The organism is Streptomyces sp. CBMA29 (assembly GCF_014596445.1).
Lineage (GTDB): Bacteria > Actinomycetota > Actinomycetes > Streptomycetales > Streptomycetaceae > Actinacidiphila.
In genome coordinates this window covers 1-40,599 of sequence record NZ_MECL01000024.1, presented here as the reverse complement: position 1 = coordinate 40,599, position 40,599 = coordinate 1, and the positions used below count along the sequence as shown (strand labels likewise).

Below are 40,599 nucleotides of genomic sequence, written 5' to 3'. Positions count from 1 at the left end.
GCCCGGGGCCGCGGCCGGTGCGGCCCCCGCCGCAGGCGGCGGCGCCCCGCTCAGCCGGGTCGAGGCCCGCAGGGCCGCGAAGGCCGCCAAGGAGAGCCCGGCGGTCGTCGTCAGCCGTATCGTCGGTGAGCTGTTCATCACCACCGGCGTGCTGATGCTGCTGTTCGTCACGTACCAGCTCTGGTGGACCAACGTCCGCGCGCACCAGCAGGCCAGCGGCGCCGCGAACAGCCTCCAGCACCAGTGGGACGCCACGAAGGACGACCCGAACCGGGTCCCCGGCACCTTCTCGCCAGGCCAGGGCTTCGCGATCATGTACATCCCCAAGCTGGACGTCAAGGCGCCCATCGCGCAAGGCGTCTCGAAGCACAATGTGCTGGACAAGGGCATGATCGGTCACTACGACGGGGCGTTGAACACCGCGATGCCGTGGGACAAGACCGGCAACTTCGCGGTCGCCGCCCACCGCAACACCCACGGTGAACCGTTCCGCTACATCAACCACCTGGTGCCCGGTGACAAGGTCGTGGTCGAGACGGCGGACACCTACTACACGTACGCGATCACCAGTTCGCTGGCGTCCACCCCGCCGTCCAACATCAGCGTGATCAAGCCGGTGCCGACCGGCTCCGGCTTCACCGGGCCCGGCCGCTATCTGACGCTGACCACCTGCACCCCCGAATTCACCAGCACCAACCGGTTGATCGTCTGGGGAAAGCTGACCGAGGAACGGCCGCGCAGCAAGGGCAAGCCCGACGCGCTGGTGGAGTGATCCATGCTCGACGCGGAACTCGCGGAACTTGAGGAACGGAACGGCGTGACCACGACCAAACGCGGCGGCCGGGGGCCCATCGCGGCCACCATCAGCGTCATCGGCGAACTCCTCATCACCGCAGGCCTGGTGCTCGCGCTGTTCGTCGCCTACTCGCTGTGGTGGACCAACGTCCTCGCCGACCGCCATGAGCACAAGGCGGCGGACAAGGTCCGCCAGGACTGGGAACAGACGCCCGACGCGGGACCGGGGAATCTCGACACCAAGGACGGCATCGGCTTCCTGCACGTCCCCGCCATGGGCAAGGACTACGAGGTGCTGGTCAAGAAGGGCACCTCGACCAAGGTCCTCAACGAGGGTGTCGCCGGTTACTACACCGACCCCGTCCCCGCCGCGCTGCCGACCGCCAAGACCGGAAACTTCACGCTGGCCGCCCACCGCGACGGCCACGGCGCCAAATTCCACAACATCAACAAGATCCACGACGGCGACCCGATCGTCTTCGAGTCGAAGGACACCTGGTACGTCTACAAGGTCTACAAGATCCTCGACCAGACCTCGAAGTACAACGTCGCCGTCACCGACCAGGTCCCCAAGGAGTCCGGCAAGACCACGCCGGGCCGCTACATCACCCTCACGACCTGCACCCCCGTCTACACCTCCCGCTACCGCTACATCGTCTGGGGCGAACTCGTCCGCACGGAGAAGGTCAACGCGGCCCGTACGCTGCCCGCCGAGCTGCGGTAGACGGGGCGATACGACAAGGGGGCGGCCCGCACACCTCGTGTGCGGGCCGCCCCTTCGCGTGATCTGCCGGAGGCCGGGGGCTTCAGCGGTTAGCCGTTACCCCCGTCGCCGGGGAAAGCCGTGAGTTTCACCGTCTGGCCTTCCTGGAGCTGGCTGCCCGCGCCGGGGTCGACCGAGATGACCATGGCGTTGTCGCCGACCGGATTCCCGCCCGGGTCGACCGCGGTGACCTGGAGGTTGAGGCCGAGCCCGTTGAGCTCGTTCTTCGCATCCCCCACCTTCTTGCCCATCAGGTCACCAGGCATCGTCTTCTGCGGGTCCGGCGTCGGCGGCGCGCCCGACGAGACCGTCAGGACGATCGAGGTGTCCAGGGACACCGGGCCCGCGCCCGGGTCCGGGGTCTGGGAGGTGACGCTGCCCTTGGCGGTCGTGTCCGAGGGGACGTCCTGGGGGGCCTTGCGGATGTTGGTGAAGCCCTGCGCCTTGAGCTGGGCGACCGCGTTGTCGTACGGGACGCCCTTGACGTCAGTGGGCGCCTTCTTCTCGGGGGCCTCCGCCACCGTCAGGGTGATCGTCGTGCCCTTGGGCTGCTTCGTACCGGCCTTCGGGTCCTGGGCGAGGACGGTGTCCGGGTCGTCCGTGGTGGTCGTCTTGGGCTTGCGCTTGACGTCGAAGCCCTTGGCGGTGAGCTGGGCCGCGGCGGAGTCGTACTTGTCGTTCTTGACGTCAGGGACCTCGATCGGCGCCTGGCCCTTGGACAGGACGATCGTGACCGTCTTGTTGTCGGGGATCGCGGCGTCGGCGGCCGGGGTCTGCTTGCAGACCAGGTCCTTGTCGACGTTGTCGCAGAACTCGGCCGGACCCTGGGCGACCTTCAGATCGACGTTGGTCGCCTTGGCCTGCGCGTCGGTGAGCGTGGCGCCGACCAGATTCGGCACGGTGCCGCCGCCGCCGTTGCCGTTGCCGCTGAACAGCGCCTTGCCCAGGAAGATCGCACCGACCAGGACCAGGACGCCCGCGACGACCAGCAGCACCGTGGAGGTGTTGTTGCCGCCCTTCTTCTGCCGGCGGCGGTCCGGGCGGTCGTCGTAGCCGTAACCGCCGTCCTCCTCGCGCAGCGGCGGCAGCATGGACGTGTGCTGGTCGTTCTGCGACGGCAGCGCCGTGGTGGGCTGGCTGTCCGGGTAGCCGTACCCGTAGCCGACCGAGCCCATCGCCGCCGTGGCGGCCACCGGCTGCCCGTCGAGGGCCGCCTCGATGTCGGCGCGCATCTCGTCGGCCGACTGGTAGCGGTAGTTCGGGTCCTTGGTCAGCGCCTTGAGGACGATCGCGTCCATCGCGGGCGTGACCTCGGGGTCGTACACCGACGGCGGCTGCGGGTCCTCGCGCACGTGCTGGTACGCGACCGCGACCGGTGAGTCGCCGACGAAGGGCGGCCGTACGGTCAGCAGCTCGTACAGCAGGCAGCCGGTCGAGTACAGGTCGGAGCGGGCGTCGACCTGCTCGCCCTTGGCCTGCTCGGGGGAGAGGTACTGCGCGGTGCCGATCACGGCCGCGGTCTGCGTCATGGTCATACCGGAGTCGCCCATGGCGCGGGCGATGCCGAAGTCCATGACCTTGACCTGGCCGGTCCTGGTCAGCATGACGTTCGCGGGCTTGATGTCGCGGTGGACGATGCCCGCCCGGTGGCTGTACTCCAGCGCCTGGAGGATGCCGACGGTCATTTCGAGCGACCGCTCGGGCAGCAGCTTGCGCCCGGAGTGCAGCAGCTCACGCAGGGTGGAGCCGTCCACGTACTCCATGACGATGTACGGGATCGAGACCCCGTCGACGTAGTCCTCGCCGGTGTCGTACACGGCGACGATCGACGGGTGGTTGAGCGAGGCGGCCGACTGGGCCTCTCGGCGGAACCGGGCCTGGAACGACGGGTCGCGGGCGAGGTCCACCCGCAGCGTCTTCACGGCGACAGTGCGGCCGAGCCGAGTGTCATGGGCGAGGTACACCTCGGCCATGCCACCACGGCCGAGCACTGAGCCCAGCTCGTACCGGCCGCCGAGGCGACGCGGCTCTTCCATAGCTCTGCCCTCTCCTCAAACCCGTTCTTGACCCAAAACCGGTAATGCCGTGCCCTGCGAATGCTCGGGCATACGCTACCGGGCGTTTCTGGTCCCTTCGCGCCCTGCCCGCCCGCCGATACCCGACCGGTACCTGGGCCCGTACCCGGCCGGTGCCAGGGCCCGTGTCCTTGCCGGATGCGCGGGGCCGAACCTCACTTGTTGAGGACGGCCTCCATGACCTTCTTGGCGATCGGGGCGGCCAGGCCGCCACCGCTGATGTCGTCGCGGTTGGCCGCGCCGTCCTCGACGACGACCGCGACCGCCACCGGCGACCCCTGGTCGGTCATCGCGTACGAGACGAACCAGGCGTACGGCGTGCCCTTGTTGTTGATGCCGTTCTGGGCGGTGCCGGTCTTGCCGCCGACCTTGACGCCGGAGATCTTGGCGTTGGTGCCGGTGCCGGAGTTGACCACCGTCTCCATCATCGACTGGAGCTTCTGCGCGTTCTCCGGCGACAGCGGCTGCGACAGCTCACTCGGGTTGGTCTGCGAGATGGTGCTCAGATTCGGCGCCACCAGCTTGTCGACCATGTACGGCTTCATCAGCTTGCCGTTGTTGGCGATGGCCGAGGCGACCATCGCCATCTGGAGCGGGGTGGCCGCGGTGTCGAACTGGCCGATGGAGGAGAGCGCCACCTGGTCCTTGGTCATCTTCGTGTCGAAGTTGCTGGCGTCCGCGCGGACCGGGATGAACTGCTCCTTGTTGAAGCCGAACTTCTCGGCCTCGTCCACCATGGTCTGCTGCCCCATGTCGGCGCCCAGCTTGCCGAAGACCGTGTTGCACGAGTACTTGAGCGCGTTGACGAGCGTCGCGTCCTTGCAGGGGATGTTGCCCTCGTTCTTCAGCTCGGTGGTGGTGCCGGGCAGCGTGTAGGGCAGCGGGGTGTCGGTCTTGCCGTTGATGTCCGTCACCTTGCCGCTCTCCAGCGCCGCGGCGGCCGTCACCAGCTTGAACGTCGAACCCGGCGGGTACGTCTGGCGCAGCGCGCGGTTCTGCGTCGGGTCGTTCGGGTCGTTCTTCTTGTCGAGCGCGACCCAGTTCTTCTCGTCGGTCTTGGAGTTGCCCGCGATGGTCGACGGGTCGTACGACGGGGTGCTCGCCATGGCCAGGATCGCGCCGGTGCCGGGGTCGATGGCGACGACCGCGCCCTTCTTGTCCCCCAGGCCCTGGAACGCGGCCTTCTGCGCCTTGGAGTTCAGCGTGGTGACGACGTTGCCGCCCTGCTTCTCCTTGCCGGTCAGCAGGTCGATGGTGCGGTTGAAGAACAGCCGGTCGTCGTTGCCGGTGAGGAACTTGTCCTCGACGCCTTCGAGGAAGGTGGTGCCGAACGCCTGCGAGGCGTGGCCGGTGACCGGCGCCCACATCGGGCCGTCGACGTAGGTCCGCTTGAACTTGAAGTCGCTGCCGGTGGTCTCGGTGTGGCCGGTGATCGCCTTGCCGCCGTCGACGATGATGTCGCCGCGCGGCTGGGCGTACTGGTTGATGGCGACCCGGCGGTTGTGCACGTCGTTGGAGAGCTGGTCGGCCTGGACGAACTGCACGTAGTTCACGCGCAGCAGAAGGGCGAGGACGAGCAGGCCGCAGAAGACCGCGACCCGTCGGAGAGGCTTGTTCACTGGGTGCGCACCACCTGGGTCGGTTCGGCATCGGGGGAGGGGGCCGGGCTCGGGGCCGGTCGGCGGGCGGTGTCGCTGATCCGCAGCAGGATCGCGACCAGCGCCCAGTTGGCGATCACCGAGGAACCGCCCTGTGCCAGGAACGGCATGGTCATACCGGTCAGCGGGATGAGCCCGGTGACGCCGCCCGCGACCACGAAGACCTGGAGCGCGAAGGCGCCCGACAGGCCGATCGCCAGCAGCTTGCCGAACGGGTCGCGGGCCGCGAGCGCCGTCCGCACACCGCGCTCGATCAGCAGGGCGTACAGCAGCAGGACGGCCATCAGGCCCGCCAGGCCCAGCTCCTCGCCGACGGTGGCAAGGATGTAGTCGCTCTTCGGGGCGATGCCGCCGATCAGCCGGGAGTAGCCCTGGCCGAGTCCCGAGCCGAAGATGCCGCCGGAGCCGAACGCGTACATCGTCTGCGCGGTCTCGGTGACACCGCCGTTGGACGCCAGTTGCAGCGGGTGCAGCCAGTTGTGGACGCGCTCCTTGACGTGCGGCTCGATCGAGGAGACGACGACCGCGCCGCCCGCGCTGAGCAGCAGACCGAAGACGATCCAGCTGGTCCGCTCGGTGGCGACGTACAGCATGATCACGAACAGGCCGAAGAAGAGCAGCGAGGTGCCGAGGTCGGTCTCGAAGACCAGGATCAGCAGGCTGATGCCCCAGATCACCAGGATCGGGCCGAGGTCGCGGCCACGCGGCAGGTACAGGCCCATGAAGCGGCGGCTGGCGAGCGCCAGCGCGTCCCGCTTGACCATCAGGTATCCGGCGAAGAAGACGGTGATGACGATCTTCGCGAACTCACCGGGCTGGAGCGAGCCGATGCCCGGCAGCGTGATCCAGATCTTCGCGCCGTTCACCCCGGGGAAGAAGATCGGCGCGACCAGCAGGGCCAGCGCCACCATCATCGAGATGTACGTGTACCGCTGGAGGATGCGGTGGTCCTTGAGGAAGACCAGGACGCCGACGAAGAGCGCCACCCCGAGCGTGGACCACATGAGCTGGTTGGGCGCCATGGCCTTGCCCAGCGTCGGCTCCTGGTCGAGCCGCCAGATCAGCACCAGGCCGAGGCCGTTGAGCAGCGTGGCGATCGGCAGCATCAGCGGGTCGGCGTACGGCGCGAATTTACGGACCAGCAGGTGCGCGATCCCGGCGAGCAGGCCGAGGCCGAGGCCGTAACCGAGCAGCCCGGCCGGGACCGAGTCGTGCTTGGCGAGCCCGACGTTGGCATAGGCGAAGACCGGGATGAGCACCGCGAAGATCAGCAGCGCCAGTTCGGTGTTACGACGGTTGGGCGCGCCGATCGACGTGATGGTGGTGGTGTTGCTGGCGCTCATGACGAGCCCACTCCTCCTGCTGGTCCCGCCGCCGGCCCGCTCGCCGGTCCCCGCGGGGTTTCCGGTGCGCGACCAGCCGCTACTGCTGGCTCGTACCGCACTGCTGGGCCAGCTTCTTCTCGTCGGGCGTCAGCGGCGGCGTGGGGTCCGCCGTCGGGGTGGCGCTGCTCTTCTTCGCACCCGGCGTGCCGTTGGTGCCCGCTGCGGGCATCTTGTCCTCGGCGGCCTTCGCCGCCGCCTTGGCCTGGTCGGCGAGGGTCTTGGCCGTCGCGACCTTCTTGCAGACACCGGCCTGCGTCGCCAGCTCGTCGGCCTTGTCGTTCGCCTGGCCGAGACTGCTGAGCGCGATGGTGTCCTGGACCTGCTTCTGCTGGTAGGCCGGCAGGTACTTGAGTTCGATGTCGGGGCGGTCCTTGTGGACCTTCGACAGCTTGATCCAGGCCAGCTTCTGGTCGATGCCCTGGTACACGGCCACGTGGTTGCCCTTGGCGCCGACGTAGTACTGCGTCTGCGTCCACGCGTAGCCGCCGTACAGACCGCCGGCGACGACGGCGAGCACGATCACGGTGATCGCCGTGCGCTTGGGCCACTTACGGGACTTGGCGGGCTTTCCCTCGCCGTCCTCGTCGTACGACCCGAAGCTGCCCAGCGGCGCGGCGCCGGCCGCGCCGGGGTCGCCGCTGCCGGGCGGGCCGAAGGAGCCCGCGGGGCCCTGCTGCTGCGGCGGGGGCGTACGGCCTAGCTCGGAGGCGCGTCCCGCCGGGGTCTGGAGGTGCCGCGGGTCGCTCAGCGGGAGCTGGGTCTCGGCGACCGCGCCGACGACCACCGGGGTGTCGTTGAGCTGCGCCGCCAGCGTGTCGCCGTCGTCGGTGTCCAGCACGTCCGCGACGATGCAGGTGATGTTGTCGGGTCCGCCGCCGCGCAGCGCGAGCTGGATCAGCTCCTGCACGGTCTCGTGCGGCGCCTGGTACCCGGCGAGGGTGTCCTCCAGCGTCTGGTGGCTGACGACGCCGGACAGGCCGTCGGAGCAGATCAGATACCGGTCGCCGACCCGCACCTCGCGGATCGACAGGTCGGGCTCGACGTGTTCGCCACTGCCCAGCGCGCGCATCAGCAGGGAGCGCTGCGGGTGGGTGGTGGCCTCCTCCTCGGTGATCCGGCCCTCGTCGACCAGCCGCTGCACCCAGGTGTGGTCCTGGGTGATCTGGGTGAGGACGCCGTCCCGCAGGAGATACGCGCGGGAGTCGCCGACGTGCACCAGGCCGAGCCGCTGGCCCGTCCACAGCAGCGCGGTCAGCGTGGTGCCCATGCCTTCGAGCTGCGGGTCCTCCTGGACCATGTGCAGCAGTTGGTCATTGGCCCGCTGTACGGCGGTGCCGAGCGAGGTGAGGATGTCGGAGCCGGGGATGTCGTCGTCGAGCGTGACGATGGTGGAGATCACCTCGGACGAGGCGACCTCACCGGCGGCCTGTCCGCCCATGCCGTCGGCAATCGCGAGCAGACGCGGACCGGCGTAGCCGGAGTCCTCGTTCCCCTCGCGGATCATGCCCTTGTGCGAACCGGCGGCGAAACGCAGGCTCAAAGACATGCGCACCTCCCCCGTCGGCTCCGGGTACATCCGCACGCTGCCCACCCTCTCGCTCGCGCGTCGTGGCTCCGCTCGCCCATAGTGCGACTACTTCCGCAGCTCGATGACGGTCTTGCCGATGCGGATCGGCGCACCCAGCGGGACAGGGGTCGGCGTGGTCAGCCGGTTCCGGTCCAGATAGGTGCCGTTCGTGGATCCGAGGTCCTCGACGATCCACTGGCCGTCGCGGTCCGGGTAGATCCTGGCATGCCGACTGGACGCGTAGTCGTCGTCGAGCACAATCGTCGAGTCATGTGCCCGGCCGAGGGTGATCGTCTGGCCCTGCAACGCGACCGTCGTCCCCGCCAGCGAGCCCTCGGCGACCACCAGTTTGGTGGGGGCGCCGCGGCGCTGGCGGCCGTTCTGCGGCTGCTGCCGCGGCTGGGCCTGCGCGGCGGCGGCCTGCTGCTGGCGCTGCTGCGGAGGGCGCGACTGGCCGTCCCCGCGGCGCGCCGCTCGCTGGGTCACCCGGGTACCGAAGAGGTCGCTGCGGATGACCTGCACCGCGACGATCACGAACAGCCACAGAACGGCGAGGAAACCCAACCGCATGACCGTCAGGGTCAGCTCTGACATTGCCCCCGCTTCACCCTTCGGCTTGCCTGTACACGATGGTGGTGCTCCCCACGACAATGCGGGAGCCGTCGCGGAGCGTAGCGCGCGTGGTGTGCTGTCCGTCCACCACAATGCCGTTTGTCGACCCGAGGTCCTGGACCACGGACGGCGTTCCGACCCGGATCTCGCAGTGTTTGCGCGATACGCCCGGGTCGTCCACCCGCACGTCGGCCTCGGTGGAACGGCCGAGAACGAGCGTCGAGCGGGAGATCTGGTGGCGGTTGCCGTTGATCTCGATCCAGCGGCGGGTGGCCGCGCCGGAGCCGCCCGCGGGAGCGCCGGCGCCGGGCAGCCGCGTGACGGGCGCCACACCGTGACGGGCGCCACCGCCGCCGCCGGGGGGCGGGGCCGCGGGCATCGGCGGCGGACCCGAGGGCCGCTGGGGGCTGCTCGGCTGTCCGTAGGCCGGACGCTGGGGCGCCTGCTGCTGGCCCTGCTGATACGCGGGGGCGGCCGGGGCCTGGTGGGCGGCCTGCGGCTGCTGCTGGTGCTGCTGGTGCTGCGACTCGCTGGAGGCCAGCGTGCGGCTGCGTACCCGGTAGAGCCCGGTGTCCAGGTCGTCGGCCCGCTCCAGGTGCACCTTGATGGTGCCCATGAACGTGTAGCGCTGCTGCTTGGCGTAGTCGCGGACCATCCCGGCCAGCTCGTCGCCGAGCTGCACCGCGTACGGGCTCAGCCGCTCGAAGTCGCCGGAGCTGAGCTCCACGATGAAGTCGTTGGGTACGACGGTGCGGTCACGGTTCCAGATCGTGGCGTTGTTGTCGCACTCGCGCTGGAGCGCGCCCGCGATCTCGACGGGCTGCACCTCGCTCTTGAACACCTTGGCGAAGGTGCCGTTCACCAGGCCCTCCAGGCGCTGCTCAAAGCGCTTCAGTACTCCCACGGGGCACCTCCCTCCTCGCGACCTTCCGGCCCAACGATTTCCGATACTGCTTACTGATCGTATCCACGCACGGGAAAAACCTGTGGTTCCCCGAATCCCCTGGACCGGGCAGTGTCAACCCTCACACCGCCCGCGCCTCCTCCGCCGTCCCCCACTGGGATGGTAGATGCGCGTTCTGTCCATGGTGCCCGGTTCGCCGTCGTTCACCGCCGCCCTGTCCCCTCCCAGTGTCCCGCACCGCCTCCGGGTCCCTCTCCCACCTGCCCCCGCCCGGCCCCCGGCACTCCCCGGGCCGCCCGAAACGCATGTGATTCCACCCCGGACCTCGTGCTAATCTTCTGCATGTCGGGACGCCCTCCCACACCACTCGGACCCACCGGTCCGCACCGTGTGTCAGGATCAAACGACAACACCCATGCGCGGGTGGCGGAATAGGCAGACGCGCTGGATTCAGGTTCCAGTGCCCGAAAGGGCGTGGGGGTTCAACTCCCCCCTCGCGCACAAAGAAGTACCGACGACACGGACCTCCGGAAGTGACGAAAGTCGCGACCGGGGGTTCGTTTCTCGTTTCACGGCAGGTCACGTTCGACCGGCAGGCCGCCGTCCGCCGGCGGATCGGCGGATCGGCTGCGGCTCGGCGGATCGAACGGCGGTGAACGGTGGCATCGGGGCGGGAACCGGTGCAGGGTGGTGTGCGTTGGAGTCATTGGGCAAAGGAATCGTCAAGTGGCGCGGCCCGCGCCGGATTGAGCAGGGAGATACACCATGGGTGTCAGCCTCTCCAAGGGCGGCAATGTCTCACTGACCAAGGAGGCCCCCGGACTCACGGCGGTCACTGTCGGCCTGGGCTGGGACGTGCGCACGACCACCGGTTCGGACTTCGACCTGGATGCGAGCGCGCTGCTGCTCGACGCCACGGGCAAGGTCCTGTCGGACAAGCACTTCATCTTCTTCAACAATCTCAAGAGCCCGGACGGCTCCGTCGAGCACACCGGTGACAACCTCACCGGTGAGGGCGAGGGCGACGACGAGGCGGTCAAGATCAACCTGGCCACCGTGCCCGCCGAGGTCGACAAGATCGTCTTCCCGGTCTCGATCTACGAGGGCGAGAGCCGTCAGCAGAGCTTCGGCCAGGTGCGCAACGCGTTCATCCGCGTCGTCAACCAGGCCGGCGGCGCCGAGATCGCCCGCTACGACCTCACCGAGGACGCCTCCACGGAGACCGCGATGGTCTTCGGCGAGCTGTACCGCAACGGCGCCGAGTGGAAGTTCCGGGCCGTCGGCCAGGGCTACGCCTCCGGCCTGCGCGGTATCGCCCAGGACTTCGGCGTCAACCTCTGACGTAGCGCCGTCGTTCCGACGCGGCGCTTGACGCGCTTGACGTAGAGTCGGGCTCGCAGCGGCCCCGCCCGCGACCGTGCAGGTCGCGGGCGGGGCCGTCTCTGCTCAGGGCACCCGTGCTTCACGCGCCAGTGCTTCACGCGCCCGTGTGTGACGAGCCCGGCCGGTGGGTTTACGGCAGCGGGTGCGCCGCCGCGTCCGCGTTGTAGCGGACCAGGTACTCGGCGAAGCGCGCCAGATCCTCCGGGCCCCAGGCGGCCAGCCGCTCCTGGAAGATCTCCTTGCGGCTGACCCGCGCCGCGGCCAGCGTCTCGATCCCGTGCTGCGCGAGGTGCAGCACCTGCACGCGGTGGTCGGTGGGGTCCACCCGGCGCTCGATGTACCCGAGCCGTTCCAGCGCGGCCACCTGGCGGCTGACCGTGGACTTGTCGAGCAGATAGTGCGCGGCGAGGTCCGTCGCCCGGCAGCCCTGCTGCTCCTCCAGGTGCGCGAGGATGGTGAACGACACCAGCGACAGCTCGGGGTGCATGCGCGCGGCCGTGGCACGCGCCCGGCGCGCGAAGGCGGTCAACTCCCGCTGAATGCTCTCCACGGACGCCTCCCGTGCGGACATCGCGGCCACTCCATCCCGTCTCCACCTGCGCCGTTGTGGGACGCAACGGTATCAAGCGGGCAACGGAAGTTCGAACCAGACGACCTTCCCGACCGCCTTCCTGCTGGTGCCCCAGCGCCGCGACAGATTCGACACCAGCGCCAGCCCGCGCCCCTGCTCGTCGTCCGCGTCCGCGCGTTGCAGTTGGGGCAGATTGTGGTTGTCGTCGCTCACCTCGACCAGCAGCTTCCCGACCCGCATCAGCCGTAGCTCGACCTCGTACGAGGCGGCCCGGATCGCGTTGGTGACCAGCTCGCTGACCAGCAACTCCGTGGTGTCGCTGAGGCGTTCGAGGCCCCACGCGACGAGCTGGCGGCGGGTCAGGTCGCGGGCGGTGGCGACCTCGGCGTGGTCGAGCCGCAGCGTCCACTCGGCCACGTCCCGCGACGCGATGCCCTCGAACCGGGCGACGAGCAGCGCCACATCGTCCCTGCGGTCCTCCGAGTGCAGGCGCGCGAGGATCTGCGCGCAGACGTCCTCGGGGGTCTGCTCCGGCTCGATGACGGTGGCGCACAGCGCGGCGAGCCCCGCGTCTATGCCCTGGCCGCGCACCTCGACGAGGCCGTCCGTGCACAGCACCAGCCAACTGCCGTCGGGCACCGGGATCTCCACCGTCTCGAACGGCACCCCGCCGACGCCGATCGGCGCGCCGCCGGGGATCTCCAGCAGTTCGCCGCGCCCGTCGTACCCGACCAGAACCGGCGGGATGTGACCGGCGTTGGCGAGCGTGAGACTGCGGTGGATCGGGTCGTAGACGGCGTAGACGCAGGTGGCGAGGTGTTCGGTGCCAAGCCGGTGCGCGAGGTTGTCCAGGTGTCGCAGCAACTGGGCGGGCGGCAGGTCGAGGGCGGCCATGGTGATGACCGCCGTACGGAACTGGCCCATCACGGCCGCGGCCTGCAAGCCGTGCCCCATCACGTCGCCGACGATCAACGCCACGCGCCCGCCGGGCAGTTGGATGGCGTCGAACCAGTCGCCGCCGACCTGGGCCTGCCGGTCCCCCGGCATGTAGTGGTGCGCGATCCGGACGCCGGGAATCCGCGGCGGCCGGGTGGGCATCATCGAGCGTTGCAGCGTGGCGGCGGCGCGCGATTCCTGGCGGTGCAGGCGGGCGTTGTCGATGTGGACGGCGCCGCGCGCGACGACCTCGGTGGCGGTGGCGGCGTCCCGCGCGTCGAACGGGCGGCGGCCGGGGCCGCGCAGGAAGCAGACCCGGCCCAGTACGGTGCCGCGCGCGGTGAGCGGCGCCACGATCATGGAGTGTCCTGGCAGCAGCGGGCCGAGCGCCGGCACGCCGAGGTCGAGCGCTATGTCGGGCGCGACCGAGGAGTCCACGACGGGGACGAGGACGTGGTCGCCGAGCCGCGGCACGATCCCGTCGACGGCGAGCGAGAGCAACTCGCCCTCCGGCAGGGCCGTTTCCCACGGTCCCGGCGGGCCCTCGTGGGCGATGGCGACGCGCCGGACGAGCACGGTGGCGGCCGGGCGGTCGTCCTTGGGCGGCTCGGAGTCGGAGAAGAGCTGGTCCACGATCAGGACGGCCGCGAAGTCCGCGAAGCGCGGCACGGTCACCGCGCACAGTTCGCGGGCGGTGGTCTGGAGGTCGAGCGTGGAGCCGACCACCGCGCCGGTCTCGCGCAGCAGCGCCAACTGCTCGTCCAGCGCGGTGCCCGGAAGGGGAGCGCCGTAGGGGCGGCCGAGTACGTGGCCGCCGAGCGGGTGGGCGCCGGACGCGGGGCCGCCGCCGGGTTCCTGTCCGAACGGCGCCTGGCCGAACGGCGCCTGGCCGTAAGGCGGTTGACCGAAGGGCGCTTGACCAGGGGGCGTGCCGAGCGGCTGGACGGACGGCGGGCCGCTGAGGACCGGGGCGAGGCCGGGTGCGAAGCCGGGGGTGGGTCCGGGGGTGAGGCCGGGGTCGGGGTCGGAGGTCAGGGAGGTGAGAGAGGCGAAGGGCACGGCGGTCAGCGACGAGGCGCTGGAACGGTCGCCGGTGGGGGCGTCCTCCGGGCCGGGGCGCGGGCCGGGCAGCAACTCCCTGCGCAGGGAGGGGTCCTGCTGGTCGGCGCGGGCCGCGGCGGCCATGCGGGCGTAGTCGTGCGGGGTGACCGGGAGCCGTGTGCCGCCGTCCACTTCGAGCGCCGGGGGACCGAGCGGCGCGATCTGGCGGACGAGCCGGTCGAGCCGTCCCGCGCTGACGCCGGGCAGTACGGTGCCCAGCCGTGCCGTGAGAGCCAGCGCCTGCGCCGGGTCGGCGACGCTGCCCAGGACGGCGGCCACCGAGATGTCCTGACGCTGTGGGCCTTCCACGGTGTAGGGGAGTAAACGACCGCCGAGCGCGATCCGCAGGCCGCCCGTGCGCAGCGGCTTCGCGTGCGTCGCGATGGCCAGCAGGCTGCGTCCGCCCGGCTCGGCGACGCGGTACGCCCACCACAGGACGTCCTTCAGCGCGCCGTCCCGGTCGGTGGCCGCGAGCGCGCCCGCCCACGCGGGCTGCGTGAGGTCGTCCAGCAGGTCGAGGGTGTCCTGGTGCGGCGAGGACGAGGTGTGCGCCGCGCCCGCGGCGGACCGGGCGGGCGTCAGCAGCCCCGAGGCCCGGTGGCCGAAGACGTAGTCCCAGCGGTGCCCGAACAGCTCCTCCGCACCGCGGTTCCAGTACGAGATCCGGCCGTCGGGGTCGACGCAGAGGACGGCGAGGCGTAGGAGGGCGGCCACGCCGGTGAGGCCGTCGCCGAGGGGGCTCCGGCCGTTGGGGCTCGTACCGTTCTGACCCGTACCGTCCGGGCTCGTACCGTTCTGACCCGCACCGTTCTGACCCGTACCCGTGCGGTCGTCGATGATCGTACGGACACTCGTCGTATCAACGCTTCCCGTATCGACGTTCTCCGTACCGGCCCTGTCCGTGGCGACGTCCTCCGTCGTGGTGGTCGTGCCGGTGCCGCCGGTCGGTGGCGGGTGGCCGGGCCGCGTGGGCTGTGCGGTGTCCTGGCGCGCCTCGGCTGCCTGTGCCGACGGGTCGGCCCCGTCTTCCGGGCGCTCCGGATGCTCCGGGTGCTCGTGGAGGTCCTGCTGTTCGCGCTGTTCGTAGCGGGCGGAGCGGTCCGTCCGGTGTTCTGCGTCGCTGGCTGCGGGCTGCCGGGTGATCTCGTCCAACGTCGTGCACCTGCGGTTCGGCGCTGAGTAGGGTCCTGGCGTCAAGGCAAGCACGAAACCCTGTGCGGGGTCGACCTATTGGCCGGATTACCCCCAGCGGTGGGGATTTGGCGTCCGTCCGTTGACGTGGGCGGTGGGGAGGGAGACCAGTGGATTCGAGAGTGCCGCATGTGGCGGGATTCGCGCGATGGCCGCACGGGGCGTCGCCGAAGCGGGCGGGGAAGGCGCTGCGGGAGAAGGTGCCGCGCGCCGCGCACGGCCGACCGACCTCCGGTATGCGGCGCGACACGGCGGACGTCGTCCCGGCGGTGGCCGGTGCGCTCGCGGCGGCCGTCCCCCGGACCTCGGCCGCGCTCCAGGCCGTCCACGACTCCAACGAGGGCCGGATACCCGAGCTGATACCGCTGCGCGTCGGCCGTATGGCGGCGAGCCCCTTCGCCTTCCTGCGCGGGTCCGCCGGGCTGATGGCCGCCGACCTCGCCGACAGCCCGGTGACCGGTGTCGGCGCGCAGATCTGCGGTGATGCGCACGCCGCGAATTTCGGCCTCTACGGTGACGCCCGCGGGCGTCTCGTCATGGACATCAACGACTTCGACGAGACCGTCGTCGGCCCCTGGGAGTGGGACGTCAAGCGGCTCGCGGCCTCGCTGGTGCTGGCCGGACGGGAGGCGGGCGCGGCCGAGGACGTGTGCCGGGCGGCGGCGTACGGCGCGGTGGGCGCGTACCGGCGGACGATGCGGCTGCTGGCGAAGCTGCCCGTGCTCGACGCGTGGAACGCCATCGCCGACGAGGAACTGGTCACCCACGCCGACGCCCGCGACCTGCTCGGCACGATCGAGCGGGTCGCGGCGAAGGCCATGGGCAACACCAGCGCCAGATTCGCGGCGCGGGCCACGGCGGCCATGGACGGCGGCGGTCGCCGCTTCACCGACGCGCCGCCTGTGCTGCGCCGGGTCGCGGACCGCGAGGCGACGGCGGTCGCGGGCGCCCTGGACGGCTACCTGCGGACGGTCGGCGAGGACCGGCTGCCGCTGCTCGCCCGTTACGCCGTCCACGACGTGGCCTTCCGCGTCGTCGGCACCGGAAGCGTCGGCACCCGCTCGTACGTGGTGCTGCTCCTGGACCACCTGGGGGAGCCGCTGGTGCTCCAGATCAAGGAGGCCAGGGCGTCGGCGCTGCTGCCGTACGTGGCCAAGGCCGGATTTCCGGCCGATCCGGTGGGGCACGAGGGCCGCAGGGTGGTGCTGGGCCAGAAACGTATGCAGGTGGTCAGCGACTTTCTGCTGGGGTGGACGGAGGTGGACGAGAAGCCGTATCAGGTGCGGCAGTTCAGGAACCGCAAGGGCAGCGTCGATCCCGCTGAGCTGGAGCCTGGTCTGCTCGACGACTACGGGCGGATGACCGGCGCCCTGCTGGCCAGGGCGCACGCCCACAGCGCCGACCCCCGGCTGATCGCGGGCTACTGCGGCAAGGGCGAGGCGCTGGACGAGGCCGTCGCGGACTTCGCCGTCGGCTACGCGGACCGTACGGAGGCGGACCACGCGGAGCTGCTGGCGGCGGTCAGGTCGGGGCGGCTGCCGGCGGAGCTGGGGGTGTAGGGCGGGGGTGCGGCGGGGTGTTCGGGCGGCGTGCGGGCGGGGCGGCGGGGTGTGCGGGCGGGGCGGCGCGGCGTGCGCCCATACGCGGGCGGGCGCGCGGGTCGGTGCAGGTGGGCGGGGCGACGTGGCGTGATCCGTTCGGGCAGGCGCTCCCGCCCCCCGCGGCCCCGCGAAGATCGACCGGACAGGGCCTAGGCTGTCCGGGTGACGAACAGCTCAGGAACCGAGTCCTCCGCCTCTTCCGCCACCTTCGCCGGACCCTCCGAGCCCGGCTCGCAGGATCGGCTGGCGAAGGCGGTACGCGCGGCTGAGCAGGCGTTGATCGAATTCGAGATCGCGGTCGAGACCTTCCGGGTCGAGGTGGAGAACTTCTCCCGGCTGCACCACCAGCGGCTCGGCCCGATGTACGCGCGACTGGACGAGCTGGACGCGCTGGTCGCGGAGGCCGTCGCCGCCCACAGCGGTGAGCGGGAGGACATCGAGCGCGCCTGGGAGGCCAGGGCGCTGGTGATGCCGATGCCGGGCGTCGAGGAGCTGTTCGGCGGGCTGCTCGGTACGGACGGGGTACGGCCGGTCGACGACCCGAACCCGCCGCGCCGCGTCCGCCCAGGCAAGGAGGCGCAGCGCCTCTACCGCGAGCTGGCCCGCAAGGCGCACCCCGACCTCGCCCAGGACGAGAAGGAGAAGGAGCGCCGCAGCGCCTTCATCGCCCGCGTCAACGAGGCGTACGCCTACGCCGACGAGGACACGCTGCGCGCCCTGTCCGCGGAGTGGGACGCCGGTCCCGTCGCGGACGAAGAGCTGCCGAACGAGGCCGAGGTCCTCTACGCCCGGCTGGAATGGCTGGCCGAACGCAAGGAGAAGCTGGCCGCCATCGCCGTCGAGCTGGACGAGAGCGCCATCGGCCAGATGATGAAGCTCTCCCCCGACGACCCCGACGCCCTCCTCAACGAGATCGCCGAACAGCTCCTGACCCAGGTCGCCCAACGCGAGGCCCGCCTGGCGGAACTGGTCCGCGACTCCGAATAGCGCCCTGCGGGCGGCTTGCACGACCCGAGCCTCTGCCCGGATGCCGCCGCGGCGGGCCTGGGCCCGGTGCCGGCTCTGGGGGACCCCGGGGGCCCGGGGGGAATCGGGCGGGGCGGGGGGTGGTTGGGGGCTGAGGTAGGTTTTTTGGGTCAGCCAGTGATCTGGTGAGCCAAGTGAGCGGGCCGCGGTTTCGCGGGCCGCGATTCCGAGCCTGATTCCGTGCCCAGGAGGCCGCGTCCGATGTTCCGCTCTGAGCTGCCCGCGGTGGATGCCGCCGCCGTACCGGCCGACGCGATCCTGCTGGACGTGCGGGAGAACGAGGAATGGGCGGCCGGTCACGCCGAGGGCGCCGTGCACATCCCGATGGGCGAGGTCGTCTCGCGGATCGGTGAGGTGCCGGAGGGCGCCCGGGTGCACGTGGTCTGCCGCGTCGGCGGTCGCTCCGCCCAGGTCGCGCAGTACCTGATCGCCCAGGGCGTGGACGCGGTGAACGTCAGCGGCGGCATGCTCGACTGGGAGGCCGCCGGCCGCCCGGTGGTGGACGGCAACGGCAGCGACGGCTTCGTCCTCTAGGGACAACGCGGCCCAGCACCCCCGCAGGGGCTATGTCGTCAGCGGATGGGCGGCGATCAGGTCGCCCAACGCCTCCTCGTGGGCCGCGGCCGGACCGAGCGCCAGCTCCCACTGCTTGGCCCACGCGTGGTACCGGTGCAGCGGATAGTCGGTGTCGGCGCCGAATCCGCCGTGCAGGTGCTGCGCGGTCTGTACGACCCTGCGGACGCCCTCGGCCGCCCAGATCTTCGCCACCGCCACATCACCCGCGACCGGCAGGGGTCCGGGCGCCGAGGTGCTGAGCCGCCAGGCCGCCTGCCACAAGGTGGCCTCCATCGCCCGCAGGTCGATGTAGCGGTCGGCGGACTGCACCGCGACCGCCTGGAACGTGGCGATCGGATACCCGAACTGCTGCCGCTTCGAGGCGTACGCACTGGTCATCCCCAGCACCGCCTCCCCGAGCCCGAGCGCCAGCGCGCACGTGCCGACGGTCAGCGTCTGCCGCAGCCACTCCCAGGCGCCGTCCGCGTCCAGTACGTCCGTCGCGGGCACCCGCACTCCGTCCAGCGTGACCTCGGCGAACCGCTCGCCGCTGGTGGAGACCTGCTCCGCCAGCGCCACCCCGTCCGCGTCCAGGGGAACGACGGCCACCACCGCCGCGCCGTCCGCCGTGTGCGCGGGCACCAGCACCAGGTCGCAGCTCTGCGCCCACGGCACCCCGGTCTGCACCCCGTCGAGCACCAGGCCGTCGCCGTCTTCCCGCTGTGCCTGAACGGCGAGTTCGGCCCCGTCGTGCCCGCTGCGGCCGTTGGCGGCGACGGTGAGGACGGTCTCGCCGCGACCGGCCGCCGCCAGCAGCCGTTCCCGCAGGGGCGCGGAACCGTATCGCTGGACGGCGAGCGCCCCGGCGCAGCTCTCCAGCAACGGGACCCGCGCCAGCACCCGCCCCGCCTCGCGCAGTACGAGGCAGAGCGCGATGGGGTCGAGCCCCGCCCCGCCGTACGCCTCGTCCAGCGTCAGGCCCAACAGGTCGCCGTCGGCGAGCTTGCGCCACAGGGCGCGGTCGAAGTCCTCGGCGACCGCGCCGGGGGTCAGCGCGGGGCTGGGCACCCCGTCCACCGCCACCCCGGAGAAGACGGACTTCGCCGCCTCGACCGCCGCCAATTGCTCCTCGGTGAAGCCGAAGTCCACGATCCGCTCCTCCCGCCACCAATTCTGACGATGCGTCAGATTAGGGCGGTCAGGCGTCGAAGTCCACCTCGACGACGGAAGTCACCGGGTGCGACTGACAGGCCAGCACATATCCGGCCTCCGTCTCCTCGGGCTCCAGCGCGTAGTTCCGGTCCATCCGCACCTCGCCGCTGACCAGCCGCGTCCGACAGGTCCCGCAGACCCCGCCCTTGCAGGCGTACGGGGCGTCCGACCGGTTGCGCAGCACCGTCTCCAGCACCGACTCCCCTGCCAGGGAAGGCCATTGACCGCCGCGGCCGTCGAGCGTCGCCCGTACGGTGCCGCCGCCGGGTATCGGCTCGGCCGTGGTGACGGCCGCCGGTACCTCGTCCACATGGAAGATCTCCTGGTGAACGCGGGACCGGGGGACACCCAGCGTGCGCAGCGCCCGCTCGGCCGCGCCGACCAGTCCCAGCGGGCCGCACAGATACCAGCCGTCCACCGCCGCCACCGGCGTCAGCGCCGGGAGCAGCGCCGTCAGCCGCTCCGCGTCCAGCCGCCCCGACGGCAGCCCCGCCTGCTGCTCCTCGCGGGACAGCGCGGACACCAGGTGGAAGCGGTCAGGCCAGCGGTCCTTGAGGTCCGCGACCTCTTCGAGGAACATCGTGGACGCCGCCGTACGGTCGCTGCGCACCAGGCAGAAGCTCGCCCCCGGCTCACGCGCCAGCGCGGTGCCGATCTGCGACAGCACCGGTGTGATGCCGCTGCCGCCGACCACCGCGGCGAACCGCCCCGGCCTCGGCTCCAGCACGAACCGTCCCGCGGGTGTCATCACCTCCAGCACATCGCCCGCGGCCAGCTCCTTGAGCGCGTAGGTGGAGAACTCCCCCTGCTCGACCAGCCGCACCCCCACCCGCAGCGTCCGTGGCCCGCTCTCCACACCGTCGCTCCCGAAGCCTTCCTCGGGCAGCACCGGGTCGCACAGCGAATACGTGCGGCGGATCTCCACCCCGTCGGCGAACCGGCGGATCGCTATGTGCTGCCCCGGCGCGTACCGGTACTCCGCGCGCAGTTCCTCGGGGACCTCGAAGGCGATGGTCACCGAGTCGTCCGTGAGCGGGCTGACCTCCGTCACCCGGAGCGGATGGAACATTCACAGCTCCTTGAAGTGGTCGAAGGGCTCGCGGCAGGACTCGCAGCGGCGCAGCGCCTTGCAGGCGGTGGACGAGAACGGGCTGAGCAGCCGGGTGTCGGTGGAGCCGCAGTGCGGGCAGCGCACGGTCAGTTCCACGGCGACGGGTCCGCCGCCCGCCGGTCGCGCGCCGGCCAGCGGGCGCGGCGGCGCCACACCGTGCTCGGCGAGCTTGCGGCGGCCCTCCGTGCTGATCGCGTCGGTCGACCAGGCGGGGGAGAGGACGGTGCGCACCTCGACGTCCGACATGCCGTGCTCGGTCAGCACCTCGGTGATGTCGGTCGCCATCGTGTCCAGCGCCGGGCAGCCCGTCCACGTCGGCGTCAGCTCGACCTCGACCCGGCCGGGCCCGGTGACCCGCAGGTCGCGCAGCACCCCCAGCTCGGCCAGCGAGATCACCGGCAGCTCGGGATCCGGCACGGCGCCGGCCAGCCGCAGCAGCTCCTTCTCCAGCGCGCTCGTCGCCTCGGCGGCGGGCGCGCTCCCGGTCACCATGACGCACCCGGGTGAGCGCGGTGTAGGTGCTGCATCTCGGCGAGCATGCGGCCGAACGCCTCGGTGTGCACACCCTGCCGTCCGGCCCCCGCCGACCACGGTGTCCGGTCGGCGCCCCGGGGTATCTCCAGCGTGGCCCGGTGCAGGATGTCGGTGACGCGCTCCAGCCACGGCTCGCGCAGTGCTGGGAGGTCGGTGCCGAGCCCGTCGAGCGGTTCGAACAGCTCCCCGGTGTAGCGCCACAGGCTGTCCACCGCGCGCTGCGTGCGCCGGTGACTCTCCTCGGTGCCGTCGCCGAGCCGCAGCGTCCAGTGCTCGGCGTGGTCGCGGTGGTAGGCGACCTCCTTCACCGCTTTCGCGGCCAGCGGCGCCAGCTCGCCTTCCCCGGCCGCCAGGGCGGTGAACAGCAGCTCCTGGTGGACGGAGAAGAAGAGCTGCCGGACGATCGTCTCGGCGAAGTCCCCGTTGGGCCGCTCCACGAGCTGCACATTGCGGAATTCGTGCTCCTCGCGGCCGAACGCCAGCTCGTCCTCGTCACCGACCAGCGAGAGCAGGGTGCGGGCCTGTCCCAGCAGGTCGAGCGCGATATTGGTGAGGGCGACATCCTCCTCGAGCACCGGCGCGTTCCCCGCCCACTCCCCCAGCCGCTGGGCGAGCACGAGCGCGTCGTCGCCCAGCGCGAGCGCGGCGGGGGCGGAGACCCGTGCGGGGCGCGTCGTAGTAGCCGGTGCCGGTGCCGATGTTGATGCCGTAGCCAGGGCCGAGGCCGGGCCCGGTGCGGGGTTCGGTGCCGTGTTCACAGGTGCTTCACCCCTTCCGGGATCTCGTAGAACGTCGGGTGCCGGTACGGCTTGTCGGAAGCGGACTCGAAGAACGGGTCCTTCTCGTCGGGGGAGGAGGCGGTGACCGCGGACGACGGCACCACCCAGATGGAGACGCCCTCGGCCCGCCGGGTGTAGAGGTCCCGCGCGTTGCGCAGCGCCATCTCCGCGTCGGGTGCGTGCAGGCTGCCCGCGTGGCTGTGGCTCAGGCCGCGGCGGCTGCGGACGAAGACCTCCCACAGAGGCCAGTCGCCGCCCGTCTGCTCGGTCATGCCCGTGCCTCCCCGTGCTTGGCCGCGTACGCGGTGGCCGCTTCCCGGACCCAGGCGCCGTTGTCGTGTGCGGCGCGGCGCCGGTCGATCCGCTCCTCATTGCACGGCCCGTTGCCGCGCAGAACCTCCTGGAACTCCGTCCAGTCGATCGCCCCGTAGTCGTAGCCGCCCCGCGACTCGTTCCACCGCAGGTCGGGGTCGGGGAGGGTGAGCCCCAGCACCTCGGCCTGCGGGACGCAGATGTCCACGAAGCGCTGCCGCAGCTCGTCGTTGGAGTGCCGCTTGATCTTCCAGGCCATGGACTGGGCGGAGTGCGCGGACTCGTCGTCGGGCGGGCCGAACATCATCAGCGAGGGCCACCACCAGCGGTCCACCGCGTCCTGCGCCATCGCGTGCTGCGCCGGGGTGCCGCGGCTGAGCGTCAGCAACAGCTCGTAGCCCTGCCGCTGGTGGAAGGACTCCTCCTTGCAGATCCGCACCATCGCGCGGGCGTAGGGGCCGTAGGAACAGCGGCACAGCGGCACCTGGTTGGTGATCGCGGCGCCGTCCACCAGCCAGCCGATGGCGCCGACGTCCGCCCAGCTCAGGGTGGGGTAGTTGAAGATCGAGGAGTAGCGCTGGCGGCCCGCGTGCAGCTTGTCGAGCAGCTCCTCGCGGCTGACCCCGAGGGTTTCCGCGGCGCTGTACAGATAGAGCCCGTGCCCGGCCTCGTCCTGCACCTTGGCCATCAGGATCGCCTTGCGGCGCAGCGAGGGCGCGCGGCTGATCCAGTTGGCCTCCGGCTGCATCCCGATGATTTCGGAGTGGGCGTGCTGGGCCATCTGGCGGACGAGGGTGGCGCGGTAGCCGTCCGGCATCCAGTCGCGCGGCTCGATCCTGGCGTCCTCGGCCACCGCGGCGTCGAACGCGGCCAGGAAGGCGTCCTGCCCTGCCGCCACCGCCTCCCCTGCGGTCGCCGCCGGCTCTGCCGTCGTCGTCATGCGGACCCCTCCTTTGTTATCACTGTCATCACCGTCATCGGCTCCATCGGACGACCGGCCGGCCGACTCCTCAACCGACCGACCGATCGTTCGGTTCATTCCATGGTCGGTGGCGGGCCGAAGGGTGTCAAGGCCACCCCCCACGCCTGTGGATAACTCGGTAAGGTCCCCGCCGGGACCTGCGGTGAGTAGCGTGCTGCCCGGCAGGCGTGCGTGCCCGGCACGGGTGAGAGCGGAGAGACGATGGAGTCATTCGAGGGGCCGCCGCCCCGGACCGCGGCGCTGTCCACGCCCGCGCGCATAGCCGTCGCCCTGGCGATCGGCGCGGTCGTCGTGGGCGCGCTGTACCACCTCGGCATGGTGTTCCTGCACGTCGCGCCCTCGAACACGCTCAGCAGGGAGCACGGCGCGGCGGTCGACGACTACGTCTATCCGGAGTTCGAGCAGAACTGGAAGCTGTTCGCGCCCGACCCGCTGCAACAGAACATCCATGTGCAGGCCCGCGCCGAGGTCCGCAAGCCCGACGGCAGTCTCTCCACCACCGGCTGGGTCGACCTCACCGCGATGGACGTCGCCGCGATGCGGCACAACCCCGCCCCCAGCCACACCCAGCAGAACGAGCTGCGCCGCGCCTGGAGCTTCTACACCGACACCCATGACGACAAGGAGCAGCCCACCGGCGGTGACCGCAGCGACATGAGCCGTACGTATCTCCAGCGGATTCTGCAGGAGCGTTTCGGCCCGCGGCTCAACGGCGGTGACGTCGTCCGCTTGCAGGCGCGTTCCGCCACCACCGCGGTCCCGCCGCCGTCGGGCAACGGACAGCAGACCAGCACCCAGCCCTACTACCGGGAACTGCCCTGGTGGCCGGTCACCACCGCGCCCGCCGGTCAGGAGAACGCATCGTGAGCGCGCGCGACTCCTTCGTCCCCTCGCCGTTCGCCGGGCTCGGCAAAGGTCTCGACCGCGCCGTCGGGCGCGGTGTCAACGCCATCACCGGCCGGGCCATCGGCCCGTACCAGAGCGCGATCATCCGGATCGGCTTCTCGCTGACCTGGCTGCTGTTCCTGCTGCGCGAATTCCCGCACCGCGCCGAGCTGTACGGCCCCGACGCGCCCTGGAGCTGGGACCTCGCCAAGCGGCTGGTCGCCGGGAACCACGCCTTCACCGTGCTGCTGTGGAACGACGGCCGCGCCTGGTTCGAGTGCGTCTACGCCTTCGCGATCGTCGCCAGCGCGATGCTCCTCCTGGGCTGGCGGACCCGTACCGCGTCGGTGTTCTTCATGATCGGCGTGCTGTCGCTCCAGAACCGCAGCGTCTTCGAGGGCGACGGCGGCGACAACGTGATCCACCTGATGGCGATCTACCTCGTCTTCACCCGCTGCGGCCAGGTCTGGTCGCTCGACCGGCGCCGCGCGGCCCGCGGGGAGGCGGCCGAGGCGCGTGCCGGACTGCCACCCGTTTCCGTGTCCGACGCGGAGCCGGGCGCCGATCCGGTCGGCGTCGCCCTGTGGGCGGTGTTCGGCTTCGCGCTCGTGGCGGCGACCCTGTTCGGCAAGCTCAGCACCGAATGGGCCGTGCTGTTCTGGCTGTTCTGGCTGGTCCAGGCGCTGTGGTGGGCGGTGCGGCGGGTCGCGCCCGGCGAGCCGCGCACCGTGCTCGACATCATCGCCAATGTCATCCACAACGGCGCGATGCTCGTGATCGTCGCCGAGGTCTGCCTGATCTACTCCACCGCGGGCTGGTACAAGATCCAGGGCAGCCGCTGGCAGGACGGCACCGCGCTCTACTACCCGCTCCATCTGGACGACTTCACCCCCTGGCCCGCCCTGTCGCACACCCTGGCGGGCAACGAGCTGATGGTCATGCTCATCACCTACGGCACGGTCATCGTCCAGGTCGCCTTCCCCTTCACCCTGTTCAACCGCCGGGTGAAGAACGTGCTGCTGGCCGCGATGATGCTGGAGCACGCCTCGATCGCCATCGTGCTCGGCCTGCCCTTCTTCTCGCTCGCGATGATCGCCGCCGACGCGGTGTTCCTGCCGACGGGCTTCCTGGTCTGGGCCGGGGACCGGCTCGTACGGCGGCTGCGGCCGGGCGCCGCGCGGCCGACGCCTGTGCTCCACGGGCAGCGCACCGCCGCGGACGGCGGGTCCGCCGAGCCGGGGGAACCGGCCGTGGGACCGCCACCGCCCAGCGCCGTGACATGACGTGATCGGGCTGGCGAGCCGCACCGTACGCTGAGGCCATGACCGAGGACGAGGCCGCCCACCGACCCGCCGCCGCAGCCGAACCCGACCCGGCGACCGAGGCCGCTCAGGCGGCCGAAGCCGATGCGGCCACCAGGAGCGACGCGGCCGCGGTCCTCGCCTGGCAGGCCGCCGCGCCGGACGCGGTGCTGCTCGACGGTTTCCACGCCCTCAAGCACGCGCTGCGCTTCGGTGCCCGTGTGCGCACCGCGGTCAGCAGCGACAAGGAGGCCGTGCTGCGCCTCGCGGCGGAGCTGGCCCCCGACCTGGCTGAGGAGTTGGCGGCGCGCGTCACCGAGATCCCCGCCGCGGCGCTGCGCGGGCTGGTGACGCGGGTGCACCCCACCGCGGTGGCCGCGCTCGCCGACCGGCGCGACCGGGCGGCCAACCTGGCGCTGCTGGCCGAACGGCCCCGGCAGGCACCGGTCGTCGTCCTGGACAGCCCGCGCAATCTCGGCAACGTCGGGGCCGTGATCCGGCTGGCGGCCGGATTCGGCGTCACCGGTGTGGTCAGCACCGGCGATCTCGACCCCTGGCACCCCAACGCCCTGCGCGCGGGAGCCGGGCTGCACTACGCGACCGCGGTGGAACGTACGGCCGCCGACGCGCTGCCGCCGGGACCGCTGTACGTCCTGGACCCGGAGGGCAAGGACATCCGCTCCGTCGAACTCCCCGACGACGCGCTCATCGTCTTCGGCTCGGAGCGGCACGGCGTCTGCGACGAACTGCGCGGACGCGCCGCCGAGTTGGTCGCGCTGCCGATGCGTCCGCAGGTCTCCAGCTACAACCTGGCCACCAGCGTCGGCATGGCGCTCTTCCACTGGGCGGCCACGTCCCGCTCGCCGCGGGTGCCCGGCCGCCCCTGAACCCCGCGATCAGGCGGGCCGCCGCACCTCCACCATCCGGAAGCGGCTCGCGACGAACGCGCCGTCGCACAGGGCCGCGTTGGCCGCCGGATTGCCGCCGGAGCCGTGGAAGTCGGAGAAGGCGGCCGTCTGGTTGACGTACACACCGCCGGTCAGATTGAGCGAGAGCTGCGCGCACTCCTCCCAGCAGACCTCCTCCAGGCCGCGCTCCACCTCGGCGGAGGTGGTGTAGCCGCCGACCGTCATCGCGCCCTTGTCGCGGACGGTACGGCGCAGCAGCTCCAGCGCGTCGGCGGTCGAGTCCACGGCCACGGCGAAGGCGACCGGGCCGAAGCACTCCGACAGATAGGCCGCCTCGGCGTCCGGCTTGGCGCCGTCGAGCTTCACCAGCACCGGGGTGCGGACGACCGCGTCGGGGAAGTCCGGGTGGGTCACCGAGCGGGAGGCGAGGGCGACTTCGCCCATTCCGGGGGCGGCGTCGAGCCGTGCCTTGACGTCTGGATTCACCAGGGCGCCGAGCAGCGCGTTGGCCCGCGCGTCGTCGCCGAGCAGTCCGTCGACCGCGCCCGCGATGTCGGAGACCACCTCGTCGTACGTCCGCCGTCCCGCGTCGGTGTCGATGCCGTCGCGCGGGATCAGCAGATTCTGCGGGGTGGTGCACATCTGGCCGCTGTAGAGGGACAGCGAGAAGGCGAGGTTGGAGAGCATGCCGCGGTAGTCGTCGGTGGAGTCGATCACCACGGTGTTGACGCCGGCCTTCTCGGTGAAGACCTGCGCCTGGCGGGCGTTGGCCTCCAGCCAGTCGCCGAAGGCGGTGGAGCCGGTGTAGTCGATGACCCGGACCTCGGGGCGCAGCGCCAGGGTCTTGGCCAGGCCCTCGCCGGGCCGCTCGACGGCCAGGCAGACCAGGTCGGGGGAGAAGCCCGCCTCGGCCAGCACCTCGCGCGCCACCCGTACGGTCAGGGCCAGCGGCAGCGCGGCGCGCGGGTGCGGCTTGACCAGCACCGCGTTGCCGGTGGCCAGGGAGGCGAAGAGCCCCGGGTAGCCGTTCCACGTGGGGAAGGTGTTGCAGCCGATCACCAGGCCGATGCCGCGCGGCACCGCGGTGAAGGACTTCCGCAGATTGAGCGGGTCGCGCCTGCCCTGCGGCTTGATCCACTCCGCGGTCTCCGGGGTGCGGACCTGCTCCACGTACGCGTACGCCACCGCTTCGAGGCCGCGGTCCTGCGCGTGCGGGCCGCCCGCCTGGAAGGACATCGTGAACGCCTGCCCGGAGGTGTGCATCACGGCGTGCGCGAACTCGTGCGTCCGCGCGTTGATCCGCGCCAGGATCTCCAGGCACACCATCGCGCGCGCCTCGGCTCCCGTGTCCCGCCAGGCGGGCATCGCGGCGCGCATCGCGGGCAGCAGCACGTCCGGATCGGGGTGCGGGTACTCCACGCCGAGGTCCGGGCCGTACGGGGAGCGCTCGGCGCCCGTCCAGCCGTCCGTGCCGGGCTGGTCCAGCTCGAAGCGGTGGCCGAGCAGCGCGTCGAAGGCGGCCTTGCCCTCGTCGGCGTCGGCGTACGCCTTCGGGTGCTCGGGGTAGGGCGACCAGTACGCCCGGGTCCTGACGGCATCGAGCGCCTTGTCAAGCGTGTCACGATGGCGTTCGATCAAGGTCACGGCGGAGACAGTGGCGGACATGGCGGACCAACTCCTCGTCGAGCTGGGCTGAGTAGCAGAGACAACGCTAGATTAACCGAATGTTCGGTCGGGACAAGAGGGACGTCCCGGCCTGTGGATAACTCGGAAAGACCCGGCAGGATCTCCGCAGTACCTCGGGAAGGAGCTGTGCCACCGTGACCGCACTTGACCGCGGCGGCGTCGTCGCCGTCGTCGGCGCAGGCACCATGGGCCAGGGAATCGCGCAGGTCGCGCTGCTCGCGGGGCACCGCGTGCTGCTGTACGACGCCGCGCCGGGACTGGCGGCGAAGGCCGCGGCGGGCGTCGGGGCGCGGCTGGACCGGCTGGCCGAGAAGGGCCGCCTCGACGCGGCCGCACACCGCGCCGCGCTCGACCGGCTCGTACCCGCCGACGGCATCGCGGACCTGGCCCCGGCCGCATTCGTCGTCGAGGCCGTCGTGGAGGATCTGGCCGTCAAGCGGCGGCTCTTCGCCGAGCTGGAGGACACCGTCGGCGACGGCTGCCTGCTGGCGACCAACACCTCCTCCCTGTCGGTGACCGCCGTCGCGGGCGCCCTGCGGCTGCCCGGCCGCCTCGTCGGCCTGCACTTCTTCAACCCGGCCCCGCTGCTCCCGCTGGTCGAGGTCGTCGCGGGCGCCGCCTCCGACCCCGCCGCCGTCGACACCGCCTACGACACGGCCGCCGCGTGGGGAAAGACCCCGGTCCGCTGCGCCGACACCCCGGGCTTCATCGTCAACCGGATCGCCCGCCCCTTCTACGCCGAGGCCCTGCGCGTCCACGAGGAGCGGGCCGCTGACCCCGCCACCATCGACGCGGTGCTGCGCGAATGCGGCGGCTTCGCCATGGGCCCCTTCGCGCTCACCGACCTGATCGGCCAGGACGTGAACGAGGCGGTCACCAGATCGGTGTGGGAGTCGTTCTTCCACGACCCCAAATTCACGCCGTCGCTCGCCCAGCGCCGCCTGGTGGAGTCCGGCCGCCTCGGCCGCAAGACGGGCCGCGGCTGGTTCGTATACGAACCGGCGCCGCAGCCCGGTGCCGGGCCGGGACCGCACACCGCGGAGCCCGCGGACGCGCCGCGGCGCGTGGTCCACGGCGGTCTGGGTCCCGCGCAGGCGCTCGTCGGTCTGGCGCGCGAGGCCGGGATCGAGGTCACCGAGGACGACGGCGTCCACGGCTTCGAGTTGAGTGACGGAACGTATCTCTACCCGGCGGACGGCACCATGGAGCCGGGTATCCAGTTCGACCTGGCGGCCGACTACGCGACGGCCACCAGGATGGCGCTCGCGCGGACCCCCGAGGTGCCGGACGCGGCGCTCGCGGAGGCCGTCGGGCTCTTCCAGGCGCTCGGCAAGCAGGTCAGCGTCATCCGGCTCGTCCCCGGCCTCATCGTGGCGCGGACGGTCGCGATGCTGGTGGACCTCGCGGCCGACGCCGTCGCAAAAGAAGTGGCGTCCGCCGCCGACATCGACACCGCCATGCGCCTCGGCGTGAACTACCCGCTGGGCCCGCTGCAATGGGGCGAGCGGCTCTCCCTGTCCTGGGTGTGCGAGACGCTGGAGTCGCTGCACTCGTACTACCCCAACGGCCGTTACGCGCCTTCGGTCGAAGTGCTGTGGCGCGCGAGGGCGGAGGAAGAATGATCTCCTCATGACCATGCCCAAGCGCGACACCTATACGCCGGATTCGCTGCTCGCCGTCGCCGTCGAGGTCTTCAACGAGCGCGGTTACGACGGCACGTCCATGGAGCATCTCTCGCGCGCCGCGGGCATCTCGAAGTCGTCGATCTACCACCATGTGCGCGGCAAGGAAGAACTGCTGAACAGGGCGGTGGGCCGCGCCCTTGAGGGGCTTTTCGGCATCCTGGAGGAGCCCGGAGCGGTCGACGGCCGCGCGGTGCGGCGGCTGGAGTACGTCACCAGGCGTACGACAGAGGTGCTGATGGCGGAACTTCCCTACGTCACCCTTCTGCTGCGGGTGCGCGGGAACACCGACACCGAGCGCTGGGCGATGGAGCGGCGCAGGGAGTTCGACCAGCGGGTGGCGGACCTGTTGAAGGCGGCGGTCGCGGACGGCGATCTGCGCGGCGACGTGGACGTCAGGCTGGCGACCAGGCTGCTCTTCGGGATGATCAACTCGGTCGTGGAGTGGTACCGGCCGGAGGCCAAGGGCGCGCTCGACCGGCAGCAGGTGGCGGACGCGGTGGTGCGGCTGGCGTTCGACGGACTGCGTACGTAGCGAAGGCGGGCCGAGTGACCGTGCGGTCGGATGGTCCAGACCATTGACCCGCCGGGGGTGGCCCCGGCACGATCCAGCCATGTTCTCCGCTGAGCGATCTGTCGCGCGATTCGGGCCGCCAGCGCGGGTGGTGGCCGCCTCCGCACTGGCCGTTTCCCTCCTGCTGCTGGCCGGGTGCGCAGGCGGCGGGGACGACGGGGACAAGGACAGGGCCGCGCCCGCCCCCGCGCCCACCGCCACGGTGACCGACTTCGGCTGCCTGTCACCCGAACAGGCCAAAGCGGGCTCGGTGAGTTTCCCGGGCGCGGACGGCCAGGACGTCGAGGGCTATCTGACCGGGACCGGCGGGACCGGGCTGGTGCTGGCCCACCAGGCGGACGGGGACGTCTGCCAGTGGGTGCCGCACGCGCAGGACCTGGCCGCGGACGGCTACCGCGTGCTGGCCGTGAACTCCGCGGGAAGCGAGGTGCGGGAACTCACCGCGGCGGCGGCCTATCTGCGATCCGAGGGCGTCACGAAGCTGCTGCTGGTCGGCGCGTCCAAGGGCGGTACGTCGGTGCTGTCCGCCGCGGGCGCCATCACGCCGCCGGTCGACGCGGTCGTCTCGCTGTCCGCGCCCACGACGTACTCCGGCATGGACGCCTCGATGGCCGTACCGAATCTGACGATGCCCGTCTTCTACATGGCCGCCGAATTCGACAGCCCCTTCCAGGACTCCACGAAGGAGCTGAGCAAGCTGACGGAGAAGGCGAAGGAGAACGACCTGACGATCGTCGGCGGCTCCCAGCACGGCGTGAGCATGCTGTCCGACGAGGCGAACTACGCCGAGGTCAAGGCGTTCCTCAAGAAGTACGGCGGCTGACCGGAGGCGCCGCCCGAGGCCGGGGCCGGCGCCGGTCCTCAGTCGCCGACGACCTGGTCGGTCTCCTCGAAGACCAGCAGCGTGCGGCTGCTGAGGACTTCCTCGATGGCCTGGAGCCGGGTCAGGACCAGCTCGCGCAGGGTCCGGTTGTCGGCGGTGTGGACAAGCAGCAAAACATCGAAATCACCACTTACCAGGGCAATGTGGGCAACACCCGGAAGAGTGATGAGTTGTTCACGTACGGTCCGCCAGGAATTCTGGACGATCTTGAGCGTGATGTACGCGGACGCGCCCTGGCCCGCGCGTTCGTGGTCGACGCGAGCGGTGAAACCTCGGATGACTCCGTCCTCGATGAGCCGGTTGATCCGGGCGTACGCGTTCGCCCGTGAGACGTGCACACGCTCGGCGACGGAGCGTATCGAGGCCCTTCCGTCCTCCTGGAGCAGCCGCAGGATCGTGCGGTCGATCGGGTCCAGCGGTCGGACCTCCGGGTCCTGTGCGGCCATCTGTTCTCTCGCCATCCCCCCGTGCCTCCTTACCATGGACGTACTGGCTCCATCTCAGGCTGTGCAGAACCGTTTGTCCACAGGCGAAACCACCCTGTAGCCAAAATGCCTCCGACGACCGAACAATCGGTAGGGAGCGACACCCGCTCACGCCCGACCGCTTTTTCGGTCACCGACCACAAGGAGGTGCTGCGATGACCGTGCTGGACACCCCTGCCTGGCGCCCCCGCACCGAAGCCGCGCCGCTGCTGCCCGACCCGGAGCCGTACCGGCTGCTCGGCACCCCCGCTGCCGCGGAGCTCGACCCCGCCCTGCTCCGCACGCTGTACGGGCAGCTCGTCCGCGGCCGGCGCTACAACCGGCAGGCCACCGCCCTCACCAAGCAGGGCCGACTCGCCGTCTACCCGTCGAGCACCGGTCAGGAGGCGTGCGAGATCGCCGCCGCTCTCGCGCTGCGGCCCCGTGACTGGCTGTTCCCCAGCTACCGCGACACCCTCGCGGTGGTCGCCCGGGGCGTGGACCCGGTCGAGGCGCTGACACTGCTGCGCGGCGACTGGCACACCGGCTACGACCCGCACGAACACCGGGTGGCCCCGCTCAGCACCCCGCTGGCCACCCAGCTCCCGCACGCGGTCGGGCTGGCCCGCGCCGCCCGGCTGACCGGCGACGACGTCGTGGCGCTCGCCATGGTCGGCGACGGCGGCACCAGCGAGGGCGACTTCCACGAGGCGCTGAACTTCGCGGCCGTCTGGCAGGCCCCGGTGGTCTTCCTCGTGCAGAACAACGGCTTCGCCATCTCCGTACCGCTCGCCAAGCAGACCGCGGCCCCTTCCTTCGCCCACAAGGCGGTCGGCTACGGGATGCCGGGACGGCTGGTCGACGGCAACGACGTGGCCGCCGTCCACGAGGTGCTGACCGAGGCCGTCGGACGGGCCAGGGACGGCGGCGGCCCCACGCTCGTGGAGGCCGTCACCTACCGGATGGACGCGCACACCAACGCCGACGACGCCACCCGCTACCGCGACGACGACGAGGTCGCCGCCTGGCGCGCGCACGACCCGATCGACCTGTTGGAACGGGAACTGACCGGCCGCGGACTGCTCGACGACGACGTCAGGCGGAGCGCGGCCGACGAGGCCGAGACCATGGCGGCGGACCTGCGGGAGCGGATGAACGCCGATCCGCGGCTCGACCCGACGGAGCTGTTCGCCCACGTCTACGCCGAGCCCACGCAGCAACTGCGGCAACAGGAGGCCCAGTTGCGGGCCGAGCTGGAAGCGGAGCGGCAGTCATGACCACCGCCGCACCGGCCGCGGGCCGCGCCGCCGCGCCCACCCGCAAACCCGCCACCATGGCGCAGGCCCTCAACCAGGCGCTGCGTGACGCGCTCACGGCCGACGACTCCGTCCACGTCCTCGGCGAGGACATCGGCACCCTGGGCGGCGTCTTCCGGATCACCGACGGCCTCGCCGCCGAATTCGGCGACAGCCGCTGCACCGACACCCCGCTCGCCGAGGCGGGCATCCTCGGCGCGGCGGTCGGCATGGCGATGTACGGGCTGCGCCCGGTGGTCGAGATGCAGTTCGACGCCTTCGCCTACCCGTCGTTCGAGCAGCTCGTCAGCCATGTGGCGAAGATGCGCAACCGCACGCGGGGCGCGCTGCCGCTGCCGATCACCATCCGCATCCCGTACGGTGGCGGAATCGGCGGTGTCGAGCACCACAGCGACTCCTCCGAGGCGTACTACGCGCACACCCCCGGCCTCCATGTGGTCACCCCGGCCACCGTCGAGGACGCCTACGGGCTGCTGCGGGCGGCCATCGCCTCCGACGACCCGGTGGTCTTCCTGGAGCCGAAACGGCTCTACTGGTCAAAGTCCGACTGGTCGCCGGCCGCACCGGCCGAGGTTCCGCCGATCGGCCGCGCCGTGGTGCGGCGCACCGGGCGCACCGCGACGCTGGTCACCTACGGCCCCTCGCTCCCGGTCTGCCTGGAGGCCGCGGAGGCCGCCGAGGAGGAGGGCTGGGACCTGGGCGTGGTCGATCTGCGCAGCCTCGTGCCCTTCGACGAGGAGACGGTCGCGGCGGCCGTACGCGGCACCGGGCGGGCGGTCGTCGTGCACGAGTCGTCCGGCTTCGGCGGCATGGGCGCCGAGATAGCGGCCCGGATCACCGAGCGCTGCTTCCACCACCTGGAGGCGCCGGTCCTGCGCGTCGCCGGGTTCGACATCCCCTACCCGCCGCCGATGCTGGAACGGCACCATCTGCCCGGCGTCGACCGGATTCTCGACGCCGTCGGCCGCTTGCAGTGGGAGGGCTGATGGCCGTCGTCAAGGAATTCACGCTCCCCGACCTGGGCGAAGGGCTCACAGAAGCGGAGATCGTGCGCTGGCTGGTGGAGGTCGGCGAGGTCGTCGCCATCGACCAGCCGGTGGTCGAGGTCGAGACCGCGAAGGCCGTCGTCGAGGTCCCCTGCCCCTACGGCGGCGTCGTGACCGCCCGCTTCGGCGCCGAGGGCGACACCCTCGATGTCGGCCGCCCCCTGGTCACGGTCGCGGTGGGCTCGCACTCCGACGCCGCCGGGGACCCGGAGGGTCCGGACGCCTCGGGCGCTTCGGGCGGCGGGTCCGATGAGGGCTCGGGCAATGTGCTGGTCGGTTACGGCACCGGTACGGCGGTGGCGCGGCGCCGCGGACGGGTGCGGGCGGTGGACGGTTCGGTGAAGGCGGAGGTTTCGGTCACCGAGGTGCCTGTCACCGGGGTGCCGGTCGCCGACGGTCCGGTTGCCGTCATATCGCCGCTGGTCCGGCGGCTGGCCAGGGAACACGGGCTGGACCTGCGGGCCTTGGCCGGTACGGGGCCCGACGGGCTGATCCTGCGGGCGGACGTCGAGCGCGCGGTGGCGGCCCCGGCGCAGGCCCCTGCCGTGGCCCCCGCCGTGTCCCCGGCCTCGGTCGTGGCAGGGGAGGAGCGGGTGCCGCTGCGCGGGGTACGCGGCATGGTCGCGGACAAGCTGGCCCGCAGTCGGCGGGAGATACCCGACGCCACGTGCTGGGTGGACGCCGACGCCACCGAACTGCTGGCCGCGCGGGCGGCGATGAACGCCTCGGGCGGCGAGCGGATCTCGGTGCTGGCCCTCTTCGCCAGGATCGTGACGGCAGGGCTGGCCCGCTACCCGGAGCTGAACGCCACGGTCGACGCCGAGCGGCGCGAGATCGTACGGCTGTCCGCCGTCCACCTCGGCTTCGCGGCGCAGACCGAACGCGGCCTGGTCGTGCCTGTCGTGCACGACGCCCACACCAGGTCCACGTCCGGGCTCTCCGCGGAGATCGGCCGCCTGACCGAGGCCGCTCGGACCGGGGCGCTGACGCCGCGGGACCTGACCGGCGGCACCGTCACGCTCAACAACTACGGGGTCTTCGGGGTGGACGGTTCCACCCCGATCCTCAACCATCCCGAGGCCGCCATGCTCGGCGTCGGCCGTATCGCCCCCAAGCCGTGGGTTCACCGGGGTGAGCTGGCCGTACGCCACGTCGTCCAGCTCTCCTTCACCTTCGATCACCGCGTCTGCGACGGCGGCACCGCAGGGGGGTTCCTCCGCTTTGTCGCCGACTGCGTCGAGAACCCGGCCGTTCTCCTCGCCGCCGTCTGACCCCCGGGCGGTCCCTTTGCGCCGGGCGGCGGCCCGGTCCTTCCGGGGCGCGGGTCCGCCCAGCGCAAAGGAACCGACCGCGCCCCTGGGGGCGTGAGCCCGCTGTCCAGCGCGGCGGGTGCGGGGGCGGCGGGGATACTCGGGGGGTGGCGACTGGGTTTGTGGCGGTGGTGTTGGCCGGGGGTGGGGCGAGGCGGCTCGGGGGGGTGGACAAGGCGGCGGTGGAGGTCGGGGGGCGGATGCTGCTCGACCGGGTGCTGGAGGCGTGCGCGGGGGCGGAGCGGACGGTGGTCGTGGGGCCGCGCCGGGGGACCGTACGGGCGGTGAGCTGGGCGCGGGAGGAGCCGCCGGGGGGCGGGCCGCTGCCCGCGCTCGACGCCGGGCTGACCGCGTTGGCCCACTTGGCCCTGTCCATGCCCGGCGCTGCCGCGCCTCCCGCGCCGGACATCGTCGTCGTGTTGGCGGCCGATCTGCCGTTCTTGACGGTCGACGCCGTGGCGGGCCTGGTGGAGGCGCTGGGCGGGCTCGGCACCGGGACGGAGGGGGTGCTGCTGACCGACGCGGGAGGGCGGGATCAGCCGTTGGCGGGGGCGTATTGGGGGGAGGCGCTGCGCCGGGAGGTGGCGCTGCTGAAGGGCGAGCACGGGGGGCTGGCAGGGCTGCCGTTGCGGCTGCTGACCCGGGAGCTGGTGGTGCGGAGGCGGGCCGATCCGACGGGGGACGCGTCGTTCGACTGCGACACGTGGGAGGACGTGGCGGTGGCGCGGGCACGGCTGGACGGGGTGTCCGAGGGGTGAGCCTGTCCCACAGCGGGCCCGGTTTCAGGGACCATGGCCCTGTGTTGGACGAATGGATCGCAGCAGCCAAGACCGAACTGGGTATCGAGCTGGACGTGGACACCGGCGTCCTGCTCGATCTGGCCCGCGACGCGGCGCACGGCGTCGCTCGCCCGGCCGCGCCGCTGACCACCTTCCTGGTGGGTTACGCGGCGGCGCGCGCGGGCGGCGGCCCCGAGGCCGTGCGGGAGGCGGCCGACAAGGCCGCCGCCCTGGCCGTGCGCTGGGCACAAGAGGCCGACGCACAGGGGCCCGGCACCCCCGGCACCCCCGGCACCGACCCGGAACCGGCGGAATGAGCGGCACCCGCCCCGGCGCGGGCCCTTCCGACGCGGGACCCTCCGATGCGAAGGCTTTCGACGCGACCGCCTCCGACGCCGCCGACCGCGCGCTCGACGACGCCCTCGCCCTGGCCAACGATTCGCGCCGTACCGCCACCGGGTCCGCCGGGTCCGCCGGGTCCACCGGCGCCGCCGGTTCCGGGAGCCAGGACCGTAACGACCCGCTGTCCGTCGCGCTCCGCCACGGCCGGGACGACACCGCCCCCACCCCGGAGGGCCCCGCGCCCCGGCCCCCCGTCCATGGCCCGGCCCCCGCGCAGGCAGCCGCCCAACCCCCGCTCCCCTCGACCTCCCCCTCCCCCGCCGACTCCCCCGCCGACGCCGTGCCGTGGCCCGAGGCACGGCGGATCGCACGCCGCGTCGGCCGCCGACTCGGCTCCGAAACACGGGAGTTGGGAGAGGACCTGCTGGGCATGACGCTGGCCAGGGCGCTGACGGCGCTGACGGACCTGCCGTCGTTCGACTCCTCCGCGATGGACGGCTGGGCGGTGGCGGGTCCGGGCCCGTGGCGGCTGCGCGGCGCCTCGGTGCTCGCCGGACAGCAGCGCCCGGCGGAGCCGCTGCTCGTCGGCCACGCCGCCCCCATCGCGACCGGCGCCGCCGTGCCGACCGGCACCACCGCGGTACTGCGCAGCGAACACGGCTGGACGCAGCGCCGCACGGACGGCGAGTGGTTGCAGGTGCGGTCGCCGCACCCCGCGCCCGCGCCGGGCCAGGAGGTCAGGGCGCGCGGCCAGGAGTGCGGGGGAGGTGAGGAGTTGCTGCCCGCGGGCACCGTCGTGACCCCCGCCGTACTCGGCCTGGCCGCCGCCGCGGGCTACGACGAGCTGACCGTCACCGTACGGCCGCGCGTCGAAGTCCTGGTCCTCGGCGACGAGTTGCTGGACCACGGCCTGCCCAGGTCGGGGCGGGTGCGGGACGCGCTCGGCCCGATGCTCCCGTCGTCGCTGCGCGCGCTCGGCGCCGAAGTGGTGGCGGTACGGCGGCTGGTGGACGACGCCGACATCCTGCGCAGGACGGTCCGCGAGAGCACCGCCGACCTCGTGGTCACCACCGGCGGCACCGCGGGCGGACCGGTCGACCACCTGCACCCGGTCCTCGCCGCACTCGGCGCGAAACTGCTGGTCGACGGCGTCGCCGTCCGCCCGGGACACCCCATGGTGCTGGCCGAACTCCCCTCGGGCACCCACCTCATCGGGCTGCCCGGCAACCCGCTGGCCGCCGTGTCCGGCGTCCTGACCCTCGCCGCCCCCCTGCTGCGGACCCTCGCGGGCCGCCCCGTACCGGCCCCGTACGCGGCCCCGCTCACCGCCGACGTGCCGGGACACCCGGTCGACACCCGCCTCGTCCCGGTCGTCTTCGACGACGACTCCGCCGCCCGCCTGCTCACCTACTCCGGCCCCGCCATGCTCCGCGGCCTCGCCGCCGCCGACGGCATGGCCGTCATCCCGCCCGGCGGCGCCCGCGCGGGCGACGAGACGGCCGTACTCGACACCGGGGCGCTCGCGCTGGCGTGGGGGAGCGGCACGTGAGGGCACCCCGGTGCGTACGCGAAGGTGCTCGGTACGCGATCGTGCTCGATACGTGAAGGTACGGGGTACGTGACCGCCGTAAGCCCACGTCACGTGGTACGTGATCCCGTACGCGAAGCGATACGTCGTCGGACCGGTGGACGACACCGGCATATGAAGGTGAGCGGCACATGATGGGGAGCGGGATATGAAACTGCCCCGGTACGACGCGGCGGCCGGTCGCGCCGATCCTCCCCCCGGCGGCGCGGACGGCGCCGACGGCACGGGCGACGGCAGCGCCTCGGCGGCGATCTCCGCCGGTACGGCGGGGTACCGCCGGGTGGCCTTCCCGCGTCCCGCCGCGGGCCCGCTGCTCCAGGTCTCGCGCCGTCTGCTGATGGCGCTGCTGGTCCTGCTCGCCACCGTCCTGATCGTCTACTTCGACCGCGGCGGCTACCACGACAACGCCAACGGCTCGGTGTCGTTCCTGGATTCGCTCTACTACGCGACGGTGACGCTGTCGACGACCGGCTACGGCGACATCGTCCCGTACAGTACGGGCGCCCGCCTCGCGAACACCTTCCTGGTGACGCCGTTGCGCGTGATCTTCCTGATCATCCTGGTCGGGACGACCCTGGAAGTGCTGACCGAGCGGACCCGCGAGCAGTTCCGCCTCAAGCGCTGGAGGAGAACCTTGCGCGATCATGTGGTCATCGTCGGATACGGCACCAAGGGCCGGTCGGCGGCCCAGACGTTGATCGGCCGCGGCATCCCGCAGAGCCGCATCGTGATCGTCGACCCGAGCCCCAAGGTCGTGCAGGCCGCGACCGACGAGGGGTACGTCGCCGTCGTCGGCGACGCCACCCGCAACGACGTGCTGCTGCGGGCCGAGGCCCAGGTGGCCAAGGAGATCGTCATCGCCGCGCAGCGCGACGACACCGCCGTGCTCGTCACGTTGACCGCGCGTCAGCTCAACAAGCGCGCCCACATCGTCGCGTCCGTCCGCGAGGAGGAGAACGCGCCTCTGCTCCGGCAGTCCGGGGCCAACGCCGTCATCACCAGTTCGAGTGCGGCCGGGCGGCTTCTCGGCCTGTCCATGCTCAGCCCGAGCGTCGGGGTCGTCATGGACGACCTCATCACGTACGGGAGCGGGCTCGATCTCATCGAACGGCCGGTGACCAAGGCCGAGGCGGGGCAGGCGCCGCGTGACCTCCACGACCTCGTCGTGTCGGTCAAGCGGGGGCATCGGCTTCTCGACCACGACGATCCCGAGGCTGCGCCTCTGCTTCTCACCGACCGCGTGATCGCCATCCACCGCGCCGGTCCCGCCGGCCCGCCCCTCGCCTAGAGCGTGTTCTTCAGGGGCGCTGGGGGCACCTCCCAGCGCCCCTGACGCGCAGGCGCCGACTTCGGGGAGCTGAGCGCAGCGGTAGCGTGGGGGGATGTATGCCATGACGATTCCGGAGCCGGGCGGGCCCGAGGCGCTGACGTGGGCGGAGGTCGGGGATCCGGTCGCGGGGGAGGGCGAGGTCGTCGTCGAGGTGGCGGCGACGGCGGTGAACCGGGCGGATCTGTTGCAGCGGCAGGGGTTCTACGCGCCGCCGCCGGGGGCGTCGCCGTATCCGGGCCTTGAGTGTTCCGGGCGGATCGTCGAGGTGGGCTCCGGGGTCGCGGGATGGCGGGTCGGGGACGAGGTGTGCGCGCTGCTCGCGGGCGGCGGTTACGCGCAGAAGGTGGCGGTGCCGGCGGGCCAACTGCTGCCGGTGCCCGAGGGGATCGACCTGGTGACGGCGGCGGCGCTGCCCGAGGTGACGGCCACGGTGTGGTCGAACGTGTTCCTCACCGCGCACCTGCGCCCCGGCGAGACGCTGCTGGTGCACGGCGGGTCGAGCGGGATCGGCACGATGGCGGTCCAGCTCGGCAAGGCGGTGGGGGCGACGGTGGCCGTCACGGCGGGGAGCGCCGAGAAGCTGGCGGCCTGCCGGGAGTTGGGCGCGGACATCCTGATCAACTACCGCGAGCAGGAGTTCGAGAAGGCCGTCACGGCCGACGTGATCCTCGACATCATGGGCGCGAAGTACCTCGGGCGGAACGTGGACGCGCTCGCGGTCAACGGCCGGCTGGTCGTCATCGGCCTCCAGGGCGGCCTCGTGGGCGAGCTGAATCTGGCCACGCTGCTGAGCAAGCGCGCCGCCGTCGCCGCGACCTCGCTGCGGCCCCGGCCGCTGGAGGAGAAGGCCACGATCGTGGCGGCGGTACGCGAGCACGTGTGGCCGCTGATCGAGGCCGGGACCGTACGGCCGGTCGTGGACCGTACGCTCCCGCTGCGGGACGCGGCCGAGGCGCACCGCGTGGTGGACGGCAGCACCCACATCGGAAAAGTGCTCCTGACCACGGCGTGAACACGCCCTCTCGCGGATAACGGTCCGATACGGAGCCGGTCGTCCGGGATGCCGGAAATGTTGCCGCGTGTGACGCTGAATCCACACAGGGTTCGGCGGAGAGGCGGGACGCGTGCGGCGGGCACCCGGCAGGCGATGCGCGATACGGAGGGCGGCGCCCGTGCTGCTCGTGGGGGCGCTGCTCGTGCCGGTGACGGCGGCAATGACGGTGGCAGTGACGGCGTCGGCGACGGCTCCCGCGTGGGCGGTCGCGCCCGGACCCGGCGAGCCCACGGCCCCGGCGGTCCGGCCGCTCCCGGCGCCGGGCGCGGACATCGTCACCGAGGTGCTCACCGGGCTGGTCCCCGGTCTCGTCGGCCGTCACGAGACGGTCGGCAGCGCCGGGCACGGGGGACGCCCGGACGCCGCGCCGACCGCCGGGCCCAGCGGGCCGCCGGTGA

The 40,599-nt window shown here is 71.9% G+C and carries 34 protein-coding genes, 1 tRNA gene and 2 pseudogenes; 21 read left to right on the top strand and 16 right to left on the bottom strand.

Annotated features, from left to right (window positions below; genetic code table 11):
* Together BGM09_RS03585 and BGM09_RS03580 are read left to right on the top strand one after the other, a co-directional pair.
* A partial coding sequence (locus BGM09_RS03585) for a class E sortase (protein WP_188279898.1) occupies positions 1–772 on the top strand: 772 nt, incomplete at its 5' end.
* A gap of 3 nt (positions 773–775) precedes the next feature.
* The gene (locus tag BGM09_RS03580) at positions 776–1,519 is read left to right on the top strand and encodes a class E sortase (RefSeq protein ID WP_188279897.1); all 744 of its coding nucleotides are present in this window, start codon (positions 776–778) and stop codon (positions 1,517–1,519) included.
* A gap of 89 nt (positions 1,520–1,608) precedes the next feature.
* On the opposite strand, the gene pknB is transcribed toward BGM09_RS03580, so the two are convergent.
* From pknB to BGM09_RS03550, 6 genes are all read right to left on the bottom strand, one after another.
* The gene (pknB, locus tag BGM09_RS03575) at positions 1,609–3,594 is read right to left on the bottom strand and encodes a Stk1 family PASTA domain-containing Ser/Thr kinase (protein WP_188279896.1); all 1,986 of its coding nucleotides are present in this window, start codon (positions 3,592–3,594) and stop codon (positions 1,609–1,611) included.
* A 194-nt stretch (positions 3,595–3,788) separates the two neighbouring features.
* The gene (locus tag BGM09_RS03570) at positions 3,789–5,252 is read right to left on the bottom strand and encodes a peptidoglycan D,D-transpeptidase FtsI family protein (protein ID WP_188279895.1); all 1,464 of its coding nucleotides are present in this window, start codon (positions 5,250–5,252) and stop codon (positions 3,789–3,791) included.
* A complete protein-coding gene (locus BGM09_RS03565) occupies positions 5,249–6,634 on the bottom strand; it encodes an FtsW/RodA/SpoVE family cell cycle protein (RefSeq protein WP_188279894.1) in 1,386 nt (461 codons plus the stop codon). The genes BGM09_RS03570 and BGM09_RS03565 overlap by 4 nt, the downstream gene beginning before the upstream one ends.
* Before the next feature lie 79 nt (positions 6,635–6,713).
* Complete coding sequence (locus BGM09_RS03560) at positions 6,714–8,252, bottom strand: Stp1/IreP family PP2C-type Ser/Thr phosphatase (protein ID WP_188279902.1); 1,539 nt, start codon at positions 8,250–8,252, stop codon at positions 6,714–6,716.
* A gap of 57 nt (positions 8,253–8,309) precedes the next feature.
* Positions 8,310–8,837: an FHA domain-containing protein gene (locus tag BGM09_RS03555; RefSeq protein WP_188279893.1), complete on the bottom strand. Its 528-nt coding sequence runs from the start codon at positions 8,835–8,837 to the stop codon at positions 8,310–8,312.
* 10 nt (positions 8,838–8,847) lie between these two features.
* Entirely contained in the window at positions 8,848–9,759 is a 912-nt protein-coding gene (locus tag BGM09_RS03550; RefSeq protein ID WP_188279892.1) for an FhaA domain-containing protein, read from the bottom strand.
* A gap of 417 nt (positions 9,760–10,176) precedes the next feature.
* On the opposite strand from BGM09_RS03550, the gene BGM09_RS03545 reads away from it, so the two are divergent.
* Together BGM09_RS03545 and BGM09_RS03540 are read left to right on the top strand one after the other, a co-directional pair.
* Positions 10,177–10,260 (top strand) — tRNA-Leu (locus tag BGM09_RS03545).
* Between the two features lie 264 nt (positions 10,261–10,524).
* On the top strand, positions 10,525–11,100 hold the full coding sequence (locus BGM09_RS03540) for a TerD family protein (RefSeq protein ID WP_188279891.1): 576 nt from the start codon (positions 10,525–10,527) through the stop codon (positions 11,098–11,100).
* A gap of 172 nt (positions 11,101–11,272) precedes the next feature.
* Here the strand turns inward: BGM09_RS03540 and BGM09_RS03535 are convergent, their stop codons facing one another.
* Positions 11,273–11,713: a MarR family winged helix-turn-helix transcriptional regulator gene (locus BGM09_RS03535; RefSeq protein WP_188279890.1), complete on the bottom strand. Its 441-nt coding sequence runs from the start codon at positions 11,711–11,713 to the stop codon at positions 11,273–11,275.
* 51 nt (positions 11,714–11,764) lie between these two features.
* Positions 11,765–14,902, bottom strand: coding sequence for a SpoIIE family protein phosphatase (locus BGM09_RS03530; RefSeq protein ID WP_223186254.1), 3,138 nt, complete (start codon positions 14,900–14,902; stop codon positions 11,765–11,767).
* 149 nt (positions 14,903–15,051) lie between these two features.
* Between BGM09_RS03530 and BGM09_RS03525 the strand changes: the two genes are divergently transcribed.
* The 3 genes from BGM09_RS03525 (at position 15,052) to BGM09_RS03515 (ending at position 18,102) form a co-directional block, all read left to right on the top strand.
* Positions 15,052–16,500 (top strand): DUF2252 domain-containing protein, encoded by a 1,449-nt coding sequence (locus BGM09_RS03525; protein WP_188279889.1) that lies wholly within the window; start codon positions 15,052–15,054, stop codon positions 16,498–16,500.
* Positions 16,501–16,704: 204 nt separating this feature from the next.
* On the top strand, positions 16,705–17,529 hold the full coding sequence (locus BGM09_RS03520; RefSeq protein ID WP_188279888.1) for a hypothetical protein: 825 nt from the start codon (positions 16,705–16,707) through the stop codon (positions 17,527–17,529).
* 240 nt (positions 17,530–17,769) lie between these two features.
* The gene (locus BGM09_RS03515; RefSeq protein ID WP_188279887.1) at positions 17,770–18,102 is read left to right on the top strand and encodes a rhodanese-like domain-containing protein; all 333 of its coding nucleotides are present in this window, start codon (positions 17,770–17,772) and stop codon (positions 18,100–18,102) included.
* Between the two features lie 30 nt (positions 18,103–18,132).
* Here BGM09_RS03515 and BGM09_RS03510 read toward each other — a convergent pair whose 3' ends face one another.
* Genes BGM09_RS03510 through paaA form a run of 6 tightly spaced genes read right to left on the bottom strand, consistent with a single transcriptional unit; the run spans position 18,133 to position 23,011 of the window.
* Positions 18,133–19,272, bottom strand: coding sequence for an acyl-CoA dehydrogenase family protein (locus BGM09_RS03510; protein WP_188279886.1), 1,140 nt, complete (start codon positions 19,270–19,272; stop codon positions 18,133–18,135).
* A gap of 49 nt (positions 19,273–19,321) precedes the next feature.
* Positions 19,322–20,404 (bottom strand): 2Fe-2S iron-sulfur cluster-binding protein, encoded by a 1,083-nt coding sequence (locus tag BGM09_RS03505; protein ID WP_188279885.1) that lies wholly within the window; start codon positions 20,402–20,404, stop codon positions 19,322–19,324.
* Positions 20,405–20,938 (bottom strand): 1,2-phenylacetyl-CoA epoxidase subunit PaaD, encoded by a 534-nt coding sequence (paaD, locus tag BGM09_RS03500; RefSeq protein ID WP_188279884.1) that lies wholly within the window; start codon positions 20,936–20,938, stop codon positions 20,405–20,407. It lies immediately after the preceding gene.
* Positions 20,932–21,738, bottom strand: a complete 807-nt coding sequence (paaC, locus tag BGM09_RS03495) for a 1,2-phenylacetyl-CoA epoxidase subunit PaaC (protein WP_411158250.1) — start codon at positions 21,736–21,738, stop codon at positions 20,932–20,934. Before paaC ends, paaD begins: the two co-directional genes overlap by 7 nt.
* The gene (gene paaB, locus BGM09_RS03490; RefSeq protein ID WP_188279883.1) at positions 21,735–22,031 is read right to left on the bottom strand and encodes a 1,2-phenylacetyl-CoA epoxidase subunit PaaB; all 297 of its coding nucleotides are present in this window, start codon (positions 22,029–22,031) and stop codon (positions 21,735–21,737) included. Before paaB ends, paaC begins: the two co-directional genes overlap by 4 nt.
* Positions 22,028–23,011 (bottom strand): 1,2-phenylacetyl-CoA epoxidase subunit PaaA, encoded by a 984-nt coding sequence (gene paaA, locus BGM09_RS03485; RefSeq protein WP_188279882.1) that lies wholly within the window; start codon positions 23,009–23,011, stop codon positions 22,028–22,030. The genes paaB and paaA overlap by 4 nt, the downstream gene beginning before the upstream one ends.
* 243 nt (positions 23,012–23,254) lie before the next feature.
* On the opposite strand from paaA, the gene BGM09_RS03480 reads away from it, so the two are divergent.
* From BGM09_RS03480 to BGM09_RS03470, 3 genes are read left to right on the top strand one after another with little or no spacing between them, the layout of a single operon-like run.
* Entirely contained in the window at positions 23,255–23,920 is a 666-nt protein-coding gene (locus BGM09_RS03480; protein WP_188279881.1) for a DUF5819 family protein, read from the top strand.
* On the top strand, positions 23,917–25,221 hold the full coding sequence (locus tag BGM09_RS03475) for an HTTM domain-containing protein (RefSeq protein WP_411158249.1): 1,305 nt from the start codon (positions 23,917–23,919) through the stop codon (positions 25,219–25,221). Before BGM09_RS03480 ends, BGM09_RS03475 begins: the two co-directional genes overlap by 4 nt.
* A gap of 38 nt (positions 25,222–25,259) precedes the next feature.
* On the top strand, positions 25,260–26,126 hold the full coding sequence (locus tag BGM09_RS03470; protein WP_188279880.1) for a TrmH family RNA methyltransferase: 867 nt from the start codon (positions 25,260–25,262) through the stop codon (positions 26,124–26,126).
* A 9-nt stretch (positions 26,127–26,135) separates the two neighbouring features.
* On the opposite strand, the gene paaN is transcribed toward BGM09_RS03470, so the two are convergent.
* Positions 26,136–27,812, bottom strand: coding sequence for a phenylacetic acid degradation protein PaaN (paaN, locus tag BGM09_RS03465; RefSeq protein WP_188279879.1), 1,677 nt, complete (start codon positions 27,810–27,812; stop codon positions 26,136–26,138).
* Positions 27,813–27,967: 155 nt separating this feature from the next.
* Here paaN and BGM09_RS03460 point away from each other — a divergent pair, with 155 nt between their 5' ends.
* The 3 genes from BGM09_RS03460 (at position 27,968) to BGM09_RS03450 (ending at position 30,912) form a co-directional block, all read left to right on the top strand.
* Positions 27,968–29,455, top strand: a complete 1,488-nt coding sequence (locus BGM09_RS03460) for a 3-hydroxyacyl-CoA dehydrogenase (RefSeq protein ID WP_188279878.1) — start codon at positions 27,968–27,970, stop codon at positions 29,453–29,455.
* Between the two features lie 7 nt (positions 29,456–29,462).
* Positions 29,463–30,050 carry a TetR/AcrR family transcriptional regulator gene (locus BGM09_RS03455; RefSeq protein WP_188279877.1) on the top strand — a complete coding sequence of 196 codons (588 nt, stop codon included), beginning with the start codon at positions 29,463–29,465 and terminating at the stop codon, positions 30,048–30,050.
* 79 nt (positions 30,051–30,129) lie between these two features.
* Positions 30,130–30,912: an alpha/beta hydrolase family protein gene (locus BGM09_RS03450; RefSeq protein ID WP_188279876.1), complete on the top strand. Its 783-nt coding sequence runs from the start codon at positions 30,130–30,132 to the stop codon at positions 30,910–30,912.
* Positions 30,913–30,950: 38 nt separating this feature from the next.
* On the opposite strand, the gene BGM09_RS03445 is transcribed toward BGM09_RS03450, so the two are convergent.
* Positions 30,951–31,433, bottom strand: coding sequence for an Lrp/AsnC family transcriptional regulator (locus tag BGM09_RS03445; protein ID WP_188279875.1), 483 nt, complete (start codon positions 31,431–31,433; stop codon positions 30,951–30,953).
* A 179-nt stretch (positions 31,434–31,612) separates the two neighbouring features.
* Between BGM09_RS03445 and pdhA the strand changes: the two genes are divergently transcribed.
* From pdhA to BGM09_RS03405, 8 genes and pseudogenes are all read left to right on the top strand, one after another.
* On the top strand, positions 31,613–32,713 hold the full coding sequence (gene pdhA, locus BGM09_RS03440) for a pyruvate dehydrogenase (acetyl-transferring) E1 component subunit alpha (RefSeq protein WP_188279874.1): 1,101 nt from the start codon (positions 31,613–31,615) through the stop codon (positions 32,711–32,713).
* Entirely contained in the window at positions 32,710–33,738 is a 1,029-nt protein-coding gene (locus BGM09_RS03435) for an alpha-ketoacid dehydrogenase subunit beta (protein ID WP_188279873.1), read from the top strand. The genes pdhA and BGM09_RS03435 overlap by 4 nt, the downstream gene beginning before the upstream one ends.
* Positions 33,738–35,069: a dihydrolipoamide acetyltransferase family protein gene (locus BGM09_RS03430; protein WP_188279872.1), complete on the top strand. Its 1,332-nt coding sequence runs from the start codon at positions 33,738–33,740 to the stop codon at positions 35,067–35,069. Before BGM09_RS03435 ends, BGM09_RS03430 begins: the two co-directional genes overlap by 1 nt.
* Before the next feature lie 146 nt (positions 35,070–35,215).
* Positions 35,216–36,204 (top strand): annotated as a pseudogene (locus BGM09_RS03425) (DUF6457 domain-containing protein).
* Positions 36,201–37,778: a molybdopterin molybdotransferase MoeA gene (locus tag BGM09_RS03420; RefSeq protein ID WP_188279871.1), complete on the top strand. Its 1,578-nt coding sequence runs from the start codon at positions 36,201–36,203 to the stop codon at positions 37,776–37,778. Before BGM09_RS03425 ends, BGM09_RS03420 begins: the two are co-directional and overlap by 4 nt.
* Before the next feature lie 187 nt (positions 37,779–37,965).
* Positions 37,966–39,105 carry a potassium channel family protein gene (locus tag BGM09_RS03415; protein WP_188279870.1) on the top strand — a complete coding sequence of 380 codons (1,140 nt, stop codon included), beginning with the start codon at positions 37,966–37,968 and terminating at the stop codon, positions 39,103–39,105.
* Between the two features lie 94 nt (positions 39,106–39,199).
* Positions 39,200–40,159 (top strand): NAD(P)H-quinone oxidoreductase, encoded by a 960-nt coding sequence (locus BGM09_RS03410; protein ID WP_188279869.1) that lies wholly within the window; start codon positions 39,200–39,202, stop codon positions 40,157–40,159.
* A gap of 160 nt (positions 40,160–40,319) precedes the next feature.
* Positions 40,320–40,599 (top strand): annotated as a pseudogene (locus BGM09_RS03405) (hypothetical protein); the annotation flags it as partial.

What these genes read in the sequence shown, in the direction of transcription:
- BGM09_RS03580 (WP_188279897.1), top strand. Translation starts at nt 776, where the DNA reads ATGCTCGACGCGGAACTCGCGGAACTTGAGGAACGGAACGGCGTGACC.
- pknB (WP_188279896.1), bottom strand. Translation starts at nt 3,594, where the DNA reads ATGGAAGAGCCGCGTCGCCTCGGCGGCCGGTACGAGCTGGGCTCAGTG.
- BGM09_RS03565 (WP_188279894.1), bottom strand. Translation starts at nt 6,634, where the DNA reads ATGAGCGCCAGCAACACCACCACCATCACGTCGATCGGCGCGCCCAAC.
- BGM09_RS03560 (WP_188279902.1), bottom strand. Translation starts at nt 8,252, where the DNA reads ATGTACCCGGAGCCGACGGGGGAGGTGCGCATGTCTTTGAGCCTGCGT.
- BGM09_RS03555 (WP_188279893.1), bottom strand. Translation starts at nt 8,837, where the DNA reads ATGTCAGAGCTGACCCTGACGGTCATGCGGTTGGGTTTCCTCGCCGTT.
- BGM09_RS03540 (WP_188279891.1), top strand. Translation starts at nt 10,525, where the DNA reads ATGGGTGTCAGCCTCTCCAAGGGCGGCAATGTCTCACTGACCAAGGAG.
- BGM09_RS03535 (WP_188279890.1), bottom strand. Translation starts at nt 11,713, where the DNA reads ATGTCCGCACGGGAGGCGTCCGTGGAGAGCATTCAGCGGGAGTTGACC.
- BGM09_RS03515 (WP_188279887.1), top strand. Translation starts at nt 17,770, where the DNA reads ATGTTCCGCTCTGAGCTGCCCGCGGTGGATGCCGCCGCCGTACCGGCC.
- BGM09_RS03505 (WP_188279885.1), bottom strand. Translation starts at nt 20,404, where the DNA reads ATGTTCCATCCGCTCCGGGTGACGGAGGTCAGCCCGCTCACGGACGAC.
- paaD (WP_188279884.1), bottom strand. Translation starts at nt 20,938, where the DNA reads ATGGTGACCGGGAGCGCGCCCGCCGCCGAGGCGACGAGCGCGCTGGAG.
- paaB (WP_188279883.1), bottom strand. Translation starts at nt 22,031, where the DNA reads ATGACCGAGCAGACGGGCGGCGACTGGCCTCTGTGGGAGGTCTTCGTC.
- paaA (WP_188279882.1), bottom strand. Translation starts at nt 23,011, where the DNA reads ATGACGACGACGGCAGAGCCGGCGGCGACCGCAGGGGAGGCGGTGGCG.
- BGM09_RS03480 (WP_188279881.1), top strand. Translation starts at nt 23,255, where the DNA reads ATGGAGTCATTCGAGGGGCCGCCGCCCCGGACCGCGGCGCTGTCCACG.
- BGM09_RS03470 (WP_188279880.1), top strand. Translation starts at nt 25,260, where the DNA reads ATGACCGAGGACGAGGCCGCCCACCGACCCGCCGCCGCAGCCGAACCC.
- paaN (WP_188279879.1), bottom strand. Translation starts at nt 27,812, where the DNA reads ATGTCCGCCACTGTCTCCGCCGTGACCTTGATCGAACGCCATCGTGAC.
- BGM09_RS03455 (WP_188279877.1), top strand. Translation starts at nt 29,463, where the DNA reads ATGACCATGCCCAAGCGCGACACCTATACGCCGGATTCGCTGCTCGCC.
- BGM09_RS03450 (WP_188279876.1), top strand. Translation starts at nt 30,130, where the DNA reads ATGTTCTCCGCTGAGCGATCTGTCGCGCGATTCGGGCCGCCAGCGCGG.
- BGM09_RS03445 (WP_188279875.1), bottom strand. Translation starts at nt 31,433, where the DNA reads ATGGCGAGAGAACAGATGGCCGCACAGGACCCGGAGGTCCGACCGCTG.
- pdhA (WP_188279874.1), top strand. Translation starts at nt 31,613, where the DNA reads ATGACCGTGCTGGACACCCCTGCCTGGCGCCCCCGCACCGAAGCCGCG.
- BGM09_RS03435 (WP_188279873.1), top strand. Translation starts at nt 32,710, where the DNA reads ATGACCACCGCCGCACCGGCCGCGGGCCGCGCCGCCGCGCCCACCCGC.
- BGM09_RS03430 (WP_188279872.1), top strand. Translation starts at nt 33,738, where the DNA reads ATGGCCGTCGTCAAGGAATTCACGCTCCCCGACCTGGGCGAAGGGCTC.
- BGM09_RS03420 (WP_188279871.1), top strand. Translation starts at nt 36,201, where the DNA reads ATGAGCGGCACCCGCCCCGGCGCGGGCCCTTCCGACGCGGGACCCTCC.
- BGM09_RS03415 (WP_188279870.1), top strand. Translation starts at nt 37,966, where the DNA reads ATGAAACTGCCCCGGTACGACGCGGCGGCCGGTCGCGCCGATCCTCCC.
- BGM09_RS03410 (WP_188279869.1), top strand. Translation starts at nt 39,200, where the DNA reads ATGTATGCCATGACGATTCCGGAGCCGGGCGGGCCCGAGGCGCTGACG.